This window comes from Streptomyces sp. NBC_00388 (assembly GCF_036061255.1).
Classification (GTDB): Bacteria; Actinomycetota; Actinomycetes; order Streptomycetales; family Streptomycetaceae; genus Streptomyces.
Genome location: NZ_CP107948.1, coordinates 1160001 through 1217671, shown reverse-complemented (window position 1 = coordinate 1217671; position 57671 = coordinate 1160001). Strand labels below are relative to the sequence as shown.

The following is a 57671-nucleotide window of genomic DNA, read 5'->3' as shown; positions in this document are numbered from 1 at the left end:
CGCAGCTGCTGTACCACGTTCAGGTGATGATGGTCGCCCGCGGGATCTCGCTCGACGACGTCTACGCCCATCTCTGAGCCCGGCCCCGCGCACCACACCTCCACACCCGCCCGTACCGCACATCCCGTACATCCAGCACCCCCGCCACTCCGCACGAAGGAAGCCGACCTCATGCTGCGCATCGCCGTTCCCAACAAGGGTTCACTCTCCGGACCTGCGATGGCGATGCTCCATGAGGCCGGCTACCAGCAGCGCAAGGAGTCCAAGGAGCTCGTCCTCGTCGACCCGGAGAACCAGGTCGAGTTCTTCTACCTCCGCCCGCGCGACATCGCGATCTACGTCAGCTCCGGCAAGCTCGACATCGGCATCACCGGCCGTGACCTGCTGCTGGACTCCGGGGCCGAGGCCGAGGAGATCCTCCAGCTCGGCTTCGCCCGCTCGACCTTCCGGTACGCGACCAAGCCCGGCACCGCGAAGGGCCCCGAGGACTTCGGCGGCATGACGATCGCCACCTCGTACGAGGGGATCGTCGCCAAGGCACTGGCCGACCAGGGCGTCGACGCGTCCGTCGTCCACCTCGACGGGGCTGTCGAGACGGCCATCGAGCTGGGCGTCGCCCAGGTCATCGCGGACGTCGTGGAGACCGGCACCTCCCTGCGGAACGCCGGACTCGAAGTGATCGGCGAGCCGATCATGAAGTCCGAGGCCGTCGTCATCCGCCGGGTCGGCGCCGAGGCCGAAGAGCCCAAGGTGCAGCAGTTCCTGCGGCGTCTCCAGGGCGTCCTGGTGGCGCGCAGCTACGTGATGATGGACTACGACTGCCGGGTCGAGCACCTGGAGCAGGCCGTGGCGCTCACCCCCGGCCTGGAGTCGCCGACCATCTCACCCCTGCACCACGAGGGGTGGGTCGCCGTCCGCTCCATGGTCGCGGCGAAGGAGGCCCAGCGGATCATGGACGATCTCTACGCGCTCGGCGCCCGCGCCATCCTCACCACGGCCATCCACGCCTGCCGCCTCTGACCAGCCCGAAGGACGCACGGACATGACCGCCCCCGAACTTCCTGCCCTCCCGGTCACCTTCAGGCCCACCCGGACCCGGGTGGTGCTGCTGAGCGTGGGGACGGTCATGTTCGTCGTCCTCACCATCGTCTCCCTGATGCTGGAGACCCTGACCCCGGGCGAGCGCGTCTCGTTCATCCTCACGGCGGCGATCTTCTTCGGGGTGCTCGCACTGCTCAGCCGCCCCAAGGTCGTCGCGGACGAGGACGGCGTCACCGTCATCAATCTCACATCACGGCGCCGGCTGGCCTGGCCGGAGATCCTGCACGTCAATCTCCGCCCCGGTGACGCCTGGGTCTTCCTCGACCTCAGCGACGGCACCAGCCTCCCCGCCCTCGGGATCCAGCCCGGTATCGGCAAGGCTCACGCGATCCGCGACGCCCGCGCGCTGCGCGCCCTGGCGGACTCGCACGGCCCGGCGGCCACCGGTCCGGACGCGCCCCGGGCGTAGGACCCGCCACCTGCCGGCCAGGTGCGGGGTGGCTGAGCCACTGACGCATCGGGCCGCTGTTTGATTACTCTGGGGCGGGGCGCCAGGTGCGCCCCGCCCCGCATCGGTGACCCCCGTGGTCCGCGGGGCACCCCTGCGACATGAGGAGTGATTCCCTCCAGCAATGGACGGATCATCCGGTAGTACGTGCGCCGCCCCCCTCCTGGAGGCGGCGGCATGACCAGTCCCCTTCTGCTCCTCGGAGCAGCTTTCCTTCTGATTCTCGCCAACGGATTCTTCGTCGCGGCCGAATTCGGCCTCGTCACCGTGGAGCGGCCGGACGCCGAACGCGCCGCCGCCGACGGGGACCGGCGGGCCCGCACGGTCGTGCGCGCCCTGCGGGAACTCTCCTTCCAGCTCTCCGGCACCCAGCTCGGCATCACCATCACCTCGCTGGTGGTCGGCATGCTCGCCGAGCCCGCGCTGGCGCAGCTGCTCGACGCACCGCTCGGTGCCACCGGCCTCCCCGAAGGGGCCGTGTCCGGGATCAGCGTGGTGCTCGGCATGATGCTCGCCGCCGCCGTGCAGATGGTGATCGGCGAGCTGGTCCCGAAGAACTGGGCGGTCTCCAGGCCGCTCCAGGTGGCCCGGTTCGTCGCCGGCCCCCAGCACCGCTTCTCGACCGTGTTCCGGCCGGTGATCACCCTTCTGAACACGGTCGCCAACCGGCTGGTCCGGGCGCTCGGCGTCGAGCCCGCCGACGAGCTGGCCTCGGCCCGCACCCCCGGCGAACTGGTGTCGCTGGCCCGCCACTCGGCGCAGGCCGGCACGCTGGAGCAGGACACCGCGGACCTCTTCGTACGGACGCTCTCCCTGGCCGGGCTCGCCGCCCAGCACGTCATGACCCCGCGGGTGAAGGTCAGCGCACTCCAGTCGTCGGCGACGGCAGCGGACGTACTGAACCTCACCCGCGCCACCGGCCTCTCCCGCTTCCCCGTGTACCGGGAGCGCATCGACGAGGTCGTCGGAATGGTCCACCTGAAGGACGCCCTGGCCGTGGCGGTCCAGGACAGGCACCGGACGTCGGTGGGACGGATCGCCGTCGCACCGCTGCTGGTGCCCGAGACGCTGCCCGTGCAGCAGCTCCTGGAGCGGCTGCGCACCGAGCAGCCCATCGCCGTGGTGGTGGACGAGTACGGCGGCACCGCCGGAGTCGTCACCCTGGAGGACATCGTCGAGGAGCTGGTCGGGGAGGTCAGGGACGAACACGACGGCGCCGACGCCGACCGCCCCGAGCTGTCCCCGGCCCCCGCCGAGGACGGCAACCCCGCCTGGGAGGCCGACGGCAGCTGCCGGGTCCTCACACTGCGGCGGATAGGGCTGGAGGTCCCGGAGGGGCCGTACGAGACCGTCGCAGGTCTCGTGGCGGACCTGCTGGGGCGCATCCCCGCCCCCGGCGACCGGGCCGAACTCCCCGGCTGGCGGCTCTCGGTCCGCAGGGTCGAGCGCTACCGCGCCGAGCGGGTGCGGCTGGTCCGCACCGCCGACGTGCCCGTCCCGGTCATGGAGGGCGTGCGATGAGCTTCCTGCAGCTCCTCTTCGCCGCCGCCCTGGTCCTCGCCAACGGCTTCTTCGTCGGCGCCGAGTTCGCGCTCGTCTCCGTACGCCGCAGCCAGGTCGAACCGCTGGCAGCCGAGGGCTCAGCCCGGGCCCGCAAGGTGCTGTACGGCCTGGAGAACCTCCCGCGGATGATGGCGGCCGCGCAGTTCGGCATCACCGTCTGCTCCCTGACACTGGGCGCCGTCGCGGAGCCGACCGTCGCCCACCTCCTCGAGCCGGTCTTCGAGGCGGTCCGGCTGCCCGGCGGGCTGGTCCATCCGCTGGGGTACGCGATCGCCCTCGCCGTCGTGGTCTCCCTGCACCTGGTCATCGGTGAGATGGTCCCGAAGAACCTCGCCATGGCCGCCCCCGAGAAGACCGCGCTCTGGCTCAGCCCCGGTCTCGTCGGCTTCGCCCGGCTCTGCCGCCCGGTGACCGTCGCGCTGGGCGCCTGCGCCCGGCTGGTGCTGAAGCTGTTCGGCGTCGAGCCCAAGGACGAGGTCGAGGCGGTCTTCACCAGCGAGCAGCTCAACAGGCTCGTCGAGGACTCGGGTCAGGCCGGTCTGCTGGACTCGGAGGCGCAGGAACGCCTGGAGGACGCCCTGGAGCTGGGCAGCACGCCGATCGCGGACGTGCTGATCGCCCGCGCCGACCTGATCACGGTTGCTCCGTCGGTCACCCCGCTGCAGATCGAGGAGCTGACCGTGCGCACCGGCTACTCGCGTTTCCCGGTCTGCGCGGACGGCGGCGCCTTCATGGGGTATCTGCACGTCAAGGACGTGCTCGACCTGGAGGACCGGGAGCGGGCGGTCCCTCAGCAGGTCTGGCGCCCGATGGCGACGCTCCGTGCGGAGCTGCCGCTGGACGACGCGCTGACCGTGATGCGGCGCGCGGCCACCCATCTGGCACAGGTCGCCGACGGGTCGGGGAAGGTGCTCGGTCTGGTGGCCCTGGAGGACGTACTGGAGAAGCTGGTCGGCGAGGTACGCGACCCGGCCCACCGGCAGCTCCCCGCGCGGCCGGTGACACGGCTGGCGGAGCCGCGTACGGACCGCAGCAACCAGGCGCTGGCGGGCTGAGGCCCCAGCGCCTGGGGACGTGCCGGGGCCCGGGGCCCCGGCACGGTCCGGGCGGGAGACCTCAGCCGTTCCGCCTCAGGGGCGGGGCCCGGTCAGAGCGGCGGCTCCTGCTGCCCGCGGCCGACCGGTCCCCGCCCCGAGAGCACCTCCCCGTACGCCTGCATCAGATCCGGCAGCCGCAGGGTCGACAGATCGTCCCTGCCCGGTGTGGTCGCGTACCCGCTCAGCCGAAGATCCCGGTACGCGCAGCTCTTCTCGTACAGCGTGCGCAGGAAGCGCCCGTTGCCCAGCTCGTCGATCCAGCCCTGGTCCACCACATGACCGGCGATCGAGCGCAGCTCGTCCAGCGACTCCTCGTCCCACCTGTCGCCGTTCTCGGTCGCCAGCACCTCGCCGATGGCGGTCAGTTCGAGCGGCCGGTAGCTCGGGAAGTCGACCCGCGAGGTGAAGCGCGAGGAGAGCCCCGGATTGGTGGCGAGGAGACGGTCCATGCCCTCGGGGTAGCCGGCCAGGATGACCACCAGATGGTCGCGGTTGTCCTCGGCCCGCTTCAGCAGGACCTGGAGCGCCTCGTCACCGTACGCGTCGCCCTTGCTGTAACCGGAGTTGGAGAGGCTGTACGCCTCGTCCACGAAGAGCACCCCGCCCAGCGCCGAGTCGATCAGCTCGTTCGCCTTGACCGCGGTCTGCCCCAGGTACTCGCCCACCAGATCGGCGCGCTGGGCCTCGATCAGATGGTCGCCGCCGAGCAGTCCGAGTGCGTAGAACACCCGGCCCAGGATGCGGGCCACGGTGGTCTTGCCGGTGCCCGAGGGGCCCGAGAAGACGAAGTGGCGCTTCGGCGGCTGTACGGGGAGCCCCTGGCCGGCCCGCAGCCGGGCCATGTTGAGCTGCGCCGACAAGGCCTTGACCTGTCGTTTCACCGGTTCGAGGCCGACCATGCCCTCCAGCTCGTCCAGCGCACGCGCCAGCAGTTCGGGGTCGGTGGGGCCGGCGGGCAGGTCCGGCGGGAACTGCTCCGCCGGCGCGGTGTCCCTGTTCCTCACGGTGCCGGGCGGCGGGGCGGAACCGGGCGGCGGATCCCCGCCGGGGCTCCCCGGGCCGCCGGGCCGGGGCTCGCGCCCCTCCAGCGGGTCGCCCTCCACGAAGACGCCGTCGGCCTGCCCGTCCGCGGCGTCCTGGCCGAAGCCGGCCAGCGAGACCGCCGCGTAGTCCACCGCGTCGTCGTAGCCGTCGCCCTCGGAGATCGCGGCGAGCCGCGCCGCGGTGTCCATGAACCCGGGATCCACCCGGTGCACCGCCCGGTACAGCGGCAGGGCCGCCGCGCTGCGCCCGGTTCCCTCGTGGGCGCGGGCGAGCCAGTAGCGCAGCTCCTTGCGCTGCGGCTGCTCGCTGCGGCAGCGCATCAGCGCGGCGGAGAGCAGCGGTTCGGCCTGGCCGTACATCTCCAGGCGGACCCGGGCCATCCCGCCGAAGAGCCCCGCCTCGATGCCCAGGACCGGGTCGTCGACCAGCGAAGCGGTGTGACGCACCAGCCGCTCCCAGTCCTTGGCGAGATACGCCCGGCACGCGTGCAGGAACCGCACCTGTGGATCGGTGTCGACCGGCGGCAGCCCCGCGAGCGCCCGGTCAAGCTCCGGCACGTGGCGCCCGTCCAGCCAGTGCGAGGCGTGCGCGAGCAGCAGATCGCGCGGGCTCTCCAGCACCGGCTGCACCCACCAGCCGAGCCAGTACCAGGAGTTGAGGGTCCGGCGCAGCCTGCCTCGCTGTTCACCGAACCGGTCCCGGTGCCGGAACATCCTCAGTAACGCGGTGGTGGTGTCCACCCGCAGCGCGTGCAGGCCGAGCCAGCCGTCCGCCATTCCCGGATCGAGCCGCACCGCGGCCCGGAATTCCTCCTCCGCCTGTGGGTACGCCCCCATCGTGTAGGCGTCCACCCCCCGCAGCCAGGCGAGATCGGCCGGGGCGTGCGAGCCCTGCGTGCCGAAATCCATCACGTCCCCCACAGACCGTGCCCCCGTACCGTGCCGCCGGACTCACCGCCCGGCGGCCTGTGAACCGCTGTACAGCGGACGGGAATTGACCGGTGCCGCCCGAAGGGCATCGTACCTGCGCAGAGGCCCGGTACCGAAGGGTGCCGGAGTACTCGTCGCCGTGCGGAGGGCCTTGCTCACGGTGACCGAGGGTGAGCGATCGGAGCGGAAGGTGGTCCGGTCGACGACGGAATGGGCAGAACGAAGCCCCCGATCACGGGGGAACAACCGGGGGCTTCGCGTCTGCGGCGGCTCCGAAAAGCCGCACATTGAGAACGTAAGACCTGTACGGGCCCTGGGTCAAGCGGAGTTGAGGCATGGGAAGGGCGGTTTTCCGCCGGGTGCCGGTCCTGCGGAGAGGTCATGACTGCGTGTGACCAAAGGGATCGCTCACGCGGTCGCCGAGGGGCCGGGACGCCACGCGTAGCCCGTGGGGCGCTCATGCACCAGCAGGTCCGCGAATGGCCGGGAAGGGTCCCCGGCGAAGTGCCGGGTCTCCGCCGCGGTCCAGCCGTCCCAGAAGTCCGTCAGGCCCGGCCCGTCGCGGTGGCGGCCCCGCGCCCAGGAGGCGGCGGGGTCCCGGTCCATCCAGAGCAGTCCGGCGAGATGAGGGCGCAGCGCCCGGCGGCCCGCGCCGACGCCTTCCACAATGACGACGTCAGTGGCGTCGACGGTCCGCTCGGCGCCGAAGCGGCGCAGCGTCCAGTCGTACGGCGCGTACCGTGCCGCCTCGCCGCGCGTGAATGGCTCGATGACCTGCGCGCGCAGCCGTCCGGTCCAGCCGAACAGTTCCTGGTGGGTGGCGAGATCGTCCAGATGGAGTACAGGCGCACCGTCCAGGGCGCGGGCGAGCCTGGCCGAGAACGTGCTCTTCCCCGAGCCCGCGTGGCCGTCGACCGCGATCAGCCGAACCGGCCCGCAGGAGACGGGCCGTAGGCGGATCGCGGTGGCGAGGGCTTCGAGGTCTTCCATGGGGTCAGCCTAGGAGCAGTGGACGGCGCCGCAGGTCACGCCAGTGGTCGAGACCAATATTGGTGACAGGACGCGAGGCGAATCACTGGCAGAAACGCGTCGGGAGCCGCGATAGTTGCCCCACTGCCGTGCACTTGCCGCCCCATCCGTATCCGACTGGGGGTCCACCACCGTGACCAGTACCACTCCGCGCAGGACCGTCCTGGCGGCCGCGATCGCCGCTGCCGCCGCTGCCGCAGGCGCGGGAGGAGCAGCACCCGCCGTCGCCGCCGCACCCGCACCCGCGCCCGCCTCCCCGCAGGCCCCGGGGGGAGGACCCGTGACCCCGCTCGTGGACAACAGCGCCTGGACCTCGTACGCCGACTGGCGCAGCGGTACGGCCGACGGCGCCAGGGCTGTCCCGGGCCGCGGCTGCGGGCTGGTCATCGAGGCCCCGGCGGGCCGCACCGACTACACCGATCCGCACACCGGAAAGACCGCGGCCTGGGAGTACGCGACCTGGACCTCACCGGTCCACCGTTCCCGGGTGCCGGCCACCGAGGCCGTCGCCTCCTGGAACGCGCACACCCCTGCGGGCACCTGGATCCAGGTCGAGCTGCGCGGCAGCTACACCGACGGCACCGACACCCCCTGGTACGTGATGGGCCGCTGGGCCTCGGGCGACGCCGACATCCGGCGGACCTCCCTCGACGGCCAGAGCGACGGCAAGAGCTCCATCTCGACCGACACCTTCGCCGTCGACGACGCCGCGAACGGGCCGCGGCTCGTCTCTTACCGGCTGCGGCTGACCCTGTACCGCACCCCGGGCACCCGGCTCACACCCACGGTCCGGCGGGTCGGGGCCATGGCGTCGGCCGTCCCCGACCGGTTCACCGTGGCGCCCTCGGTACCGCGGATCTCCCGTGAGCTGACCGTCCCGCGCTTCTCGCAGAACATCCACGCCGGTCAGTACCCGGAGTACGACAACGGCGGTGAGGCCTGGTGCAGCCCCACCTCGTCCTCGATGATCATCAAGTACTGGGGGCGCGGGCCCACCGCGTCCGACCTGGCCTGGATCGACCCGTCGTACGCCGACCCCGAGGTCTGCCAGGCGGCGCGCGGCACCTACGACTACCAGTACGAGGGCTGCGGCAACTGGCCGTTCAACGCCGCCTACGCGGCGGCGTACGAGAACATGAGCGCCGTGGTCACCCGCCTGGGGTCGCTCGGCGACCTGGAGACACTCATCAGGGCGGGCATCCCGGTCATCACCTCGCAGTCCTTCCTCAAGGAGGAGCTGACCGGCGCCGGGTACGGCACGTCGGGCCATCTGATGACGGTGATCGGCTTCACGGCCGACGGCGATGTGATCGCCAACGACCCCGCGTCGCCCGACGACAACGCGGTCCGGCATGTCTACCGGCGGGCGGAGTGGGAGAACATCTGGCTCCGGACCAAGCGGCACAACGCGTCCGGCGCCGTCGTCTCCGGTACGGGCGGGGTCTGTTACCTCTACTGGCCCTCCGACGCCACGCCTGCCCAGCGGCGGGCGCTGGCCGCCGTCGGTATCCGCTGACCCGGTCCGCCCCAGGTCAACGGCTGCCCGGTCGGCCGTACCCGGCCCTCAGGGGGTCTGCCATACTTCGGGCTTCCGAGGCTGTGGCAGCCTCCTGAGGCAGTGGCGGAACAGGGCCGGACGTGAACCAGAGCGGACCGTACATACACCAGCGCACCCCGACCGAGCGCTCCCAGCTCCGTCGCGCCGACTTGATCGCCACGGGGCGGAGACTCTTCGCCGACACGTCCTACGACGCGCTGTCGATGGACGACATCGCCCGGCACGCCGGGGTCGCGAAGGGGCTGATCTACTACTACTTCAAGAGCAAGCGCGGTTACTACCTCGCCGTCGTCGAGGAGTCGGTGGCCGATCTGGTGGCCCGCGCGGCGAGCGACACCGGACTGCCCAGGGCCGACCGCGTGCACCGCACCATCGAGGGCTATCTGCTCTACGCCCAGCACAACAGGGCGGCCTTCCGCACCATCGTGACCGGCGGGGTGGGTTTCGACACCCAGGTCCAGGCGCTGCGCGGCGCGGTCCGTGAGGAACTCATCGCCACCATCGCGGAGGGCGCCTACGGCCGCCGGGACATCCCGCTGCTGGCCAGGCTGGCGCTCCTGGGCTGGCTGAGTGCGGTGGAGGGCATCACGCTCGACTGGCTCGGCCACCAGGAACTCGACCGCGCGCAGATCCGTGAGCTGCTCGTCCGGATGTTGCGCAACACCCTCGACACCATCGGTGAGTTCGTCTCCGAGTGCCCGTCACCGCCGCCGCCCGGGTGACCCGGGACGGGGTGGTGTGACACGGGAGGGGCGGAGTGGGTGGGGGACCCGCCGGTCCTCCACCCACCCCGCCCCGATCAGGACCGCGGACCCTAGCTGACGGCGTGAATCAGCTCGCCGTTGGAGGTGTCACCGCTGAGCTCCCAGAGGAAGGTGCCGCCGAGACCCTGCTGGTTCTTGTAGGCCATCTTCCCTGCGATGGTGGCGGGGGTGTCGTAACTCCACCAGTTCGAGCCGCACTTGGCGTAGGCCGTACCGGCGACGGTGCCGGTGGCCGGGCAGCTGGTCTTGAGGACCTTGTAGTCCTCGATCCCCTGCTCGTACGTGCCGGGGGCCGGGCCGGTCGCCGTGCCGCCGGGGGCGGCCTGCGTCACGCCGGTCCAGCCGCGGCCGTAGAAGCCGATGCCGAGCAGCAGCTTGCTCGCGGGCACGCCGAGCCCCTTGAGCTTGGTGATGGTGGCGTCCGTGTTGAAGCCCGCCTTCGGGATGCCGGTGTAGGACGTGAGCGGGGAGTGCGGAGCGGTCGGCCCCTGTGCGTCCCAGGCGCCGAAGTAGTCGTACGTCATCGGGTTGTACCAGTCGACGTACTGCGCGGCTCCCGCGTAGTCGGCGGAGTCCATCTTGCCGCCGGCCGATGCGTCGGCCGTGATCGCGGCGGTGACCAGCGACGACGAGCCGAACTTGGCGCGCAGCGCGGCCAGCACGTTCTTGAGGGCCGCGGGCCCGCTGGTGTCGCAGGAGAGACCGCAGCTGTTGGGGTACTCCCAGTCGATGTCGATGCCGTCGAAGACATCGGCCCACCGCGAGTCCTTGACCAGGTTGTAGCAGGACTGCGCGAAGGCGGCCGGGTCCTTCGCCGCCTCGCCGAAGCCGCCGGACCAGGTCCAGCCGCCGAAGGACCAGATGATCTTGAGGTTGGGGTGCAGCTTCTTCAGCTCACGCAGCTGGTTGAAGTTGCCCGCCACCGGCTGGTCCCAGGTGTCGGCGGTGCCGCTCACGCTGGAGGCGGCGTCGTAGGTCTTCTGGTAGTCGGCGTAGGCGTCGCCGATGGCGCACTTGCCGCCGGTGACGTTGCCGAAGGCGTAGTTGATGTGGGTGAGCTTGTCCGCCGAGCCCGAGGTCTGGATGTTCTTGACCTGGTAGTTGCGCTGGTAGACGTCCCAGTCCGCGTAGTACCCGACGACCTTGCTGCCCGCGGCCGTCGTGGCGCCCGCCGCGGTGCTCGCGGCCGTCGTGGCGTGATGCTCGCCGGCGGTCGCCGTGCCGGCGCCGGCGAGCAGGGTGACACCGAGGGCCGCCGTACAGGCGGTGGCGAGAAGGGCCCGGACCCGGGCCCTTGGGTGGAATCGTCCGAACATGCTGTCTCCTCGTGGGGAGGGGAACGGGAGGTGGGGGAAACTGACTGGTGCAGGTGTTTTGGCATGAACGCGAAAAGCCGGTAGAGGGAAGGTAGAAGGACTAGACCAGTGTGGTCAATGGTTCGGACCAATTTTCGCCTCGTGACGGAAGTCCGCCGATCGGGCATACTCAACCCGCCACAGCCTCTGGTCTGCCGCTTCCGCGATCCGGGAGGGCAGCATCGGCTGAAGGCGAGACCCGGCGGCGTTGCCACACCCTGGCGACGCGTACGCCGCAGCGCCCGACAGGGAGGAGAGTGTCGCCATGCCCGACCGCGCCCCGCAGTTGGTGGACCGCCAGTTGCCCACCGAGGAGTCCCGGGATCTGCTCGCGCTGGTGCGCGACATCGTCCAGCGGGAGATCGTGCCCGGTGCGGCCGCAGGTGAGGAGGACGGCCGGTTTCCCCGCGAAGTCTTCACCCTGCTCTCGGAGGCCGGACTGCTCGGCCTCCCCTACGAGTCCGGGTACGGCGGCGGTGACCAGCCGTACGAGGTCTATCTCCAGATCCTGGAAGAGCTGGCGGCGGCTCGGCTGACCGTCGGCCTCGGCGTCAGCGTCCACTCCCTCGCCTGTCACGCGCTCGCCAACTACGGCAGCAAGGAACAGCGGGCCGCCCACCTGCCCTCGATGCTCGGCGGCGGGCTGCTCGGCGCGTACTGCCTCTCCGAGCCTGCGTCGGGCTCCGACGCCGCCTCGCTCCGCACGAAGGCCGTACGGGAGGGTGAGGACTGGGTCATCACCGGGACCAAGGCGTGGATCACCCACGGCGGCGTCGCCGATTTCTGTACGGTCCTGGCGCGCACCGGCGGCGAGGGGGCGCGCGGGATCTCGGCGTTCCTGGTGCCGGGCGACGCGGGCGGGCTGACCGCGGCCGTCCCCGAGAAGAAGATGGGGATGAAGGGATCGCCCACCGCCCAGCTGCACTTCGACGGTGTACGGGTGCCGGGCGAGCGCCTGATCGGGGAGGAGGGCCAGGGCTTCGCCATCGCGCTCTCCGCACTCGACTCGGGGCGGCTGGGGATCGCCGCCTGTGCCATCGGTGTCGCCCAGGCCGCCCTCGGTGAGGCGGTGCTGTACGCGACGGAGCGGCAGCAGTTCGGCCACCCCATCGCGGACTTCCAGGGACTGCGCTTCATGCTCGCCGACATGGCCACCCAGATCGAGGCCGGCCGCTCCCTCTACCTCGCGGCCGCGCGGCTGCGGGACGCCGGGCTCCCCTTCTCGCGGCAGGCGGCCATGGCCAAACTCTTCTGCACGGACGCGGCGATGCGGGTCACCACCGACGCGGTCCAGGTGCTCGGCGGTTACGGCTACACGGCGGACTTCCCGGTCGAGCGGTTCATGCGGGAGGCCAAGGTGCTGCAGATCGTCGAGGGCACCAATCAGATCCAGCGGATGGTCATCGCCCGCCACCTCGCGGGTCCGGAGTCGCGCTGAACCGGCCCGGCCCGACGGTCGTCGCGACGAGGCGGGCCCACTCCGGGTCGCGGCGGCCGGGCAGGGTCCGGCCGGCCCGCCCCCACTGCCGGACCAGGTCCTGGTAGACGGGTGTGTCCGAGCTCTGCCGAAGCGATTCTTCAGGGGCGGGGGAGGGCAGCCGGTGCAGCCCCGTCCCGGCCCCGTGGTGCGGAAGGGTCATGCACGGTCAACGGCGGGCCGAGCCGCCCGGTCACCGGCTCGCGCCGTCGGGCGTCTGTTCGCGCGGCGGCGCGAGGTGTGCGCGGACAGCGGGCCCGGGGGCGGATCCCGCGCGGACCGGGTCTGGCCGTCCCCACCGTTTCTGACGTACCGTCATCTTCCCTGTCAGCAGGAGGATGCCGTGGCCGACGACCGACCCATCGCGCTCGACGAGTACCCCGTCCACCAAGTACCGCTGTCGATGAAGCACGTCGCGACAGGCGACCGCAACGCCTATGACCGCTGCATCTTCCACGTCTTCGACCACCGCGGCAGGGCGCTGCTCGTCGCGGGGCTCGGCGTCTACCCCAACGCCGGGGTGATCGACGCGTACGCGACGCTGCGCACCGGTGACCGGCTGCACGCGGTCCGCGCGTCGGACGCCCTCACCGACGACCGCATGAACCTCGCCGTCGGGCCTCTGCGCATCACCGTGGACGCCCCGCTCCGGCGGCTGGCACTGCACTGCGCGGCCGACCCCGCCGACCCGGACTCGCTCGCGTACGACATCGAGTGGACCGCGGACTTCCCGGCAGTCTGGGAGCCGCACCATGTGCAGCGGCGCGGTGAGCGGCTGATGCTCGAAGGCCGCCGCTTCGTGCAGGCGGGCAGCTGTTCCGGCGTCATCCGCGCGGGCGGCGAGGAGATACGGGTCGGGGCGGGGGAGTGGACGGGCACCCGCGACCGCAGCTGGGGGGTACGGCCCATCCCCGGCGAGGAGGGCGGGCGGGCCGACGCCGAGTACCGGCCCGAGGGATTCCACTGGCTCTGGGTCCCGGTCCGCTTCGACGACCGCTTCGTCTTGGTGATCGCGCAGGAGGACGCCGACGGCTACCGGACCCTGAACGAAGCCCTCCTGGTACGCGACGGCCGGCCCGACGTCCAGCTCGGCTGGCCGCGAACGGAGATCGGCTACCGGTCGGGCACCCGCCACCCCGAACGCGCTGTCATCCACCTCGGCGGCCCGGACGGCCGCCCCCTGGAGCTGACGGCCGAAACGCTCTGCTCCTCGCCGCTGGCGCTCGGCGCGGGCTACCCGCCGGCCACCGACTGGCAGCACGGCACCTGGCAGGGGCGGGGCTGGAGCGACCGGCGCTGTTACGACATGAGTGACCCGGCGGCCCACCCGGAGGCCGCCTACGGCGTCACCGACCACGCCGCACGCTTCACCCTCGACGGCCGGGTCGGCCACGGCATCTTCGAGCACGGCAGCTTCGGCCGCCACGACCCGAGCGGATTCACCGGGTACGCGTCGGTCGCTCCCTGAGCCCGCCCCGCCCATGAGCCGTACGCACGTCCGCGACCCCCGTCCCGAGCGAGGAGCACCGCCATGACCACGGCACCACGCCCCCGCACGACCACCCGAGACCCGCAGGACCTGGCCCGCAGGCTCTCCGCCTGGCTCTCCGCCCGGCTGCCGGGCGCCCGTACCGGCCCTCTCGCCGCCCCGGCGTCGAACGGCATGTCGAGCGAGACGCTGCTCTTCGACATCGACGCCCCCGGCGCCCCGGCCGTCTCCTGCGCCCTGCGCCTGGCCGCCGACCCCGACGCGTACACGGTCTTCCCCGCCTACGACATGGAGCGGCAGTACCGGGTGATGAGCCGGGTCGCCGCGCACACGGACGTCCCGGTACCGCGCGTCCTGTGGCTCGAAACGGATCCGGGTCCGCTCGGCGCGCCGTTCTTCGTGATGGAACAGGCCCACGGCAGGGTCCCGCCCGACGTCATGCCCTATACGTACGAGGGGAATTGGCTCCACGCCGCGACCGACGCCGAACGCGCCGCCCTGGAGGATTCGACCCTCCGCGTCCTGGCCGGGCTGCACGGTCAGTTCCCGCCGGACCAGGGGGAGTTCCTGCTCCCGGCCGGTGAGGGCACCCCGCTGCGCCGCCATGTGGACGGGCAACGGGCCTACTACGCCTGGGTGGTGGAAGGGCTGCCCCGCTCACCCCTGATCGAGAGCGCCTTCGGGCGGCTGGAGACGCTGTGGCCCCAGGACGAGGGGCCCGCCGTGCTCTGCTGGGGAGACGCCCGGATCGGCAACATCGTGTACGACGGCTTCGAGGCCGCCGCGGTGCTCGACTGGGAGATGGCGGCCATCGGACCGTGCGAACTGGACCTCGGCTGGACCGTCTATCTGCACCGCTTCTTCCAGGACCTCACCGAGGGATCCGGGCTGCCCGGGCTGCCGGGTCTGCTGCGCCGCCGGCACGTCGAGCGGCGGTACGCCGAACTCACCGGCCACGCACCGCGCGACATGGACTTCTACCTGCTCTACGCGGCTCTGCGGCACGCGATCGTCATGCTGCGCATCGCCTACCGGCAACTGCACTTCGGTGAGGTCCGGGCCCCTGCGGACCCGGATGCCATGATCCTGCACAGGGCTTCGCTGGAGGCCCTGGTACGGGGGACGTACGACTGGTCAGGCGGCCTCGCGCGCCGCCCGGAACGCCCTGACGGGGCGTGAGCCCGGGCCGCCGACGTGCGAGAAGGGCTGCTTGCGCCAGTCGAGGCCCTGGGGCAGCGTGAGCAGCAGCGCGGTGTCCAGCTCCTCGGCCTCAAGGGACGCACCGGCCGCCTCCGCGTCCGAAGCCGCGCGGCCGGTGCCCGCGCACGCGGTCAGGCCGAACGGATTCCAGGGGCTCGCACAGAGCGCGTGCTCGGGCAGTATCGCCTCGCCCGCCAGGAGGGCGATCGGCTGCGCGCAGTCCGGGCAGATCACCCGGTACATCTCGCAGGTGTCGTACACGGCGAGACCCGGATCGTTCTCGATGGCCGCGAGCTCTGCGGGCTCGATGGCATCGGCGCTCTTCAGCTTGTGCATGGAGATTCTCCCCCTCGGATGGGCCGACCAGAAACTGTGGTCTCGACCACAGCAAGCACTTCCCGTCCGGTGTCCGCGGTAACCGCGCGTCCCCCGCGGACACGGTCCGGAGGCTGTGGTCTTCGTCACATGTCAGCGCCAGGTGCCCTCGGCGGCCCTCTCCGGCTGTGCCGGAGAGGGCCGGGGCCATAGGTTGATCCGTATGGAGGAGCTGGATCGCCGCATCGTGGAGTTGCTCGTCAAGGACGGGCGGATGAGCTACACCGACCTGGGCAAGGCCACCGGCCTTTCGACATCGGCGGTGCATCAGCGCGTACGCCGTCTCGAACAGCGCGGAGTCATCCGCGGCTACGCCGCCGTGGTCGACCCGGAGGCCGTCGGGCTGCCGCTCACCGCGTTCATCTCGGTGAAACCCTTCGACCCGAGCGCCCCGGACGACATCGCCGAGCGGCTCGCCGGGGTCCCCGAGATCGAGGCCTGCCACAGCGTGGCGGGGGACGAGAACTACATCCTCAAGGTGCGCGTCCCGACGCCGCTGGCCCTGGAGAACCTGCTGACCAGGATCCGCTCGCTGGCCGGGGTCTCCACCCGCACCACCGTCGTGCTCTCCACCCCTTACGAGGCGCGGCCCCCGGAGATCTGACCAGCCCCGGCCCCGCGTACGGGCCCCCTGCGCGGATCGTTCCGCGCAGGCGGGAGACTGTTCTCCATGACCGAGAGCACCGCCCCCCAGACCGACCACCGGACCGTACTGCTGCGCGGTGGAGACATCCACAGCCCCGCAGACCCCTTCGCCACCGCGATGGTCGTGGAACGCGGGCACGTCGCCTGGGTGGGCTCCGAAGGGGCGGCGGACGCCTTCGCCAAGGGTGTCGACGAGACCTTCGACCTCGAAGGGGCCCTGGTGACCCCGGCGTTCACCGACGCGCATGTCCACACCACCTCGACGGGGCTCGCCCTCACCGGCCTCGACCTGTCGGCGGCCAGGACCGCGCAGGAGGCACTGCGCCTCGTACGGGAGCATGCGGAAGCCCGCCCCGGCGACCGGGTGCTGCTCGGCCACGGCTGGGACGCGTCAGGATGGCCGGACGGGCAGCCGCTGTCCCGCACCGCGCTCGACGAGGCGGCCGGCGGCCGGCCGGTCTATCTGCCGCGGGTCGACGTCCACTCGGCCGTGGTCTCCACCGCCCTGCTCGACCTGGTCCCGCGGGTCACCTCCCTCCCGGGGTACCGCCAGGACGCCCCCCTCACCGGCGCGGCGCACCACGCCGTGCGCGCAGCCGCCCACGCGCAGATCACCCCGGAGCAGCGCACCGGGGCGCAGCGCGCCGCCCGCGAGCGGGCCGCCTCGCTCGGTATCGGCGCGCTCCACGAGTGCGGCGGGCCCGACATCTCCGACGAGGACGACTTCACGGCGCTGCTCCGCCTCGCCGGGCAGGAGCGGGGGCCGCGCGTCTTCGGCTACTGGGCCGAGCGCGTCGCCGGCGCCGGGGACGCACAGCGCATCAGGGAGCTCGGCGCGATCGGCGCGGCCGGCGACCTCTTCGTCGACGGCTCCCTCGGCTCGCACACCGCCTGCCTGCACGAGCCGTACGCGGACGAGGCCCACACCGGCACCGCACACCTGGACGCCACCGATATCGCCGCCCATGTCACCGCATGCACCGAGGCGGGACTCCAGGCGGGCTTCCACGCCATCGGGGACGCCGCACTCACCGCGGTCGTCGACGGAGTACGGGCCGCCGCCGGGAAGCTCGGCCTCGCCCGGGTCCGCGCTGCCCGCCACCGCGTCGAGCACGCCGAGATGCTCACCCCGGAGACCGTCGCCGCCTTCGCCGAGCTGGGGCTGACCGCCTCGGTCCAGCCCGCCTTCGACGCGGCGTGGGGCGGCGACGACGGCATGTACGCCCAGCGGCTCGGCACCGGCCGGGCACGGACCCTCAACCCGTACGCCGCCCTGCTGCGGGCCGGAGTGCCGCTCGCCTTCGGCTCCGACAGCCCGGTCACCCCGCTCGACCCCTGGGGGAACGTACGGGCGGCCGCCTTCCACCGGACCCCGGGCCACCGGATCTCCGTACGCGCCGCTTTCGCCGCGCACACCCGCGGCGGCTGGCGGTCCATCGGCCGGGACGACACCGGGATCCTCGTACCCGGCGCCCCGGCCGACTACGCGGTCTGGCGCACCGCCGACCTGGTGGTGCAGGCCCCCGACGACCGGGTGGCCCGCTGGTCGACCGACCCGCGCTCCGGTACTCCGGGGCTGCCCGACCTCACCCCCGGCGCCGAACTCCCGGTCTGTCTGCGGACGGTGGTCTCCGGACAGACGGTCTTCGTGAGGCCGAACGAGTGACATCGCGGTATTTCGTGCGGCCGATCGATGCCGGAAATCCTCTCGCACCACCTGGGTCTCCTCCGTACTGACCTGCCCATTCATCAGAACACCGCAGGTCGGGCGAGTGTTGACAGAAAGCGGCCACCGGCGGGTAGGTTCGGCCGAGTCCACCACAGGACGTCCGACCGGCAAACCTCCACGCAGTCGTCGAACGCCGCTGGGTCATGGGGCGGTACGCCGGAAGGCGCGCCACCACCGGGAGCCAGGTTCAGCGCCCGCGCCTCGGGGGCGAGGGAGGTTTCAGCCGGAAGGGGGTCCGCCCTGCTCCTCCGGAGTTCGCGGGCAGGTGCGACCCGGGTGGGGCCCGGACGTTCAGTAGACAACGGCTCTCGGTCGACCCGCAGCCAGCGGGCCCCAGGTCGGCCCGAAGGACGCCGGGCCCCGATCCGAAGTTCCCTCCTCCTGCCGGGAGTCGGCCCCCCGCAGACGCGGCTGCGTTCCGCCCCTCCGTCCCTGGATAAGGTGATGGCTCGGCGTAGGGACACAGTGAGGGGCAGTAGTGAACGACGGCGGTGAGCGGCGGTTCGGTCCGCTCGGCAAGGCCTTGGTCATCATTCCGACCTTCAACGAGGCCGAGAACATCAAGCCGATCGTTGCCCGGGTTCGCGCCGCGGTGCCGGAGGCGGACATTCTGGTCGCCGACGACAACAGCCCGGACGGCACCGGGAAGATCGTGGACGAGCTGGCCGGGGACGACCCGCAGATCCAGGTGCTGCACCGGAAGGGCAAGGAAGGTCTCGGTGCCGCGTACCTCGCCGGCTTCCGCTGGGGCATCGAGCACGGCTACGGCGTCCTCGTGGAGATGGACGCCGACGGCTCGCACCAGCCCGAAGAACTTCCCCGGCTGCTCATCGCGTTGAAGGGTGCCGACCTGGTGCTCGGCTCGCGGTGGATGCCGGGCGGACGGGTCGTCAACTGGCCCAAGTCCCGGGAACTGCTCTCGCGGGGCGGCAGCACGTACTCGCGGCTCCTTCTCGGCGTACCGATCCGCGATGTCACCGGCGGTTTCCGGGCCTTCCGCAAGGAGACCCTGGAAGAGCTCGGCCTCGACGAGGTGACGTCCCAGGGGTACTGCTTCCAGGTGGACCTCGCCCGGCGGGCCGTCGAGGCGGGCTGCCATGTCGTGGAGGTCCCGATCACCTTCGTCGAGCGCGAGATCGGCGACTCCAAGATGAGCAAGGACATCGTCGTGGAGGCGTTGTGGCGGGTGACGGCCTGGGGGGTCGGTGCGCGGGCCGGGCGGCTGATGGGGCGGGAGTCCTCCTGAGCTCCCCGGCACGCCATCCGTGCGCGCCTGCAGGCACACTGGGAGCATGACGACCGGCACACAGCCCCCGACCGCTCCCAGACGCTCCCGGGCGCGCACCTTCGTACCACTGGGCGTCGCCGTCTGGGTGATCCTGGAGATCTGGCTGCTGATCCTGGTGGGCGACGCGGCGGGCGGGCTCACGGTGCTCTTCCTGCTCGTGGGCGGCCTCGTGCTCGGCGCCGCGGTCGTCAAGCGGGCCGGGCGCCGGGCCTTCCGCAATCTGACCGAGACGGTCCAGCGGCAGCAGCAGGGAGCGGCGGGGGCAAGACCGGCGCACGAGCGGGAGAGCGGCGGGAACGGCTTCCTGATGCTCTCGGGGCTGCTCATCATGGTGCCCGGTCTCCTCACCGATGTGGCCGGGCTGTTCCTCCTGATCCCGCCGCTGCGGTCGGCGCTGAGCCGGTACACCGAACGCACCCTGGAACGCCGGCTCGGCAGGGCCGCGCCCGGCACCGTGGGCGGCGCCTTCCAGCAGGCGCGGATGCACCGCCCGGACGGCAAGGTCGTCCAGGGCGAGGTCATCAAGGACGACGAACGGCCGGGCCCCCGCGGGGACGACGAGGGTCCGCGCCCGCCGCTGACGCCCTGAAGCGACGCTCCGGGCGGTGGCGGAGGGGCGCGCGCGACAGCGCACTCCGCCCGGTGCACGCCCCTCCGCCGGGCGCACCCGGGCACGGGCGTGCACGCTCCTCGGCCGGGGTGCACGCCCCTCCGCCGGGAGCAGCAGAGAGCTGCCGGGCACACCAAAGAGCTGAGGGCCCCGGCACACCCTGAAGTGTGCCGGAGCCCTCAGCTCCTGATGCAGTCGTGCTGTACGCGAACGCCTGGGCGTTACGCGGACTTGCGGCTGTCCCGCGGATGCACGGCAATGTTCATGGCGCCGGAACGAAGGACGGCCAGCCTCTCGGCCAGCACCTCCTCCAGCTCCTCGCGGGTGCGCCGCTCCATGAGCATGTCCCAGTGCGTGCGCGCGGGCTTGCCCTTCTTCTCCTCAGGGCCGTCCCCGTCTACCAGGAGTGCCTGGGCGCCGCACGCCTTGCACTCCCACTCCGGCGGAATGTCCGCCTCCACGGAGAACGGCATCTCGAAGCGATGTCCGTTCTCGCATGCGTACTCCACCGCCTGGCGCGGGGCCAGGTCGATGCCGCGGTCGGTCTCGTAGCTGGTCACCACGAGGCGCGTGCCGCGAAGAGCTCGCTCACTCATGAATCGTGCCTCCCGGGCTTGTCGCCCACAGGACAGGTGTCGCTGTCGTCGTCATCCGGTCAACGTCCGGTCGGCGGTAAAGATTCCCGTTGCGGGTCATACGTCGCCCGTCGTGCCGCCCCTTGTTGTACCCATCAGTGACCTCTTTGTCACATCTGCTCAGAGATGTCACCCTGCGATTTCACTGATGATCACGCAGTAACGGTCCGCCTGATGAGCCAAGGGCGTACACTACCGGCCTTTCACTTCAATGCCTAAACCCGCTCGGTACCGCGTTTCCCGCCGCTGCCGCGGCCTCCCTCACAGGTACCCGTGCCAGCAGGAAGAAACCCAGTACGAAGAAGACCACCAGCGAGATGATCGCGGCACGATAACTGCCGGTCAGCTGGTAGGCGAGCCCGAAGACCAGGGGGCCGAGCCAGCTCAGCCCGCGGTCGCTCATCTCGTAGGCCGAGAAGTACTCGGCCTCCTTGCCCTCCGGCACCATGTGCGAGAAGAGCGAACGGGAGAGTGCCTGGCTGCCGCCGAGTACCGCGCCGATCGCCGCCGCCAGCGCGAAGAACCAGACGGGCGCCCGTGCGGGCAGGAAATATCCGGCGCCGAGGATCAGTGTCCACACGGCGAGCGAGCCGAGGACGGTCCGCTTCGCACCGTGGGTGCGCGCCAGCCGGCCCATGCCGAGCGCCCCCGCCACCGCCAGCACCTGCACCAGCAGGATCGCGGTGATCAGCGTGGTCTGGCCGAGGCCGAGCTCCTCCGAGCCGTACACGGACGCCTGCGAGATCACGGTCTGGATGCCGTCGTTGTAGACCAGGTACGCGAGCAGGAACGCGAGCGTCAGCGGATAGCGGCGCATGTCCCGCAGCGTCCCGATGAGCTGCCGCCAGCCTGCGCCGACCGCACGGCTCCCTGCCGCGGGACCCGTCCGGCGGTCGCGCAGCCTGCGCAGCGGTATCAGCGTGAACGCGCCCCACCACACACCGGCCGACGCCAGGCAGATCCGTACGGCGGTCGCCTCCGACACCCCGAAACGGGCGTGGCCGGAGTAGAGGACCAGATCCAGTACGAGGACGAGGGCGCCCGACGTGTACCCGAAGGCCCAGCCGCGCGAGGAGACCGTGTCGCGCTCCTCCGGCGCCGCGATCTGCGGGAGATACGCGTTGTAGAGGACCATCGAGACGGCGAGCGACGAGTTGGCGACGATCAGCAGCGCCGAGCCCAGCAGGTAGCGGTCGCCGTCCAGGAAGAACATCCCGGCGGTGGCCGCGGCGCCCAGATACGCGGCCCCCGCGAGCAGCGGCTTCTTCCGGCCCGTCCGGTCGGCGACCGCGCCGGCCAGCGGCATCGCCAGCACCGCGACGATGACGGAGACCGAGACCGTGTAGGCGAAGACCGACCCCGCGCGCAGCGGGATGCCGAGCGGATGGACGTAGCCGCCGGCGTCCGCGGCGGCCCTGGCGACAGAGGTCAGGTACGGGCCGAGGAACACCGTGAGCACACTGGTCGAGTAGACCGAGGAAGCGAAGTCGTAGAAGTACCAGCCGTGCTGCTCGCGCCGGCGGCCGGCCGCAGTGGTCGCTTCGGCGGTGCCGACCGCGCCGTTCGCGGTTCCAGCGCTCACGCCGCGCCCCCTGATCGTCAGTTCCACGCCCCCCGTGCGGTGAGGACCGCACGCAGTGACTCAAGATGATCGGTCATGATGCCATCCACGCCGAGGTCGAGGAGCGCGGCCATCCGCCCGGGGTCGTTGACCGTCCAGACGTGCACCTGCAGTCCGCGGGCGTGCGCGGCGCGTACGAAGCGCCGGTCGACCACCCGGATCCGGCCGTGGAATTCCGGGACCTGCGCGCAGACGCCACCGGCGCGCAGGACGGCCGGGACCCCGTAGGAACGCAGCCGCAGCGCGGCGACGCCGCTCATGCCGTACGAGGTGGCGAGGCGGCGGCCCGCCAGGCGGGCCGCCGCCGCCACCCGGCTCTCCGAGAACGAGCCGACGCACACCCGGTCCCAGGCACCGGTCCTGCGGAGCAGACCGATCAGGGGGGCGAGTGCGGGCCCGGCCTTGACGTCGATGTTCCAGCGGGCGTCGGGGAACTCCTCCAGAAGCTCCTCGAAGAGCGGCAGCGGCTCGGTGCCCGCCACCCGGGCCCGCCGCACCTCGCTCCACGGCAGGGAGGCGATCGCGCCCCGCGCGTCCGTCATCCGGTCCAGGGTCGCGTCGTGGAAGGCGACGAGCCGGCCGTCGGCGGTGGCGTGCACATCGGTCTCGAAGTAGCGGTAACCGGCGCCGCCGGCCCGCCGGAAGGCGGCCGCGGTGTTCTCCAGGCCGTCCGCCGAGCCGCCCCGGTGGGCGAACGGGATGGGGCCCGGGTGGTCCAGGTAGGGGTGTCGCGTCCTCGTCACTCGGGCAGTATCGCCTGCGCGGTGGCGCGGGCCCGCGGCGCGGACTCCCCGGCCGGGGCGGGCAGCGCGAACACCCGCAGGAAGATCTGGGCCAGCGGCCCGATGGCGAGTGCGTAGACGACGGTGCCCGCCCCGACGGTCCCGCCCAGGGCGAAGCCGGTGGCGACGACGGCGATCTCGATGGCGGTGCGCGACGTCCGGATGGAGAGACCGGTCAGCCGGTTCAGCCCGGTCATCAGGCCGTCCCGCGGTCCGGGGCCGAAGCGGGCGGAGATGTACAGACCGGTCGCCGCGCCGTTCAGCAGGATGCCCGCGGCCATCAGCGGGATCCGGCCGGGCAGTCCGTGAACGGCGGGGACCAGGTCGAGGGTCGCGTCCATGGCGATGCCGATGACGAAGACATTGGAGACGGTACCGAGCCCCGGCCGCTGCCTGAGGGGGATCCACAGCAGCAGTACGGCGGCGCCGACGATGATCGAGACGGTGCCGATCGTCAGACCGGTCAGCCGGGCGAGGCCCTGGTGCAGTACGCCCCAGGGCTCAAGGCCGAGGCCCGCGTCGACGAGCAGCGCGGAGCTGACCCCGTAGAGCGCCAGGCCGACGTAGAGCTGCACAAGCCTGCGCATGACATTCCTGGACAATATGGTCCCTCTCGGTGGTGGCTGGTCGTAGTGGACTGGTACGTGACACTCTGTGGCTTGGGATCCGAGGCCAGCCATGGCCAATTCCGGGAAGGTGGACTGAATTCCATGACGCAGTGGACTTCGGCGGTCGGTGCGGCGCAGCTGGCCCGCCAGCTCAGCACCCAGCAGACACGGCCGGCCGGCCCCGGCACGCGCAAGCCGCCCGCCTACCGGGCGCTGGCCGACGGCATCAGAGTGCTCGTCCTCGAAGGCCGGGTCCCGGTGGCGGCCCGGCTGCCCGCCGAGCGGGAACTGGCGGTCGCCCTCGCGGTGAGCCGCACCACCGTGGCCGCCGCCTACGAGGCGCTGCGTACGGAGGGCTTCCTGGAGTCCCGGCGGGGTGCGGGCAGCTGGACCGCGGTACCGGCCGGCAACCCGCTGCCCGCCCGCGGCCTTGAGCCGCTGCCGCCCGAGACGCTCGGTTCGGTGATCGACCTCGGCACCGCGGCGCTGCCCGCCCCGGAACCCTGGCTCACCCGCTCGGTCCAGGGGGCGCTGGAGGAGCTGGCGCCGTACGCGCACACCCACGGGGACTACCCGGCGGGACTTCCGGCGCTGCGCCAGAAGCTCGCCGACCGCTACACCGCGCAGGGCATCCCGACCATGCCCGAGCAGATCATGGTGACCACCGGGGCGATGGGCGCCATGGACGCCATCTGCCATCTCTTCGCCGGGCGCGGCGAGCGCATCGCCGTCGAGTCGCCCTCGTACGCCAACATCCTCCAGCTGATGCGCGAGGCCGGGGCCCGCCTGGTGCCGGTCGCGATGGCCGAAGGACTCAGTGGCTGGGACCTGCCCCGGTGGCGGCAGGTGCTGCGTGACGCGGCACCCCGTATCGCCTACGTCGTGGCGGACTTCCACAACCCGACCGGCGCGCTCGCCGACGAGGACCAGCGGCGCGGACTGGTGGACGCGGCACGCTCGGCCGGCACCGTCCTGGTCGTGGACGAGACCATGGCCGAACTGCGGCTCGACGAGGACACCGAAATGCCGCGCCCGGTCTGCGCGTTCGATCCGGCGGGCAGCACGGTGCTGACGGTGGGCTCGGCGAGCAAGGCGTTCTGGGCCGGTATGCGGATCGGCTGGGTGCGCGCCGCGCCCGACGTGATCCGCAGCCTGGTATCCGCGCGGGCCTATGCCGACCTGGGGACCCCGGTCCTGGAGCAGCTGGCCGTCAACTGGCTGATGAGTACCGGGGGATGGGAGGAGGCGGTCGGAATCCGCTGCGCCCAGGCCAGGGGGAACCGTGACGCACTGGTCGGCGCCGTCCGCAGGGAACTGCCCGGCTGGGAGTTCGACGTGCCGCACGGCGGTCTGACGCTCTGGGTGCGGACGGGCGGGCTCTCCGGATCCCGGCTCGCCGAGGCCGGCGAGCGGGTCGGCGTCCGGGTCCCCTCCGGGCCCCGGTTCGGGGTCGACGGGGCCTTCGAGGGGTATGTGCGGCTGCCGTTCACGGTCGGGGGCCGGCTGGCCGACGAGGCCGCGCAGCGGCTGGCTGCCGCGGCGCGGCTGGTCGAGAGCGGCGCGGGCACCGGTACCGACGCCCCGCGGACGTTCGTCGCCTGACCTGGGTCAGCCCTCGGCCGCCACCGGCGCCACCGTCATGGGGCGCGGATCGGCGGGCGCCGGTTCGAGCGGGACGGATTCGAGCGGGACGGATTCGAGCGCGACGGATTCGGGCGCGACGGATTCCGTGCACGGCTGTTCCGGCCCGGGCACCGGGTCCGCCGCGCCCGGCCGGGCGGGGAGCAGGTCCAGTACGGCCCGGCGGTGCGCCTCGCTGGTCGCGTCGTCGTACGGGTCGGGGGTGGCCGGGACCTGGAGACGCAGTACCGGACCCGACCCGAGCCGCGCGTAGCCGCGACCCGGCGGGGTACCGGGCGTCGGCGTGGTGTGCGGCGGGGCGCCGAGCAGAGCCCCGATCTGGCCTTCGGCCGCCGAACCGAGCACGACGCGGGCGCGGGTGTGGTGCCGGACGGCGTCGCTCAGCGTGTCCACCGCGTCGGTGTGTTCGGCCACCACCACCGTGACGCTCGCCGTCCTGCCGTGCCGCAGGGGGACCTGCAGCAGTTCCTGGGGGTCGGTGCGCCCGTCGGCCGCTGCCAGGTGCCCGAAGACGCTCGGCCGGTCGACCAGGATCCACAGCGGGCGCCTGGTGTCCTCGGGCGTGGGATGCCCGGACTGCCTGGCCCGGTTGGCCGTGATCAGCCGCCGCTCCGTCTCGTGCGCGGCCCATTCCAGGGTGGACAGGGCCCCCGTGAGCCCGCACTCGACGGCGAGCACCCCGGTGCGCCCGGTGAGGCAGGCGTACTCGCCCGTGCCGCTTCCCTCGATGATGACCACGTCGCCGTGGCGCAGGGCCTGGAGCGCGAGGGAGCGCAGCAGTGTGGTGGTCCCGCTGCCGGGCTCGCCGGCGACGAGCAGGTGCGGCTCGGTGGAGCGCGCTCCCGTCCGCCAGACGACGGGCGGTGCGTCGCTCCGGCTCTCGCCGTCCTGGACCGGCACGGTGCGGCGTACCGCGTCCGGGTCGGTGAAGCCGAGTACCGTCTCGCCCGGTCCGGTGACGAAGGGCTGCGCCGCGATGGTGGTGGAGAGGGCGGGCAGCACGTTCATGGCGAGCCGGTTGCCCTCCTCGTCCCAGTCGAAGCGGTACTCGCGTCCGCGCCCCGACTTGGCGTGCAGAAGCTGTTCGATCCGGGTGCGGGAGGCGGCTTCGCCGTCGGTGAAGTGCGCCGGGTACGCGACGTTCAGCGCGGTGAGCCGCCCGTCGCCGTCGAACACGAAGTCGCTGAAGGCCTCGTCCCACGCGCCGCCGTGGCTGAAGAGGGGAGCCGGGTCCTCGGGGACGGAGAAGTACGGCACCAGGGCCTCGTACAGCGCCTGGAGCCGGGCGGTCTCCGCCTCGTCGGGCCCGGTCTTCTCCACGGTCCGCTCGTGCCCCTTCCAGGCGGCCGCGGCCATCACCGTGATCAGGGCGAGCAGCGGCCCGTACGGGATGAGCGCGACCACCAGGACGCAGGCCGCGACGAGGAACAGCGCGGGACCGCGCCGGTCCTTGGGCGTCGCGGCCCACCGCTGCCGCCCGGCCGAGGCCAGCCTGCGCAGGCCCCGTCCGATGGTGATCAGCGGATGGAGGACATCGGTGGCGCTGTCGGCGGCCGTCCGCGCGATCTCGCGGCTGCGGGTGATCGATGCGCTGCTGCTGCTCAGAATGCGGGGAAGTGGTCGCCGGGCCACAGCTGTCTCCTGGGGTGAGAGGGAAAGCGATTACCGAGGGTCAGAACTTGATTCCGCCCAGCATGCTGGCCAGGCTCGCGCCGCCTGCCGTGATGCTCGGTGCGATGGCGGTGCCTGCGACATAGAAGCCGAAGAGGGCGCAGATGAGCCCGTGCGAGGCCTTGAGTCCGTCCTTCTTGAAGAAGAGGAAGGAGATGATTCCCAGCAGTACGACGCCGGAGATGGAAAGGATCATGAGTGTTCTCCTGGTTGGGGGGACAGTCACCATGAGTTCTTCCAGGTTCACAGAAAGTATCTATACGATTAAAGGTGCAAATGGGTTAAATGTCGTCTAATTCACCCGACTGGCCGACGTGACCCCCTGGGCCGTGCCCGGCGCGAGGGGCGGGCAGTAATCTGTCGGTTCACTCGTACGGCTGTCATGCCGTGCCCCGAGGTCACGGTATGGAAGGCGGTACGCGCGATGAGCGAGGCTCCCGATCCCGAGGTGGTCGAGCTGGCGACCAAGGTCTTCGACCTCGCCCGGCAGGGGGAGACCGCCGCGCTCGCCGCGTACGTCGACGCGGGCGTCCCCGCGAATCTCACCAACGACCGCGGGGACACCCTCGTGATGCTCGCCGCCTATCACGGCCACGCGGCGGCCGTGGAGGCGCTCATCGCCCGGGGCGCCGAGGCGGACCGGGCCAACGACCGGGGGCAGACTCCGCTGGCCGGAGCGGTCTTCAAGGGTGAGGACGGGGTGATCCGCGCACTGCTCGCCGGGGGCGCCGATCCGGAGGCCGGGACTCCGTCCGCGGTGGATACCGCCCGCATGTTCGGGAAGACGGAGCTGGTGGAGCTCTTCGGCGCACAGTGACCGGCCTGTCGTAAATGTGGTCGCGGTGGCGATATGGCTGGGTCATCATGACGTCGCGGGTCCACATCGGACCACCGACGAGAGGCAGAGGAAGATGAACTGCACCAAGCAGATGACAACGGGCGGCCGATCATGTTGTTGCGCGGCCAGGTAATCCACGTATCCCGGTTGCGTCTACGGCTTGATGTGAGGCTTCTTCCATGATCGATCCAGTCATAGCGCCGAGCGGCACCTTGCTCGGCCTGCTCCAGCGGGGCCGCGGCGACGGCACGCTGCACGCGCTCGCCGCACCGCGCAAGGAAGCGCTGGCCGCCCTGAACCACTGCGTCCTGAGTGACCCCCGCCACGACTGGCAGGTCGAGAACCGCTCGCTCTACTACGCGCGGCTCTATCTCGATCTCGACGGCGGGCTCGGCGAGATCGAGCGGCACCTCTTCCTCCCCGACGACCACTTCGTCACCGAGGACAGCAGGACCGGGCTCGCGCTCGCCGTGCTGGGGCATCTCGCCTCCTACGACAGGCCGGACGCGCTCGCCCTGCTGCGGCGGTACGCGGCGACCGGGTCCAACTGGGCCTGGGCGCTCGACGAACTCGCGCTGCGTGACGACGACGCCGGGCTGCGCTCCCTGGCCGTGCCGGTACTCGGCCGCTTCCCCGGCACCGCGCAGGGCGAGGCCGAACTGGCCGCCGCCGTGCGCGACGCCTACGAACCCAGGCCCTGGCGGCTCTGGGCCGACGACCCCCGCGCATCCGTCGGCGCCCGTGTCCGGGCCGCCGGGGAACAGGGGTCCTTCGACCGCTGGCAGCGGCAGATGCGCCCGACGGGACCCCGGCCCGGCTGGAGTGTGCAGGCCGTCTTCGACTGGGCGCAGCAAGGCCTCGACCGCGGCAGCGAACTGCACCTGCCCGCCGCCCGCTGTCTCACCGCGGTGGCCGGACCCGGGGACCGGGAGGCGATCGTCGACGCCGCCCGTGACGGCGCGGACGGAGCCCGCTGCGCGGCGCTGCACTATCTCGCCGAGGCACGGGACCCCGCTGTGCTGGACCTGATCGAAGCGGCGGTGGACAGCCCCTCCCGCACGGTCGCCGAAACCGCCGTGGCCGCTTTCGAGCGGATGTGCGGCGACGAAGCGGTCAGCCGGGCACGCTGCTGGGTGCAGCGGCCCGACGCGCTGGGCGCATCGGCCGCCGGAGTGCTCGCCGCCCGCGGCGGGACGCAGGACGCGCACCTGGTCCTCGGCGCGCTGCGCGAGACCGTACGCGGCGACGGCCCGGACGCGGCCCCGCTCTGGACGCTCGTCGACGGGGCGGGCCGGCTCGGCATCGCCTGCGCGGCGCCCGTCCTGCGCCATGTGTACCGCGAGACGGCCTCCTCGCATCTGCGCGGCAGCGCGGCCCGCGCACTGGCCGCCACCGACCCGTCGTTCGGCGCGGGATTCGCCGTCGAATGCCTGTGGGACTGCGAGGAGACCACCCGGGAGGTCGCCGCCCTGCACGCCGCGACCGGCGACATCCGGGTGGTCGACCGCCTCAGGCGGCTGGCCGCCGACCCCGCCGAGGAGGCCGAGGTACAGACCGCGGTCCGCAGCCGGATCGGCACCGAGGGGACCGCGGTCTGACACGGCCGCGCCGCCGGTCCGGCGCCGGACCGGCGGCCGGTTGCCGGAGTGGGTCCCGCGGGTCCGTACGGTCAGCGCGGGTGCGGGCCCGCGGGGCCGTCCGCCGGATCCGTACGGCCGTGCACGGGAAGGAACACCACCGGCGTCCCCGGCACGGCCTGCGCCGCAGCCCCCAGCCGGTCCACGGGGACGACACCCAGCACCGGGTAACCCCCGGTCACCGGGTGATCGGCGAGAAAGAGCACGGGCAGCCCGTCGGGCGGCACCTGCACCGCGCCCAGCACCATCCCCTCACTGGGGAGTTCGGCGCTGTCCGCACGGCCGAGAGGCGGCCCCTCGGTGCGCAGACCGATGCGGTTGCTCGCCGCCGAGACCCGGTAGCCGGCTTCCGGCAGACCCCGCAGCGCCGCATCAGTGAAGCGGTCCGCACGGGGGCCCAGGAGCAGCGGAAGCACCAGCTCGGCCGGGGGAGCGGGCAGCGGCACCGCGTCCACCGCACCCGGCGGCCGGCCCGGGACGCCGAGCGGCAGCTGCTGTCCGGCCTCCAGCGGCGCGGGACCCAGCCCGGAGAGCAGGTCGGTGGCCCGGCTGCCCAGCACCGGCCGCACGGCGATCCCGCCGCCGAACGCCACATAGCTGCGCAGCCCGCCGACGGCCCCGCCCACGTCGAGCACCGCACCCGCGGGCACCCGCACCGGCGCGCCCCAGGCAGCGGGGCGCCCGTCGATCCGTACCGGACACGGCGCTCCGGTCACCGCCGCCGTGACGTCCGTACGGACCCGTACCGCCGTGCCGTCGAGAGTGGTCTCCAGGGTGGCGCGGTCCGGTCCGTTCCCGGCGAGGAGGTTGGCCAGCCGGTGCGCGTCCGCGTCCAGGGCGCCCGACCTCGGCACGCCGAGATGCGCGTACCCCGGGCGCCCGAGGTCCTGCACGGTGGTGAGCGTCCCGGGACGCACCACATCGAGCGCCCCCGACGCCGCTCCCGCCGGTCCCCGGCGGCCGGTTGTGCTCATACCGGCTCCGCGGTGGTGAACCGCACCCGTGCGCCGGGGACCAGCAGCGCCGCGGGCTCGCGGTCCTGGTCCCACAGCACCGCGCCGGTGGTGCCGATCAGCTGCCAGCCGCCGGGGGAGGCGCGGGGGTAGATGCCCGCGTAGGTGTCGGCGAGCGCCACCGAACCGGCGGGCACGGCCGTCCGGGGCGAGGCGCGGCGTGGCAGCCGGAGCCGCTCGGGCAGCCCGGACAGATAGCCGAAGCCGGGGACGAAGCCGCAGAAGGCGACCCGGAAACGCAGTCCGCCGACGATGCCGGGCACCTCTTCCGGTGCCACCTGCCAACGCCGTGCCACCTCCGCCAGATCGGGACCGTCGTAGCGCACCGCGATCTCGATCTCCGGACCGCCTGCCCCCGCGGCCGGCGGCACGGTCCACGCGGGGAGCAGGGCGGCCAGCTCCCCCGGGCGGGCCAGGCCGTCCAGCAGCACGGTCCGGGCGGCCGGCACGATGTCCGTCACCGGGGGGAGCTCCCCCGCGTCGCGCCTGCGCAGCAGCTCCGCGTGGAAGGCCTCCGTCCCCGCAGCCGACTCCAGCTCGACGAGCAGGGCGTGTTCGCCCACCGGAATTACTCTCATCCGCGCCGCCCTCCGTGCGTCCGGTGACTTCTCCCGCGTCCCGGCGCCGTCACGCGAACGGCTCCAGGGTCACACCCGCCGCGAGCAGTTCACGGCGGACCCGGAGCGCGATGTCCGCGGCCCCCGGTGTGTCGCCGTGCAGACAGAGCGACCGTGCGTCGACGGTGACGTGCTCCCCGGTGGCCGCGGTCACCGAGTGGCCGCGCACCATGGCCACCGCGCGGGCGACGACCGCGTCCGGGTCGTGCACCACCGCGCCGGGCGCGGTGCGCGGAACGAGGGTGGCCTGCGCGGTGTACGCCCGGTCGGCGAAGGCCTCGGTCACGGTGGGCAGTCCGGCATCCGACGCGGCCGCAAGCAGCCGGGAGCCGGGCAGCCCGAGCACCGGCAGCGCGTCCCCGGCCAGCCGTACGCCCGCCACGACCGCGCCCGCCTGCTCCTCGTCACCGACGGTGCGGTTGTAGAGGGCCCCGTGCGGTTTGACGTACGACACACGGCTGCCGGCGGCTCGCGCGAAGATGTCCAGGGCGCCGATCTGGTAGGCGACTTCGTCGGCCAGCTCGCCGGCCGGGACATCCATCGCCCGCCGCCCGAAGCCCGCCAGGTCGCGGTAGGAGACCTGGGCGCCGATGCGTACCCCGCGCGCCGCGGCGAGCTCGCAGACCCGGCGCATGGTCGACGGGTCGCCCGCGTGGAAGCCGCAGGCGACATTGGCACTGGTGACGACGGAGAGCAGCGCCTCGTCGTCGGTGAGGGTCCAGCGGCCGAATCCCTCGCCGAGGTCGGCGTTGAGATCGACGACGGCCGGGGCGGCAGGGGGCGGGGCGGTCGTGCTCATACGGCTCCCTCCGGGAGCGGGACGGCGGACTTCCCGGCACAGGCCCGGGGTGGAACCGGGGCGGATACGGGGAGAGTCCGGGGGTGCGGGGGAGGTCGAAGCCTAGCCGCCGGAGACCGGGGAGGCCCGGCGGACAGGCGCCCCATCCGCGCCGTTTCGACCGTTGTCAGTGCGAGGACCTAATCTGTGCAGCGTGACTTCGCCTGCCCCGACGGAATTCATTCCGCCCCAGCTCAGCGCGGGGCCGCGGCCCGCACCGGGCCCGGCCGCCGACGAAGGGCTGGCGCGGCGGCTGCGCGCGCTCGCCTGCACGGCCCCGCTGCACGACCTCGACGTCCGCAAGGCCAATCTGGCCGGCGAGTACACGGTCTACGCGATGGCCGAGGTGGCCCTCGCCGCGATCGATCTGGTCACGCTCAACATGGACTTCGACACCGGGGCCGACCACGACCAGATAGTGGCCAGACTCCTGCCGCGGGTCGCGGCGCAGGCCCCGCGGCGCCCGGCGGACGAGCACGAGCGGGTGGCCCGCTGGGTGCTGGAGAATCTGATCAACGTGGGCAGCGTCGACCGCGGGTTCCGCGCGGTCTACGGCACGTTCGGCCCCGACGGCGAGTATGTCCGCCGCGACTACGACTTCAAGCTGGTCGAGGAAGTGCCGGGCCACGGCGGCACGGTGTATCTGCGCACCACCGACGAAGCGGTCAACGTCCTGGTGGGCGCCCTCGATACCGATGTCACCAGCGCGCAGATCGCCGCCGAGGTGAAGCTGGAGGCACTGATCAGCCGCGGCAGGCTGGCCGACGCCCAGCTCGCGGCGGAGCACGCCAGATACCGGACCGTGCAGTACGCCGAGACGCTGCGCAGGACCCTGGAGGCGACCCGGCGCAATGTCCGCGCGGTCGACTGGCTCAGGACCGTGCCGGACATGATCGACGAAGCCCTCGGCCACGTGGCCGACCGCTACCGCCACGAGAACGCGATCCTCACCAACATCCGCAAGGCCAGGGACGAGACGGAGGAGCCCGAGCACAAGCGGCGCGCCGCCGAGCTCGTCGACATCGTCAAGGACTGCATCCGCCGCCACACCCAGCTCCAGTCCCGGCTGCTGGAGGCAGGTCCGCTCTTCCGCGCCGAGCAGGACCGGCAGGCCTTCGCCCCGCCGGCGGTGAGTTCCGGACTCGATCTCTACGGGCAGCTGGTGGCCCCCGTGCTCCCGCTGCCGCTGGAGCAGGCCATCCGCGTCACCGATGCCTTCTTCGCACGGGGCGCCGGGCTGCGGACCCCGGTGTCGGTCCGGGTCGGGGACCTGGTCGACATCCTGCTGACACCGCCGGCCGAGCGGGAGCACCTGGGCGCTGAGATGCCGGAGCCCGACCTGATCGCGACACCGGACGACAGCCGGTTCAGCGAGGCGCAACTGGCGGCCGCGAAGGAGCTGCTCGACCTGGAGCACGACGCTCCCCGCAGGCTCTCCGGCCTGCTGGCCGAAGCCCGCCTGCGCGATCCCGAACTGCCCTATCTGGTCGCTCTGCTCGCCATCCACGCGGCCAGCCCCCCGGTCGGCACGGCGTACCGGCAGGGCGAGGAACGCCTGCTCTTCGCCGTGGACGACGGCACCGATCTGGACGACCGCGAATTCGGCGGCGCGGACCTGATCGTGGGGACGGCCCTGCTCGACACCGCCGGCATGGCCGCAGGCCGGACGGAGTCCGTATGACCCTCCGGCAGGACGTCCGCCCCGCCCGGGGGTCCCGGGCCGGAGTTCCCGGATCGCGCCGTCCGCGGCCCGGTAAGCAGCACCGCACGACACCGACCGAGGAGCAGCAGCTGTGAGCGAGACCCACGCCGAGCACACCGCGTGGAGCGAGCCCGGCCGGCCCGGCGCCGGCCTGCCGCCGGGCGGCTCCGCGGTGACACCGGCCGACGCGGCGGACGCGGCCCGTCTCGTCGCCTTCGGACTCCAGCCGAAGCTCCTGCCCGCCAGGGACGCCGAGTACGCGGAGCTGTTGCGCCGCTACCGCGACGCGCCCGCCTTCGCCCGGCTCGCCGACGCGGTCGCCACCGGGCTCGGCCTGGTCGTCCTGGAGGTCTCGACCCGGGCGGGCATGGCGGTCGCCGCGGGGGAGGACTCGGTCTTCGCGGTACGCATGGGCGATTACGCACGCCGCGCCGCCGCCGACTCGGCCGACCGCTTCCTGCACGGGCTGGCGCATCTGGCCGTCGCCGCGATGGCCTTCCCGCGCCCGGAAGACCTCGCCGACGACGGGTACATCGGCCGGATCACGGTCAACGGCGTCGACGCGTTCGTCCGCCAGGCCTGCCGCCGTCTGGAGGAGCGGGCCGGCGAGCAGGGGGAGAACAGCGACCCGGCCACCGACGCCCCCGGCCTCGAAGCCGCCTGGCGGGTGTACGCCAGGCGCAGTTCCACCGGAGCCACCAAGGACGCCAGACGACTGGCCGGCTCCACCACCGGGATCGTCGCCAAGGCCGTCGTCTTCCTGACGGACTCGGGGTTCCTGCAGCGGACGGGCGACGACGCCGGGGGCGCGTACCGCACCACCGCCCGCTATCAGCTCCAGGTCCGCGACATGGCGGGCAGCGCCGCCATGGCCGAGCTGCTCGACCTCGGCGTCGTGCCGGTGACCGACGGCACCGCCACCCTGGTGCCGCCGTCCGGCGCCGACGACCTGGAACTGACCGCCGACGCGGGCCTGCCCTTCCACTCCTGACCAGCCCCGAGCCCCATCCCGCATCACAACGACGAGAGTCCGCCGCCATGTACGAGCTGTCCCGGGTCCGCCTCTACTCCATCGGGCCTGCCGGTGCGCGCTACGCCGACACCGTGCTCGACCTGCGCGGAGTGGGCGCCCCCGTGCCCCATCCGGCCCCGGCGCAGGCGGAGTTCTTCGAGGCCGAGCCGGTCGGGCCGCCGCGCCGCCCCGCACCCGCGGGTGTCCTCTTCCTGGAGAACGGCGGCGGCAAGTCGGTCCTGCTGAAGCTGATCTTCTCGGTGATGCTGCCGGGGCACCGCAACACGCTGGGTGGCGCAAGCTCCGGCGTCCTGCGCAAGTTCCTGCTGGCCGACGACTGCGGCCATGTCGCCCTGGAGTGGCAGCACACCCTCACCGGTGAGCTCGTGGTGGTCGGCAAGGCGAGCGAGTGGCGCGGCCGGCAGGTCTCCAGCGACCCGCGGAAGTTCGCCGAGGCCTGGTACTCCTTCCGGCCGGGCCCTGGGCTCAGCCTCGACTCCCTCCCGGTCGCCGAGGCCACCACCGTACGACCGCCGGCCGAAGGCGTCTCCGGCGCGCGGGGCAGGCGCCGCACCATGAAGGGCTTCCGGGACGCGATCACGGAGGCCGGCAAGTTCTATCCCCATCTGGACGTGTACTGGGAGGAGATCCACGACCGCTGGAACGAACACCTCGGCGATCTGGGCCTCGACCCCGAACTCTTCCGCTACCAGCGCGAGATGAACGCCGACGAGGGCGAGGCCGCCGGGCTCTTCGCGGTCAAGAAGGACTCCGACTTCACCGATCTGCTGCTGCGTGCCGTCACCGATACCCGTGACACGGACGGCCTGGCCGACCTCGTCGGCAGTTTCGGCAGCAAGCTCGGCCGCCGCGCCGAACTGACCGCCGAGCGGGACTTCACCGCGGGCTCGGCCGACCTGCTCGGCCGTATCGTCGAGGCGACGGCGGCGCGTTCGCGCTCCCGGGACGTCCACGCGGGCGCCGAACGCCGTACGCGCACCCTCGCCCGCAGACTCTCCGCCCGTGCGGCCGAGGAGCGCGGCCGCGCGTCCGACCTCGCCCAGCAGGTCACGTCCGCCGCCCACACCGTGACGCAGGCCGAGGAAGCCCGCGGTCGCAGCGCCCTGATCGCCGCTGAACTGGCCTACCGGCATGCCTCGTTGGCACTGACCGTGGCGGAGAAGTCCGCGGCGGCGCAGCGCCGGGAGCTGGCCGACGCACGCACCTTCCACTCGGCGTGGCAGGCGGCCGAGGCGGTACTGCGGCACCGGGCGGCGGCCGACCGGTCCGCCCGGGTCGCCGTGGCCATCCGCGAGGCGGAGCGGGACGCGGCCCCGGCCCTGGCCGCGCGGGCCACCGCGGCCACCGACCTGGTACGCGCGCTCCACTCGGCGGCCGAGAGCGGTGAACAGCTCGCCAACGAGGGGGAGGAGCGGGCGGCCACGCTCCAGACGGTGGGCGAGGCCGCGCACCGTGACGCCACCGCGGCGGCGACCGATGCGCAGCGCGCCCGCAGTGAGGCCGGGCACCTGCGCCAGCGCCTCACCGAGGTCGGACAGGAGACCTCCGAGGCCGTCCGCGCGGGCTGGCTGGACGACACCGAGCCCGACGCCGACCCGGCGCGCGCCGCCCTGGCGGCCAGCGACGCGGAGAAGACAGCGGTCGCCGCCTGGGGCACGGCCCGCGAGCAGGCCGGTGCCACGGCGGACGAGGCCAGGGAGGCCGCCTCCCTGGAGAGCCGGGCCGACCTCGCCGCCGCCCGGGCCGCGGACGCGGCACGCGCCGCCGAGCACGCGTACGAGACGGAGCTGCGCACCGCCGAATCCATCGCCGCCGAGAACCGGCTGGCCGAACTGCTCAGCCTGCCGTCGGCGCAGGCCGTCGCCGGGCTGCCACAGCCCCGCAACGGCGCCACACCCGCGGAGGCGGCCCGTCCCCGGGGCGTGGACACCGCGGTCACGGCGGGCGACACGGCGGGCGGCGCCACCGGCAGGACCGACCGGGGCGCCGCACCGCAGGACGCGCCCGGTGCCGCAGGCGCCACCACCCACGGGGCGGAGAGCCGGCCGCGTACCCTCCCGCGGGGCCCGCTGACCGCCGCCGAGCTCGACCGCAACGCGGAAGAGCTGCGGGACCTGCTCGACGCGGGCGTCGCATCGGCCGAGCGGCAGCTGTTCGAACTGCGCACCGCCGCCGCGGACGACTCCCGCATCCTCGGAGCCCTGGGGGACGGCGGGCTGCTGCCGCCGGGACCCGATGTACTGGCCACGGTCGAGTTCCTGGGCGAGCACGGCATTCCCGCCCTGCCCGGCTGGCGCTATCTCGCCCAGGCGGTGGACCCCGCCGACCACGCTGCGGTGCTGGCCGCCCGCCCCGAGCTGGTCGACGGAGTCGTGATCACCGACCCGGCCGCACACAGCCGGGCCAGGTCCGTCCTCGTCGGCGCCGCCCTGCTGCCCCGCTCCGCGGTCGCCGTCGGTACCGCGTCCGCTCTGCTGGCACCGGTGCCGGGGCCCCGCCCGCCGGGGGACGCGGACGGCGATGTGTTCCTCGTACCGCCGAACCCGGCCATGCACGACGAGCACGCCGCCGACGAGGAACGGCATGCGCTGCGGTCCCGGGCGGCCGCGCGCGACGAGGAGATCCGCGGACTCGCCGCCCGGCTCGGCGGTGACCGGACGCTCGCCGCCCGGCTCGGCTCCTGGCGTGCCGCCTGCCCGCCCGGCACACTCGCCGAACTCGCCACGGCCGCCGCAGGCGCCGAGGAGGCGGCCGCTGCCGCCACCGCCGCCCTTGAGGAAGCACGTACGGCCCGGGCCGAGGCGGACGAGGCGGCTGCCGACGCGGCCCGGGTGCGCGACGAGCGCCAGGACGCCGCCCAGCGGACCCGGCGGGTGGCCGACGCACTCTCCGGACTCGCGTTCCGGCTCCGCGAGCGGGCGGGCTGGCAGGTCACCCTGCGCGAACTGGGGGACGAGGCAGCCGAATCGGAATCCAGGGCCGCCACCTGCCTGGAGCGAGCCAGGGCCGCCGACGAGGACCGCAGAGCGGCGCAGCGGGCCGCCGACGACGCGCGCCGCACCGCCCGCGCGCTGCGCGCCGAGCGGTCCGAGATCGCCGGCGTCCCCGAAGACCTGCCGGAACCGGAAGAGGGCGCCGCGCGCGCCGCCCTGCCGGCCCTGCGCGAGGCCTACCGCGCCGCATCCCAGCTGTACGAGAAGGTCGGCGTGGGAGCCGACCTCCGCGCCGAGCAGGCCAGGGCCGAGAGTGACGAGAGCGCGGCCCGCGCCGAGCTCGACCGGCTCTCCAACAAGGTCCGTACCCGCGCCGCCCAGCTCCTCGAATCCACCGACGGCGCCGACGGCCCGTCCCGGCAGGCGGCCGCCGCCCGCGCGGAGTCGCTCGTCCAGATGCTGGAGACCCGGGCGTCGGCCGCGAGCGAGCAGCTCGGCCGGCTCCGCGGCGAGGCGGAACGGCTCGCGCCCGCGGACGGCGCCGGCGCCCATACCGAGCTGCCCGGCGGACAGGCGCCGGCCGACGCGGACGCCGCCCAGGCCCTGCTGCGTACCGCAACGGCCGAACTGGGCTCCCGCACCGATGCGCTGGAGACCTCTCGCGCGGCCCACACCGAACTGCTGCGCGCCCACCGGGCGTCGGAGGACGCGGCGGGCGGCTTCGACGAATCGGCGGCGCTGCTGCGGGACCTGCTCCGCGACCCGCACCAGGACGACGAGAGTGCCGACACCGCGCCGCCCGAGCCGTACCCCGGCAGCCAGGAGGAGGCCCGCGAGTCGGCGGCCGAGGCCCGCCGGGCGCTGCGTGGCTTCGCCACCGAGCTGTCGACGGCCGAGTCGGCCGTTCGGGAGGCGAGCGATGTCCTCGTACGGCATGCCAACGCCACCCGCTACGAGCAGGTGCGCACCCCGGCACGCCAGCAGATCCGTGAACTGCCCGCCGCCGCGCTCCCCGAGCACGCGGAGAAGTGGGCGGCGGCCTTCGCCCCCCGGCTGCGGGTGCTGGGCGATGAGCTGGAGCAGCTGGAGCGCAACCGCGACTCGATCGTCGACCGGCTGCGCGGCCTGGTGGAGTCCGCGCTCACCACCCTCCGCTCGGCCCAGCGGCTCTCCCGGCTGCCGGAAGGCCTCGGGGAGTGGTCGGGCCAGGAGTTCCTCCGGATCCGTTTCGAGGAGCCCGACCAGGCCACCCTCGCCGAGCGGCTCGGCGAGGTCATCGACGAGGCGACCAGCGCGGCCCTGAAGAAGAACTCCGATCTGCGCAGGGACGGTCTTTCGCTGCTGCTGCGGGCCGTCCACGCGGCGCTCGAACCCAGGGGGGTGGCCGTCGAGATCCTCAAGCCGGACGCCGTGCTCCGTGCCGAGCGGGTTCCCGTCGGTCAGATGGGAGATGTCTTCTCCGGCGGACAACTGCTCACCGCGGCCATCGCCCTCTACTGCACGATGGCCGCCCTGCGGAGCAACGACCGCGGCCGCGACAGGCACCGGCACGCGGGGACGCTCTTCCTCGACAACCCGATCGGCCGGGCGAACGCCACGTATCTGCTGGAGCTCCAGCGCGCGGTCTCCGACGCACTCGGCGTCCAGCTGCTCTATACGACAGGGCTGTTCGACACCACCGCACTCGCGGAATTCCCGCTGGTCATCAGGTTGCGCAATGACGCTGACCTCCGGGCCGGGCTGAAGTACATCAGCGTGGAGGAGCATCTGCGGCCGGGGCTCCCCCAGCAGGACCCCGGCGGGGAGCAGGTGCACGGCGAGATCACCGCCACCCGGATGTTCAAGCGCAACCAGGCAGCCCAGGCGGTGGCGACGGGCAAGCCCGGCCCGGCCGACCGGACGGCGGACAGCCGGGCGGAGGCCGGCGGACAGCCCTGAGGCCGGGCGCCGCGGCAACCCCGACCGCCCGCCCGGGCCCCGGTCCGCCGGGCTGCCGCCCGCCCGGGCCCGGCGGTCTGAAGTCCCCTGACGGCCCTTCGAGGGGACAGCCCCCCCGGTGGGCCCCGGTGGGCCCGGTGGGGCCCCGGAAGGCTCAGGACTGGGGCGACAGCCGGCCGCCGCGGCCCCCTCGTATCGGCTCGGCGTCCCTCTCCTCCCGGGGTGCCGAACGCCGCGCCGCCCGCCGCTCCCTGCGGAGGCGGCGGGCGGTACTGCTCGGAACGGACGTCACGCCATGGCGCTGGATCCACACCTGCCGGGTGATCCACACGTCCAGCACGGCCCAGGTCGCGACGACCGTGCTCACCACACTGCTCAGCACCATCGGGAAGGCCAGCCAGGAGCCCGCCACGGTGGAGAGGAAGGCCGTCACCGCCTGTATGAGCGTGACGGACACGATGATCACGGCACGCACCGCGCTCCCACGCACCGGATCAGGCAGCCGGGTACGCCCCACGGGCTCCTCGACCCACAGCGTCCGCGGCCGGGGCCCGTCCTCTTCGATGGCCATGCTCTTTTCACCCTCGACCTTCACGCCTCGGCGCTGTCCGACTCCAGAACGGATGCCCGGCTTGCGTTGGTTCAAGCGTCCCCGCCCCCGGTGCGCCCCTCGTACGCAAGGACGAACAACTCGCCCCAAAGATTCCCGCCGTTCATAGAATTCCAGCCATCTGCGCAGGGGTGGAAAATGCCGTCCTGCCAGGGTTCTCTCACCCGATCAGGGAAGACGATCTGCTGGGATACCAGGACAAGGCATGATCAACGACTTTTCGCACGGCTGAAAATAGTCCGGACGTCCCTTCGAGTTGCCCGTGTGTCAGTAGTAGGCTCACGCCGTTTGTTGACGGAACACCACCCCCGCCGGGCGGGGTTGAGCTGGGGGAGGCCATGCGCTTTCGCGGGAAGTCCATCCGCCGGAAGATCGTGGCGCTGTTGCTGGTCCCACTTGTCGCATTGACGGTGATCTGGACCTTCGCCGTCTACCTGACCGGTCGCGACGCCCTGCAACTGATGCGCGCGGGAACCGTCTACAGCAAGGTGGCCCGCCCACTCGTCGACTCCCTGCAGGAGGTCGAGGCGGAACGCTCCCTGACCCTGCGCCAGTTGGTCGACCCGGGTGCCTCGGACCTCCAGTCCGCGCTGCGCACCCAGCGGGCCGGCACGGACGCGGCCCTGGACCGGCTGCGCCGCAGTGCGCAGGGGAGCGACGCCCGTTCCGCGCTGGGCGACGAGTCCGGACAGCAACTGCGCGGCGTCATGGACGGATTCGCCGGGCTCGCCTCGCTGCGGCACAACGCCGGCGAGCACGAGGTGACACGCCGCGAGGCCTACGACCAGTACAACCGCCTCTGCGACCAGGCGCTCGACTTCCTCGTCGACCTGCCCACCCTGGAGAACTCCGCGCTCGACAAGGAGGCGCGTGGCCTCGTCGGGATCAGCAGGGCCCGGGAGGCCCTCTCGCGTGAGGACGCACTGCTCGGCTCCGCCCTCACATCGGGGCGGCTCGACCCCCGGGACCTGCGCGACATCTCCGACCTGGTCACCGCCCGCACGATGTACTACACGGTCAGCCTGCCCTCGCTGCCCGGCCAGGAGGGCGACGCCTTCAGCTCCTACTGGAGCGGCCCCGCGACCATTCCGGTGCGCACCACCGAGTCCACGGCGATCGGCAAGAACCCCGGAAGCTCCACCATCACCGGCTCCGCGGCCCGCTGGACCACCGACGCAGGCAGGACACTCGGCCACCTCGACACCCTGGGGAGCGCCGCGCGCGCCGACTTCCAGGACCGCGTGAAGCCGGCCACCGTCCGTGTCGTCGCCAAGGCCGGGATTGCCGCCCTGCTCGGAATCGGCGGGCTCCTGGTCTCGCTCGTCGTCTCCGTGCGTATCGGGCGCGAACTGGTCCGCGACCTCAGCCGGCTGCGCAAGGAGGCCCACGAGGTCTCGGGGGTGCGGCTGCCCGGGGTGATGCGCCGCCTCGCCGCCGGGGAGCAGGTCGACATCGAGACCGAGGCACCGCGGCTGGAGTACGCGAAGGACGAGGTCGGCCAGGTGGGCCTGGCGCTCAACACCGTCCAGCGCGCCGCCGTCGAGGCAGCGGTACGCCAGGCGGACCTGCGCCGCGGGGTCTCCGACGTCTTCGTGAACCTCGCCCGGCGCAACCAGGTCCTGCTGCACCGCCAGCTGACGCTGCTCGACAGCATGGAACGCCGTACGGAGGACACCGAGGAACTGGCCGACCTGTTCCGCCTCGACCACCTCACCACCCGTATGCGGCGGCACGCCGAGGGCCTGGTGATCCTTTCCGGGGCCTCCCCGTCCCGGCAGTGGCGCAAGCCGGTGCAGCTGATGGACGTCGTGCGCGCGGCGGTCGCCGAGGTCGAGGACTACGAGCGGATCGAGGTACGGCGGCTGCCGAGGATCGGGGTCGGCGGCCCGGCCGTCGCGGACCTGACCCACCTCATCGCCGAACTCCTCGAAAACGCCACGGTGTTCTCCCCGCCGCACACGGCGGTGCAGGTACTGGGCGAGCGGGTCGCCAACGGTTTCACCCTGGAGATCCACGACCGCGGCCTCGGTATCGCGCCCGAGGCGCTGCTCGACGCCAATCTCCGGCTCGCCGAGACACCGGAGTTCGAGCTGTCGGACACCGACCGGCTCGGACTCTTCGTGGTGAGCAGGCTCGCCCAGCGGCAGAACGTCCGGGTCTCGCTCCAGCCCTCGCCGTACGGCGGCACCACGGCCGTCGTCTTCATCCCGGTGGCGCTGCTCACCGATGCGCCGGACACCGAATCCCCGGACCCCTCGGGCGTCGCGGGGTCGGGAACCGACGGCAGTGGCTTCCGCTCCGACCGGCGGTTCGCGCACCGGACCGGGACACGCTCCGGGCTCGCTCCGGTGCCGGCCGCGGGGCGCACACCGGTCTCCGTCATCGACGGCCCGGTCGAACTGGAGCCCCCCGTCGACCCGGTGACGTCCGACGACTCGGGGGACCTGGGTGACGAGGACAGCGCGCCGGGCGGGATCTTCCGCAACCGGGCGGTGGCCCCCGCGCCCGACCAGCACCAGCAGACCCCGGACGAAGGGGCGGCGCCGCAGGGTGCCACCCGCCCCACCGGCCCGGTCGGACTGCCCCGGCGCCGCAAGCCCGGACAGCCGACCCTCGTCTCCGACCACGGGCGCCGGGTCGACCGCCCGGGACCGCCGCGGACCGGCCCCCCGGCGGCGGCAGGACCCGACGGGCTGCCCCGCCGGGTGCGCCAGGCGAACCTCGCCCCGCAGCTGAGGGGCGCGCCCGCGCCCGCCGCGGGACCGCCGGCGGCGGACGAGGACGAGCGCGACGCCGACGAGGTACGCAGCCGCATGGCGTCGCTCCAGCGGGGCTGGCAGCGGGGGCGCCGCGACAACTCCGCGCAGGAGTCGGCAGAATCAGCCGCAGTCGGCACCGGACCGGCCGACACAGCACCAGGAACCACATCGGAGGGGACCGGTCGATGACCGTACCGAACGCAGCAGCACACATGGCCGCAGGGGGCCCGGGCGAGCTCAACTGGCTCCTCGACGAGCTCGTCGACAAGGTCGGCAGCATCCGCAAGGCGCTGGTCCTCTCCGGGGACGGTCTTGCGACCGGCACGTCGAAGGACCTGACCCGCGAGGACGGCGAGCACCTGGCGGCCGTCGCCTCCGGCTTCCACAGCCTGGCCAAGGGCGTGGGGCGCCACTTCGAGGCGGGCAAGGTCCGCCAGACCGTGGTCGAGCTGGACGAGGCCTTCCTCTTCATCACGGCGGCGGGCGACGGCAGCTGTCTGGCCGTGCTCTCCGACGCGGACTCGGACGTCGGCCTGGTGGCGTACGAGATGACACTGATGGTGAAGCGGGTCGGTGCCCACCTCGCGACGGCCCCGCGGAGCGGGCTCACCGCGGGAGGGTGAGGGGGCGACATGAGCGAAGCGGGCCGGCCACCGGCGCACCACTGGTTCGACGACGACGCGGGTCCCGTGGTCCGGCCGTACGCGATGACGCGCGGCCGGACCGGCGCCGGCGCCGGTCACCGTCTCGATCTGATCGCACTGGTCGTCCCGGAGCCGGCCGCCGACGATCCGGGCCGGGACCGGACGCTCTCGCCCGAGCACGTGGACATCGTCGAGCGGTGCAGCACGGCGCCGCAGTCCATCGCCGAACTGGCGGCGGACTTCGATCTGCCCGTCGGAGTGGTGCGGGTCCTGGTCGGCGATCTCGTCGACGACGCACTCGTCCGTGTCACCCAGCCCGTCCCGCCGGCGGAACTGCCGGACGTCAGCATTCTTCGTGAGGTAATCAATGGCCTTCGGGCGCTCTAGCCGCAACCAGAAGTTCGTCGAACCGGTGACCCTCAAGATCCTGGTGGCGGGCGGCTTCGGCGTGGGCAAGACCACCCTGGTGGGCGCGGTCAGCGAGATCAGGCCGCTGCGTACCGAGGAGACCCTGAGCGAGGCGGGCCGCCCGGTGGACTCCACCGACGGGGTGGAGCAGAAGACCACCACCACGGTGGCCATGGACTTCGGGCGGATCACGCTCAAGGAGGACCTGGTCCTCTATCTCTTCGGCACGCCGGGGCAGGACCGCTTCTGGTTCCTCTGGGACGAGCTGGCCCAGGGCGCGCTGGGTGCCGTCGTCCTCGCGGACACCCGCCGTCTGGAGGACTGCTTCGCGGCCGTCGACTACTTCGAGCGGCGCTCCGTCCCGTTCACCGTGGCTGTCAACTGCTTCGACGGGGCCGACCGTTATCCGGGGGAGACGGTCCGCTCGGCGCTGGACCTCGACCCGGGCGTCCCCGTCCTGATGTGCGACGCCCGGGACCGGGAGACGGTGAAGGACGTCCTGGTGACCGTCGTGGAGCACGCCATGGCCCTCGCGTCCCGGGCCCGCGTGCACGCCGTCACCTGAGCCCTGCCGGCACCCCCGCCGGGCGCCCGCGTCCTGTCGGCCGGTACGCCCCGCGCCCGCGCGTCAGGCGACGGCGATCACCGACGACCCGTGCCCGAACAGCCCCTGGTTGGCGGTGACCGCGGCCCGCGCGCCCGGCACCTGACGTGCCCCCGCCTGGCCGCGCAGCTGCCAGGTCACCTCACAGACCTGCGCGATGGCCTGAGCGGGCACCGCCTCACCGAAGGACGCCAGGCCGCCGCTGGTGTTGACCGGGACGCGACCACCGAGCGCGGTCGCACCCCCGCGTACGAGCCCCGCGCCCTCGCCCGCCGCGCAGAGCCCGATGTCCTCGTACCACTCCAGCTCCAGTGCGGTCGACAGGTCGTAGACCTCCGCCAGCGAGATGTCCTCGGGGCCGATCCCCGCCTCCTCGTACGCGGCACGGGTGAGGGCCGCGCGGAAGGGCTCCGCGGGGGCCGGCGCGGCGGTGGACGAGTCGGTGGCGATGTCCGGCAGGTCGAGGACGGTCCTGGGGTACACCGGGCTGACGGTGGAGACCGCACGGATACGGACGGGGTCGGGCGCCCCGTGCCGGCGGGCGAAATCCATGCTGGTCAGCACGAGAGCGGCCGCACCGTCGGAGGTCGCGCAGATGTCGAGCAGCCGCAGCGGGTCGGCGACCACCGGGGACCCGGCGACGTCGTCGAGCGTGACCGGCCTGCGGTAGCGGGCGCCGGGGTTGAGCGCGCCGGCCGCCGCGTTCTTGACCTTCACCCGAGCGAAGTCCTCCAGGGTGTCGCCGTACAGGGCCATCCGGCGGCGCGCGTACAGCGCGAAGTACGCCGGGTTGGTGGCCCCCAGCACCCGGAACCGCAGCCAGTCCGGGTCGTCGGGCCGCTCGCCGCCCGCGGGGGCGAAGAACCCCTTCGGTGCGGAGTCCGCACCGACCACCAGCGCCACATCCGCCATACCCGCGAGGATCTGCGCCCTGGCCGTGCTGATGGCCTGCGCCCCGGAGGCGCAGGCCGCGTACACGCTGGTGACCCGCGCTCCCTGCCAGCCGAGCGCCCGCGCGAAGGTCGCGCCCGCCACGTACCCGGGATAGCCGCAGCGCACGGTGCCGGCGCCGACCACCGACTGCACGTCCCGCCAGTCGATGCCGGCGTCGGCGAGCGCGGTACGGGCCGCCGCTGCCCCGTACTCGACGAAGCTCCGCCCCCACTTGCCCCACGGGTGCATCCCGGCGCCGAGCACCGCGACGTCGCCGGTCACGAGAGCGCCTCCGGCGCCCGCACCGGCCGCCAGTGCCAGGTCGTCCAGGTGGTGTCGGTGTCCTCATTGAGCACGCCGGGCACGGCCTCCACGAGGGCCCCGACCGCCAGATCCGCGAGTGTCACGCCCGGCGCGGCCTGCCCCAGTACGACCATGCCCTCCGCCGCGAGCTCGACGGCGACGAGGACGTACGGCTCCCACCGGGCGCCCGGATCGGAGACGTACGGTGCGGGCGGCCGGTACCGGCCGTCGGTGTACGACCAGACCCGGCCATGCTTGGACAGCGGCACCTCGGCCAGCTCTCCGCCCGGACAGCCCGGGTTGCGGCAGAAGGCGTCCTCACGCGGGAAGAAGACGGCGGAGCAGGCCGAGCAGCGGGTACCCAGCAGCCGGAAGCCGTCATCCCCCGCGTCGGGTGTGAACCATCCGGCCACTACGGGTGTGCGCGTGCGCGTCAAAACCCCTCCCGGCATCAGCAAGCTGACGGAACGTCAGAAGTGTGCCACGGGCGGGCTGTTCTCCGCGAGACGCGGTCAGCCGTTCTCCGCGAGCCAGGTGGCCGCGGTGGCGGCCAGTTCGTGGTCCCGGCCCGCCAGCATCATCCGGATCATCTGCGCATCGCCCCGGAGCGACCAGAGCGGGTGCCCGAAGGTCGCGGGGTTGTTCCCTTCGATGAGGAAGTGCGCGGGCCAGGCGGTTCCGTAGCCGATGAGCGGCAGCGCTGCCGCGTACCGCTTCCGTCCGCGTGCCAGCCCGCAGGCGGTCACCGCCAGCCCGGTGAGTGTGCCGCCCAGATGCACCCACCGGGTTGCCGCACGCGAGTGCATCGCGACGTAATAGGGCCAGAACTCCTCGTACGAATCCCATGTCTGCTGTGTCATGGGGAGACGGTAGGCGCCAGGGAGGCACCGGGAGAAGTGGCGTCCTGCGCTCCGCCTGGACGCGGCGATGAGTTTTCCCGGCCCGGCAGGTCTCACCACCGATGTCGACAGCCCGGCCCAGCCCGGCCCAGTACAGCCCAGCACAGGAGGAACCCATGGCTCAGCTGCTGAGAGTCCAGAACTTCAATGTCTCCAGTGACGGAATCGGGGCGGGCGAGGACCAGACACTCGAAAGACCGTTCGGCCATGTCGATCCCGGGACGCTGTTCGCCTGGGCCGGCGCCACGGCGAGCTGGCCCATGCGCACCGAGCCCGGCGGGAGCCGCGGCCTGGACGACTACCTGACGCGTGACTACGCGCGCAACATCGGAGCCGAGATCATGGGCCGGAACAAGTTCGGCCCCCAGCGCGGCCCCTGGCAGGACCACGAGTGGCAGGGCTGGTGGGGCGACGAGCCTCCGTTCCGTACTCCTGTCTTCGTCCTGACCCACCACAGGCGTCCGGCACTCACCCTGGGCGACACCACGTTCCACTTCGTCGACGGCGACCCCGCCACGGTCCTTGCGCAGGCGCGGGAGGCCGCGCAGGGCAAGGACGTCCGGCTCGGCGGCGGGGTCACCACCGTCAGGGAGTTCCTCGACGCAGGCCTCGTCGACACCCTGCACGTGGCGATCTCGCCGGTGAAGCTCGGGTCCGGTCTGCGGCTCTGGGACTCCCCGGACGAGCTGCTCGACCGGTTCCACTCGGATGTGGTTCCCAGCCCGAGCGGGGTGACCCACCACCTGTTCTGGCGGCGCTGACCTCAACCGGCCGGCCGGGCGCCTGCCGGGGAGGGCGGGAGGACGGCCCCGGTGGCGCCGCGGTGCCCGGCCACCGAGCGCCGGGCGACGGGGAAGTCGAAGTAGCTGTCCGGGTGCGTCTCCGGCTGGTAGGTGAAGTGCCACCACTCCTCGGGGAGGTTGACGAAGCCCACCGCGCCGAGTGCGGTGCGCAGCATGTCGCGGCCGGCGCGCTGCGCCCCCGTGATCCGCGGGTCGTCCGTGTGCGCGAGGGTGTCGAAACAGTCGAACCCGGTCCCCATGTCGATCGAGTTGTCCGGGAACCGCTGTGCCTTCGGTGCGTAGCAGGGGGCCAGCGGCTGTCCGCGGCGGTAGGGGCGCGTCGGCAGGGCCGGCAGCCTCACCAGGGTGAGATCCATGGTGCTGCCGCGGCTGTGCCCGGACTTCTCCGCGATGTAACCGTCGGCGAAGAGCCGCGACTTGTCGACCCTCGGATAGAACTCCGCCTTCATCGCGAGGGCGCCGGGATCGCCGGCCCAGCGCACGAACGCGTCGACGGCGCGCTGCGGCCGGTAGCAGTCGTAGACCTTGAGCGAGTACCCCTGCCGCAGCAGCTTCGTCTGGGCGCGGTGCAGGGCCCGGGCGGCCGGGCGGGTGAGGATGCACAGGGGCTGGTCGTAACCGTCGACCGGTTCGCCCGTGAAGTTGTGCTCGTAGGGGTAGCGCATCTCCTGGATGACCGTCGGGTCCACGGAGCGCAGCGAGACGAAGTCCCGGGGCGCCCGGGGCTCCTGCTGCGCCCCGGCGGCCGGGGTGACAGTGGAGAGGGCGAACAGGGCGGCGGCGGCCAGGGCCAGGGAGCGCGGGGCGGAGGTCAGTCGTGTCATGGGCATTCCATCTATCAGCTGAACGGCCCGGAGGGGAAGCACGATCGGCTACAGTCCGCGCTCATGGACGAGCCTTACGCCGAGCCTGTCAGGGATTCCCACTGTTCGAGCTGTGGCGCTCCGTTCGCCACCGCCGGCTGGCCCCGCACCTGCCCCTCCTGCGGGACGACCGCCTACCGCAACCCGCTGCCTGTCGCCGTCGCCCTGCTGCCCGTGCGGGACGCGCGGGGAACCGGACTCACCGTCATCACCCGGACCAACGAGCCGCAGCCCGGTGGGATCGCGCTGCCCGGCGGCTTCGTGGACTCCCCCGAGACCTGGCAGCACGCCGTCGTGCGGGAACTGCGGGAGGAGACGGGCATCCTCGCCCGCGCGCAGGACGTGCGGCTGGCCGACGCGCTCAGCTCGCCGGACGGGCATCTGCTCCTCTTCGGGCTGCTCCCGGAGCAGGACGCGGCCATGCTCCCGGCGTCCAGGCCCACCGATGAGACCGCCGGGTGGCACATCCTGCGGGCCGCGACGGATCTCTGCTTCCCGCTGCACACCGCGGCCGTCCGGAGCTGGTTCGCCGGGCGCTACAGCTGACCCGCGCTACGCGTCCAGGCCCCGCACCCGCACCGGACACCCGGGCTCCACCGAACCCTCCGCCACCACCCGCCCGACCACGACCCGCCCGTCCTCCAGCGCGGTGGTGTAGCGCTCGACCTCCGGTTCCGCCCACCCATCACCGGCGTCCCGTACGACCAGCCCGCCCCCGGTCCGCCCAACGGCGGGTGCCCAGACCTCCAGCTCCAGTCCGCCGTCCGCACCGCGCACCGGGATCACCGAACCGGCCCGCGCCAGGACCGGCACCCGCGACAGGGGCGCCTCAAGCACCACCTGCCCCGGCCCCTCATGGGCCGCACCGGTCGCCGTGTCGTACCACCGCCCCCTCGGCAGCCGCACCGCCCTGCGGTCGCCGCCGCGTTCCAGGACCGGGGCCACCAGCAGACTCTCGCCGAGCAGGAAGGCGTCCTCGCAGTCCCGCAGGGCGCGGTCCTCCGGCGAACCCCACCAGACGGGCCGCACATACGGGGCTCCGGACAGCCGGGACAGCTGCGCCAGCGTCACGAAGTACGGGTGCAGCCGCTCCCGTTCGAGCAGCGCCGCTCTCGCGTGCTCCAGCGTCCGCGCGCCGAACTCCCACGGCTCCCTGCGCCCGGCCCGGATCGCCGAGTGGGTGCGCAGCAGCGGCAGGAAGGACGCCAGCTGGAGCCAGCGCAGATACAGCTCGGGGGACGGGCTGCCGTCGAAGCCGCCCACGTCAGGGCCCGAGTACGGCACCCCGCACAGCCCCAGGCCCAGCACCAGCGAGAGCGACGCGCGCAGCCCCGGCCACCCCGTCGTCACATCGCCCGACCAGGTGCCCCCGTACCGCTGCATCCCCGCCCATCCGGAGCGCGAGAACAGGAAGGGCCGCTCGTCCGGGCGCAGCGCCCGCAGCCCCTCGTAGCCGGCGCGCGCCATCGCCAGTCCGTAGACGTTGTGCGCCTCCCGGTGGTCGCCGCCGCGGCCCTCCAGGGCGTGCCGTGCCGACAGCGGCAGCGTCGGATCGCCGAACGGGAGGATGGACGCGGGCTCGTTCATGTCGTGCCAGAAACCGGCGAAGCCCTGCGCCAGCCGCTCCTCGTACAGTCCGCCCCACCAGGTGCGCACATGCGGCGCCGTGAAATCGGGGTACACACACGCGCCCGGCCACACGACGCCCCGGGCAGCCCCGCCCCGCACGTCCCCGACGAAGGCGCCCGCGGCCAGCCCGTCCTCGTACACGCGGTTGCCCGGCTCGGCCTTCACCGCCGGATCGACGATCGAGACCAGCCGCACACCGTCCCGCCTGAGCTCTGCGGCGAGACCGGGAAGATCGGGGAACCGCTCGCCGTCGACGGTGAAGACCCGGTGGCGGTCGTAGTGGTCGATGTCCAGGTGCAGCGCCGTCAGCGGCAGCCCGTGCTCCCGGTATCCGGCGACCACCCTGCGGACCTCCCGCGCGCTGCCGAAACCCCATCGCGCGTGCTGCGGGCCCAGCGCCCAGGACGGCGGGAGCGCGGGCCGCCCGGTCAGCGCCGTCCAGCCGTGCAGGACCCGTGCGGGCGTGCCCGCCACCACCCAGCAGCGCAGCGGACCGCCGCCCATCCGCACCTCGCTCGAACCGGGCCTGTCGTGCCCGGAGCCGGCCCCCTCCTGGCCCTCGGCCAGCACCACCCGGCCCTCCCGCGTGGTGTCGTGGAAGACCAGATGGGTCCCCGCGTCGGCCACCACCAGCTGCACCGGCATGGTGATGTACAGCGGGTCGTCACCCGGCCCGAAGCCACCGCCAGGATCGGTGTTCCACAGGTGGTACGTGCCGTCGCGCAGCCGGGGCCCCGACGCGCGCCCGCCGAGCCCGAAGAAGCGCGCGTCGGCGGGGACCTCTGCCCGCTGCACCCAGCGCGCCGCGCCGCCGGACACCGGCTCCCACCAGCGGGGCGGCAGCTCACGCCGGATCCGCACACCGCCCGGGGTCAGGATCTCCACCGCCCCCTGCCGGGACACGGTGACGGTCACCCGCTCCGAGACCACCCGCCAGCCGCCGCCCTTGTCCGGTTCGAGGACGGCACGCGGGTCCGCTTCCGGGCATTCGCCTGCCAGCGCGTACGAGGGCGTCGGCCCGGCGCCGTCCCACCCCCAGAAGACCGCGCCGCCCACCGCGACCCGCACCAGCAGCTCGGAGCGGGTGAACCGGACGACACCGCCGCCCGGCCGGTGCTCCACACCGGTCACCTCACCGGGCACCCGCGCCCGCTCGGGGCCGCGCGGCGCGAGCGCCGCCGAGTCCGATAGCCGTCTGCGCAGGGCGGTGCGCAGGGCCAGCCGCCCCCGAGCCGAACCGAACGCCTTCACCGAGCGGACCAGGCCGCGACCGTCCATGCTGATCACACTGCCATCCCGGCCCCGGGGCGCGGGGGCCGTTCGAACGCCGTTCACCTTGCCTTTGACCAGATGTTCACCCTGCGGATGCGGTCCGGTCCGCCCTGGTGCGCAGGACGATCACATGGCATCGTCGCTGCCAGCCGCGTCACGCGCACACCCCTCGCACGTGCGCGCCCCACACGCACCACCACGCGTACAGCCCGGGAGCCGCCCCATGAACCCATCGAACGCCGCACCGCTCTGGCAGCCCAGCCAGGAACGGATCGACGGTGCCAGGATCACCCGCTTCCAGGCCTGGGCCGCCGAGCGGTACGGGGCCCCCGCCGGGGGAGGGTATGCCGAGCTGCACCGCTGGTCGGTGGAGGAGCTCGCGACCTTCTGGCAGGCGGTCGCCGACTGGTTCGACATCCGCTTCACCACCCCGTACGAGAGCGTGATCACCGATCGCTCGATGCCGGGTGCCCGCTGGTTCCCGGGCGCCACCGTCAACTACGCGGAGCACGCCCTGCGTACGGCCGCCGACCCGGCCAGGGCGGCCGAGCCCGCCCTGCTGCACGTCGACGAGAGCCAGGAGCCCCAGCCCGTCAGCTGGTCCGAACTGCGCCGTCAGGTGGGCGCGCTCGCGGCCGAACTGCGCGCACTGGGCGTACGCCCCGGCGACCGGGTCGGCGGCTATCTCCCCAACATCCCGCAGGCCGTCGCCGCGCTGCTCGCCACCGCGGCGGTCGGCGCGGTCTGGACCTCCTGCGCCCCCGACTTCGGCGCCCGCAGCGTCCTCGACCGCTTCCAGCAGGTCGAGCCGGTCGTCCTGTTCGCCGTCGACGGCTACCGGTACGGCGGCAAGTCCCACGACCGCCGTGAGACCGTCGCCGAACTCCGCGCCGAACTGCCCACCCTGCGAGCGGTCGTCCACGTCCCGCTGCTCGGCAGCCCCGCCCCGGAGGGTGCGCTCGACTGGTCGGCCGTGACCGCCGGGGACGCGGAGCCGGTGTTCGAGCAGGTTCCCTTCGAGCACCCGCTCTGGGTGCTGTTCTCCTCGGGGACGACCGGGCTCCCCAAGGCGATCGTGCAGTCCCAGGGCGGCATCCTGATCGAGCACTTCAAACAGCTCGGCCTGCACTGCGACCTCGGGCCGGGGGACCGCTTCTTCTGGTACACCTCGACCGGCTGGATGATGTGGAACTTCCTCGTCTCCGGCCTGCTCACGGGCACGACGATCGTCCTGTACGACGGCAGTCCGGGCTACCCGGGCACCGACGCGCAGTGGCGCATCGCCGAACGCACAGGCACCACGCTCTTCGGCACGTCCGCCGCCTATGTCATGGCCTGCCGCAAGGCGGACGTCCACCCGGCACGCGACCACGACCTCTCGGCCGTCAGGTGCGTCGCCACGACGGGCTCCCCGCTCCCGCCCGACGGTTTCCGCTGGCTCCATGACGAGGCGGGCGAAGACGTCTGGATCGCCTCCGTCAGCGGCGGTACGGACGTCTGCAGCTGCTTCGCCGGGGCCGTGCCCACCCTCCCCGTCCATATCGGCGAACTCCAGGCGGCGGGCCTCGGCACCGACCTCCAGGCCTGGGACCCGCAGGGCCGGCCGCTCATCGGCGAGGTCGGCGAGCTCGTCGTCACCAAGCCGATGCCCTCCATGCCGGTCCGGTTCTGGAACGACCCCGGCGGCAGCCGCTACGCCGGCAGCTACTTCGAGACGTACCCGGGGGTCTGGCGGCACGGCGACTGGATCACGATCACCGACCACGGCTCGGTGATCATCCACGGACGCTCGGACTCCACCCTCAACAGGCAAGGCGTCCGGATGGGGTCCGCCGACATCTACGAGGCGGTCGAACGGCTCCCGGAGATCCGCGAGTCACTGGTCATCGGGGTGGAGGAATCCGACGGCGGTTACTGGATGCCGCTCTTCGTCCACCTCACCGCGGGCACCTCCCTCGACGACGGACTGCGCCGGCGCATCGCGCAGACCATCCGCGAACAGCTCTCGCCGCGCCATGTGCCCGACGAGATCATCGAAGTCCCGGGGATCCCGCACACTCTCACCGGCAAGCGCATCGAGGTCCCGGTCAAACGGCTGCTCCAGGGCGCGGCACTCGACAGGGCGGTCAGCCCCGGCTCGGTCGACGATCCCGGACTGCTGCACTTCTACGAACGGCTGGCCCGCGACCGCAGGCACGGCTGAGGCCGCGGGCCCACGCGGACCGGCCGGACAGGACCTAACCCCCGTACGTGGCCTCGGACTCGCCCAGCACATCCGCGAAGTCCGAGGCCAGCCGGGCCGTGGCGGCGCCGGCCAGGGTGGCCGTCGTGATCCGTACGGCCGGGGGAGTGGCGATACGGAAGCGGGCGCCCGCGGCGATCCACCAGCCCCGCGACCTCATGCCGTTGACCACCGCAGACTCGTCCCGCACCGGCACCCAGACATTGAGCCCGCTCGCCCCGTGCGCGGCTACCCCCAGCTCCCCGAGCCGCGCGATCAGGGCTTCCCTGCGCTCGGTGTACGTCCGCCCGGCCTGTGCCACCAGAGTGCGCGCCGCCCGCCCGGACAGGGCGGGGGCGACCGTCTCCTGGAGCACATGGCTGACCCAGCCGGACGTCAGCAGCATCCGGCCGTCGTGGCGCGCCAGCGTCGTCGGGTCGCAGGCCACGGCCGCCCAGCGCAGATCGATTCCCAGGTGCTTGGACACGGTCCGTACGTGTGCCCAGCGGGCCAGGCCGCCGGAAGCCAGCAGGAACGGCGCCGCGCCTGAGACATCGGCGTTGTGGTCGTCCTCGACGACCAGCACGCCGGGATACCCGGCCAGCACCTCCAGCAGCGCCGCCCGCCGCCCGGCCGAGAAGCAGCCGCCGAGCGGGCTCTGCCCCCGCGGACTGCACACCAGGGCGCGCGCACCGGCCCGCAGCGCGGCCCGCAGCGCCTCCGGCCGGATTCCCTCGTCGTCCACAGTGACGGGGGCCGTCCGCAGCCCCAGCGCAGGGACGAGATCCAGGAGGTGATGGAAACCCGGATCCTCCACAGCGACCGTGTCGCCGGGCTTCAGCTCCACCGAGAGCAGCCGGGCCATACAGTCGAGCGCCCCGTGCGCGAAGGTCACATGGTCGTGCGGGACCCCGTCCCGCGCGAACCACTCCCGCGACAGCTCCTCCAGGGCGGGCAGCCGGGGTGAGCCGCGGTGCGAACCCTGCACGGGATCCACCCTCCGCGGGGGCGTCAGTACCGGGAGCAGCGCCGGATCGGGGAAACCGCCCGCCAGGTCACGCACCCCTGGCGGCACCTTCGGCGGGCGCCGCGAACCCACGGCCGGGGTCTGCGCCACCACGGTGCCGCCCCGCCCGCGGGTGATCACGATGCCGCGCTGCCGCAGCTCCCGGTAGGCGGTCGCGACCGTACCGGGACTCACACCGAGCCCGTCGGCGAGCCTGCGCACCGGAGGCAGGGCTGCTCCCGGGCCCAGGTGGCCCCCGGCCACGCCCTGTTCGACGGAAGCCGAAATCTCCCTGGCCGTCGTACCACTGATCCCATATTGTGTTGCCACGTAATCAACTATGTACCAGTACATATTCCGGGTCAAGGGGGAACCGTGAGTCCGAGCCTGAGCCGAGCCGCGCTGTACGCACGCATCCCGGGCGGCGACGACGGCCGCCGGATGCTCTGGATCACCCTCATCAACAAAGCGGGCACCGGACTCTGGATGGGCGCCGCCGCCCTCTACTTCACTCTCGTCGCCGGCCTCCCGGTCGCCGAGGTGGGCATCCTGATGGGGATATCGGGAACGGCGGGAATCGCCGGCGCACCGCTCGCCGGACACCTCGCCGACCGGTTCCCCCTCACCCGCGTCCTGGTGGCCGCGCAGGTGCAACAGGCACTGGCGCTCCTCGCCCTGCTCACCACACACGACTTCACACTGATGCTCCTCTGCTCAGCGGCCGGCAGCCTCGGCGACCGCGGCTCCAACGTCCTCACCAGGCTCTACTCGGCCCGGGTCGGCGGCGCCGACCGCATTCGCTACCAGGCTGTCCAGCGCACCGTCTCCAACGCCGGCTGGGGCATCGGCGGACTCGCCGCGGCGGCCACCCTCGGCCTCGGCACCACCCACGCCTACCAGGCCCTGCTCATCGGCAACGCCGTGTCCTACGCCGTGGTCGCCGCCCTCACCCTCCGCTGCGGCGAACCGAAGGCGCCCTCCCGGGTCGTCACCGGCTCGGGCACCCGCGCTTCCGCCGTTCCGCCGCCGAACCCCTGGCGCGACCGTACGTATCTCCTCTTCACCGCCACCGAGACGATGCTCTTCCTGGACGACGCGGTGCTGCAGGTCGGCATGCCGCTGTGGATCGTCCACGCCACCACGGCCCCGCACGGGCTGGCGCCCCTGCTGATGGTCCTCAACTGCGCGCTGGTCGTCTTCTGCCAGCTGCCGCTCTCCCGGTTCGCCGGTACCGCGCAGTCCGCCCGCCGGCTCCTGCTGCCCCTCGGCGGGTTCTTCACGGCCGGCTGCCTCGCGATGACCGCGTCCTCGCGAGGCAGCACCTGGACGGCCGTCAGCGCACTGGTCGTCGCCGCGATCGCACTGACCGTCGCGGAGATGCTGCACGCGACCGCCTCCTGGGAACTCTCCGTAGCCCTTGCCGCCGACGGCGCACAGGGCGCCTACCTCGGCGTGCACGGCCTCGCCTCCTCCGCCCAGCGCAGCGGCGGCCCCCTGCTCGTCACCGCGGTCATCGCCGCAGGCCCGGCCGCCTGGCCCGTGCTCGGCGCGGGCGTCGTCCTGACCTGCGCGGTACAGAGCCGCCTGGTGCGGTCCCGGCTGCCGGATCCAGCACTGTCAGTGCCCACGGTTACTGTGAGTGAGCATTGATCGATCGCGCTCAGGGGGAGTCATGGCGCAGACACACCGGACCGGATCCATGCGGCGGGCACTGCGCCGCGAAGCACCGAGCACCGTCGGCCTGCTGGCCGACGAGCAGGACTTCGCGGCGATGCGGCGCTACCGCACCTTCACCTTCGACGACCACCCGGCCTATCTCCAGCAGGTCGAGGGCCTGCTGCGTGCACTCGCCGCCGAGGAGGTCCACACGACGGTCGCCCTCTTCGACCCGGAGGAGTACGAGCAGTTCTGCACGACGGCCGGAATCGACCCCGACTCGGCCGCCAGCCGGACCCGCTTCACCGCCGGCATCGCTGCCAACGGGGCGACCGTCCCCTATACCGGGCAGCCCATCGACCGGCTGGTCCCGCTCCTCATCAACGCCGCGGTGTGCCGGGCCACCCTGGAGTACGCGACCCTCGTCCTCGCCGAGGCGGGGGAGTGCGCGGACTGCGGACAGGACATCGGTACGGCCTCCTTCGACCAGGCGTCCCACGCACTGAAGCGCCTGCTGGACGGCGCAGGTCCCGGGAGCCACCACCTCGTCTGCAGCATTCCCACCGAGGACGAACCACTTCTCGCGGTCCTGCACACGGAGACCGCCGAAGGCTCCCGGCCCCGGCTCGACCACACGGAGGGCGCCGCCTTCGTGACCGTGCTCGCCGCAGGCCTGGCGCTGGAGAGCGCGGGCGGGGTCGTCATCCGTACGACAGTGGCGGGCCAGGACGACCGGGTCCGTGGCTGGCGGCTCCAGCGCGGCAGGCTGACACCGCTCACCGCCGGGGAGGTGTTCAGCGCCTACTGCACCGATGCCCACACCGGCGATCCGGTGTCGCCGGAGCCGGGCGTCGACTACTGCGCGGGATACGCGATCATCCAGGACGGCCCCCCTCACTGACCGCCGACGCCGGAGGGGCTCCCCGCCGGACACGGCGGGAAGCCCCTCCACCCGGCGGCCGGGGACCGTGCGGCTACTCGCCGGACAGCACTCCCTGAGCGGCCCGGCGCGCCTCGTCCGCGGAATCCGCGGCGCGCGCCGCGGAAGCCGCGCGCTCGCACTGGGCGAGCGTGTGCTGCGCCAGCGTCGTGCGGACATACGGAAGAGCGGCGGCGCCCATGGAAAGACTGGTCACACCCAGACCGGTGAGCACACACGCCAGCAGCGGATCGGACGCGGCCTCACCGCAGACACCACAGCTCTTGTCCTCCGCCCGCGCGGCTTCGGCGGCCAGCGCCACCAGGTCGAGGAGTGCGGGCTGCCAGGGATCCTGCAGCCGCGACACCGCACCGACCTGCCGGTCCGCCGCAAAGGTGTACTGCGCCAGGTCGTTGGTGCCCAGCGAGAGGAATTCGACCTCCCGGAGGATGGAGCGCGCTCGAAGCGCTGCGGACGGGATCTCCACCATCGCGCCGAACTTGGCATGCAGCCCTGCCTCCCGGCAGGCGTCGGCGAACGCCTTGGCATCCGCCCGGTCGGCCACCATGGGCGCCATGACCTCCAGATACACCGGCAGCCCCTCGGCGGCCCTGGCCAGCGCGGTCAGCTGGGCGCGGAGCACATCGGGGTGGTCGAGGAGCGAACGCAGCCCCCGCACACCGAGAGCCGGGTTCGGCTCGTCGGCGGGCGTGAGGAAGTCCAGCGGCTTGTCGGCCCCGGCGTCCAGCACCCGCACGACCACCCGGCTCTCCGGAAACGCCTCAAGCACCGTGCGGTACGCCTCGACCTGCTTCGCCTCGGAGGGCGCCTTCGCCGAGTCGTCGAGGAACAGGAACTCGGTCCGGAAGAGCCCGATCCCCTCGGCGCCCGCCTCCAGCGCCGCGGCCACATCGCCCGGGCCGCCGATATTCGC

General features: G+C 72.9%; 50 protein-coding genes (2 of these 50 cut by a window edge). 29 read left to right on the top strand and 21 right to left on the bottom strand.

The genetic code is table 11. The features are described from left to right. The 5 genes from OG917_RS05525 to OG917_RS05505 form a co-directional block, all read left to right on the top strand. A protein-coding gene (locus tag OG917_RS05525; protein ID WP_164266345.1) for a phosphoribosyl-ATP diphosphatase crosses the window boundary here: on the top strand, positions 1-77 show its 3' end. The gene continues 196 nt to the left of window position 1, outside the view; the window shows 77 of its 273 coding nt (coding positions 197-273); the start codon falls outside the window, past its left edge; the stop codon is at positions 75-77. A 94-nt stretch (positions 78-171) separates the two neighbouring features. Then, positions 172-1020 (top strand): ATP phosphoribosyltransferase, encoded by an 849-nt coding sequence (gene hisG / locus OG917_RS05520; protein ID WP_328316402.1) that lies wholly within the window; start codon positions 172-174, stop codon positions 1018-1020. A 22-nt stretch (positions 1021-1042) separates the two neighbouring features. Beyond that, positions 1043-1510: a PH domain-containing protein gene (locus tag OG917_RS05515; protein ID WP_328316401.1), complete on the top strand. Its 468-nt coding sequence runs from the start codon at positions 1043-1045 to the stop codon at positions 1508-1510. Positions 1511-1726: 216 nt separating this feature from the next. Beyond that, on the top strand, positions 1727-3070 hold the full coding sequence (locus tag OG917_RS05510; RefSeq protein ID WP_328316400.1) for a hemolysin family protein: 1344 nt from the start codon (positions 1727-1729) through the stop codon (positions 3068-3070). Continuing rightward, the gene (locus OG917_RS05505; RefSeq protein ID WP_328316399.1) at positions 3067-4167 is read left to right on the top strand and encodes a hemolysin family protein; all 1101 of its coding nucleotides are present in this window, start codon (positions 3067-3069) and stop codon (positions 4165-4167) included. The genes OG917_RS05510 and OG917_RS05505 overlap by 4 nt, the downstream gene beginning before the upstream one ends. A 92-nt stretch (positions 4168-4259) precedes the next feature. Here the strand turns inward: OG917_RS05505 and OG917_RS05500 are convergent, their stop codons facing one another. Next, entirely contained in the window at positions 4260-6161 is a 1902-nt protein-coding gene (locus OG917_RS05500) for an AAA family ATPase (protein ID WP_328316398.1), read from the bottom strand. A 429-nt stretch (positions 6162-6590) separates the two neighbouring features. Continuing rightward, a complete protein-coding gene (locus OG917_RS05495) occupies positions 6591-7172 on the bottom strand; it encodes a uridine kinase family protein (RefSeq protein ID WP_328316397.1) in 582 nt (193 codons plus the stop codon). 172 nt (positions 7173-7344) lie between these two features. Between OG917_RS05495 and OG917_RS05490 the strand changes: the two genes are divergently transcribed. Continuing rightward, on the top strand, positions 7345-8727 hold the full coding sequence (locus OG917_RS05490) for a peptidase C39 family protein (protein ID WP_328316396.1): 1383 nt from the start codon (positions 7345-7347) through the stop codon (positions 8725-8727). A 122-nt stretch (positions 8728-8849) separates the two neighbouring features. Continuing rightward, complete coding sequence (locus tag OG917_RS05485) at positions 8850-9491, top strand: TetR/AcrR family transcriptional regulator (RefSeq protein WP_328316395.1); 642 nt, start codon at positions 8850-8852, stop codon at positions 9489-9491. A gap of 92 nt (positions 9492-9583) precedes the next feature. On the opposite strand, the gene OG917_RS05480 is transcribed toward OG917_RS05485, so the two are convergent. Then, the gene (locus OG917_RS05480) at positions 9584-10849 is read right to left on the bottom strand and encodes a glycoside hydrolase family 18 protein (RefSeq protein WP_328316394.1); all 1266 of its coding nucleotides are present in this window, start codon (positions 10847-10849) and stop codon (positions 9584-9586) included. Positions 10850-11153: 304 nt separating this feature from the next. Here OG917_RS05480 and OG917_RS05475 point away from each other — a divergent pair, with 304 nt between their 5' ends. The 3 genes from OG917_RS05475 to OG917_RS05465 all read left to right on the top strand — a co-directional run bounded on the left by OG917_RS05475 (position 11154) and on the right by OG917_RS05465 (position 15033). Further along, positions 11154-12326, top strand: a complete 1173-nt coding sequence (locus tag OG917_RS05475; RefSeq protein WP_328316393.1) for an acyl-CoA dehydrogenase family protein — start codon at positions 11154-11156, stop codon at positions 12324-12326. A 382-nt stretch (positions 12327-12708) separates the two neighbouring features. Further along, positions 12709-13833, top strand: a complete 1125-nt coding sequence (locus OG917_RS05470) for a hypothetical protein (protein WP_328316392.1) — start codon at positions 12709-12711, stop codon at positions 13831-13833. Between the two features lie 63 nt (positions 13834-13896). Then, positions 13897-15033, top strand: coding sequence for a phosphotransferase family protein (locus OG917_RS05465; protein WP_328316391.1), 1137 nt, complete (start codon positions 13897-13899; stop codon positions 15031-15033). Here OG917_RS05465 and OG917_RS05460 read toward each other — a convergent pair. Further along, on the bottom strand, positions 14989-15390 hold the full coding sequence (locus OG917_RS05460; protein ID WP_328316390.1) for a hypothetical protein: 402 nt from the start codon (positions 15388-15390) through the stop codon (positions 14989-14991). The genes OG917_RS05465 and OG917_RS05460 overlap by 45 nt on opposite strands. Before the next feature lie 202 nt (positions 15391-15592). On the opposite strand from OG917_RS05460, the gene OG917_RS05455 reads away from it, so the two are divergent. From OG917_RS05455 to fxsA, 4 genes are all read left to right on the top strand, one after another. Next, positions 15593-16033: an Lrp/AsnC family transcriptional regulator gene (locus OG917_RS05455; protein ID WP_164266613.1), complete on the top strand. Its 441-nt coding sequence runs from the start codon at positions 15593-15595 to the stop codon at positions 16031-16033. Between the two features lie 66 nt (positions 16034-16099). Continuing rightward, on the top strand, positions 16100-17740 hold the full coding sequence (locus tag OG917_RS05450; RefSeq protein WP_328316389.1) for an amidohydrolase: 1641 nt from the start codon (positions 16100-16102) through the stop codon (positions 17738-17740). Between the two features lie 541 nt (positions 17741-18281). Next, positions 18282-19049 carry a polyprenol monophosphomannose synthase gene (locus tag OG917_RS05445; protein ID WP_328316388.1) on the top strand — a complete coding sequence of 256 codons (768 nt, stop codon included), beginning with the start codon at positions 18282-18284 and terminating at the stop codon, positions 19047-19049. Between the two features lie 46 nt (positions 19050-19095). After that, complete coding sequence (fxsA, locus tag OG917_RS05440) at positions 19096-19680, top strand: FxsA family membrane protein (protein WP_328316387.1); 585 nt, start codon at positions 19096-19098, stop codon at positions 19678-19680. A gap of 242 nt (positions 19681-19922) precedes the next feature. On the opposite strand, the gene OG917_RS05435 is transcribed toward fxsA, so the two are convergent. From OG917_RS05435 to yczE, 4 genes are all read right to left on the bottom strand, one after another. Next, a complete protein-coding gene (locus OG917_RS05435; RefSeq protein WP_161311542.1) occupies positions 19923-20297 on the bottom strand; it encodes an RNA polymerase-binding protein RbpA in 375 nt (124 codons plus the stop codon). A 247-nt stretch (positions 20298-20544) separates the two neighbouring features. Next, a complete protein-coding gene (locus OG917_RS05430; protein ID WP_328316386.1) occupies positions 20545-21918 on the bottom strand; it encodes an MFS transporter in 1374 nt (457 codons plus the stop codon). Positions 21919-21935: 17 nt separating this feature from the next. Continuing rightward, a complete protein-coding gene (locus tag OG917_RS05425; protein WP_328316385.1) occupies positions 21936-22700 on the bottom strand; it encodes a glycerophosphodiester phosphodiesterase family protein in 765 nt (254 codons plus the stop codon). After that, entirely contained in the window at positions 22697-23326 is a 630-nt protein-coding gene (gene yczE / locus OG917_RS05420) for a membrane protein YczE (RefSeq protein WP_328316384.1), read from the bottom strand. The genes OG917_RS05425 and yczE overlap by 4 nt, the downstream gene beginning before the upstream one ends. 123 nt (positions 23327-23449) lie before the next feature. On the opposite strand from yczE, the gene OG917_RS05415 reads away from it, so the two are divergent. Continuing rightward, positions 23450-24949 carry an SCO1417 family MocR-like transcription factor gene (locus OG917_RS05415; RefSeq protein WP_328316383.1) on the top strand — a complete coding sequence of 500 codons (1500 nt, stop codon included), beginning with the start codon at positions 23450-23452 and terminating at the stop codon, positions 24947-24949. A gap of 6 nt (positions 24950-24955) precedes the next feature. Here the strand turns inward: OG917_RS05415 and OG917_RS05410 are convergent, their stop codons facing one another. Together OG917_RS05410 and OG917_RS05405 are read right to left on the bottom strand one after the other, a co-directional pair. Further along, positions 24956-26620 (bottom strand): ATP-binding protein, encoded by a 1665-nt coding sequence (locus OG917_RS05410; protein WP_328316382.1) that lies wholly within the window; start codon positions 26618-26620, stop codon positions 24956-24958. Positions 26621-26660: 40 nt separating this feature from the next. Beyond that, a complete protein-coding gene (locus tag OG917_RS05405; protein ID WP_328316381.1) occupies positions 26661-26855 on the bottom strand; it encodes a hypothetical protein in 195 nt (64 codons plus the stop codon). Between the two features lie 228 nt (positions 26856-27083). Between OG917_RS05405 and OG917_RS05400 the strand changes: the two genes are divergently transcribed. Both OG917_RS05400 and OG917_RS05395 read left to right on the top strand, forming a co-directional pair. Continuing rightward, positions 27084-27476 (top strand): ankyrin repeat domain-containing protein, encoded by a 393-nt coding sequence (locus OG917_RS05400; RefSeq protein WP_328316380.1) that lies wholly within the window; start codon positions 27084-27086, stop codon positions 27474-27476. Between the two features lie 200 nt (positions 27477-27676). Next, positions 27677-29095: a HEAT repeat domain-containing protein gene (locus tag OG917_RS05395; protein WP_328316379.1), complete on the top strand. Its 1419-nt coding sequence runs from the start codon at positions 27677-27679 to the stop codon at positions 29093-29095. Positions 29096-29166: 71 nt separating this feature from the next. Here OG917_RS05395 and OG917_RS05390 read toward each other — a convergent pair whose 3' ends face one another. The 3 genes from OG917_RS05390 to OG917_RS05380 are packed head-to-tail and all read right to left on the bottom strand — an operon-like array spanning position 29167 to position 31563. Continuing rightward, on the bottom strand, positions 29167-30108 hold the full coding sequence (locus tag OG917_RS05390; RefSeq protein ID WP_328316378.1) for a biotin-dependent carboxyltransferase family protein: 942 nt from the start codon (positions 30106-30108) through the stop codon (positions 29167-29169). Next, a complete protein-coding gene (locus OG917_RS05385) occupies positions 30105-30725 on the bottom strand; it encodes a 5-oxoprolinase subunit B family protein (protein ID WP_328316377.1) in 621 nt (206 codons plus the stop codon). The genes OG917_RS05390 and OG917_RS05385 overlap by 4 nt, the downstream gene beginning before the upstream one ends. Positions 30726-30774: 49 nt before the next feature. Next, positions 30775-31563 (bottom strand): LamB/YcsF family protein, encoded by a 789-nt coding sequence (locus OG917_RS05380; protein WP_328316376.1) that lies wholly within the window; start codon positions 31561-31563, stop codon positions 30775-30777. A gap of 193 nt (positions 31564-31756) precedes the next feature. Here OG917_RS05380 and OG917_RS05375 point away from each other — a divergent pair, with 193 nt between their 5' ends. From OG917_RS05375 to OG917_RS05365, 3 genes are all read left to right on the top strand, one after another. After that, positions 31757-33283, top strand: coding sequence for a hypothetical protein (locus tag OG917_RS05375; protein ID WP_328316375.1), 1527 nt, complete (start codon positions 31757-31759; stop codon positions 33281-33283). A 112-nt stretch (positions 33284-33395) separates the two neighbouring features. Beyond that, entirely contained in the window at positions 33396-34295 is a 900-nt protein-coding gene (locus OG917_RS05370; protein ID WP_328316374.1) for a hypothetical protein, read from the top strand. A 47-nt stretch (positions 34296-34342) separates the two neighbouring features. Then, positions 34343-39208 (top strand): hypothetical protein, encoded by a 4866-nt coding sequence (locus OG917_RS05365; protein WP_328316373.1) that lies wholly within the window; start codon positions 34343-34345, stop codon positions 39206-39208. Between the two features lie 154 nt (positions 39209-39362). Here OG917_RS05365 and OG917_RS05360 read toward each other — a convergent pair whose 3' ends face one another. After that, positions 39363-39779: a hypothetical protein gene (locus OG917_RS05360; RefSeq protein WP_443058911.1), complete on the bottom strand. Its 417-nt coding sequence runs from the start codon at positions 39777-39779 to the stop codon at positions 39363-39365. A gap of 377 nt (positions 39780-40156) precedes the next feature. On the opposite strand from OG917_RS05360, the gene OG917_RS05355 reads away from it, so the two are divergent. From OG917_RS05355 to OG917_RS05340, 4 genes are read left to right on the top strand one after another with little or no spacing between them, the layout of a single operon-like run. Then, positions 40157-42766, top strand: coding sequence for a nitrate- and nitrite sensing domain-containing protein (locus OG917_RS05355; protein WP_328316371.1), 2610 nt, complete (start codon positions 40157-40159; stop codon positions 42764-42766). Further along, a complete protein-coding gene (locus OG917_RS05350) occupies positions 42763-43200 on the top strand; it encodes a roadblock/LC7 domain-containing protein (RefSeq protein WP_328316370.1) in 438 nt (145 codons plus the stop codon). The genes OG917_RS05355 and OG917_RS05350 overlap by 4 nt, the downstream gene beginning before the upstream one ends. 9 nt (positions 43201-43209) lie before the next feature. Next, positions 43210-43608, top strand: coding sequence for a DUF742 domain-containing protein (locus OG917_RS05345; RefSeq protein WP_328316369.1), 399 nt, complete (start codon positions 43210-43212; stop codon positions 43606-43608). After that, entirely contained in the window at positions 43589-44194 is a 606-nt protein-coding gene (locus OG917_RS05340; protein ID WP_328316368.1) for a GTP-binding protein, read from the top strand. Before OG917_RS05345 ends, OG917_RS05340 begins: the two co-directional genes overlap by 20 nt. 63 nt (positions 44195-44257) lie before the next feature. Here the strand turns inward: OG917_RS05340 and OG917_RS05335 are convergent, their stop codons facing one another. The 3 genes from OG917_RS05335 to OG917_RS05325 all read right to left on the bottom strand — a co-directional run bounded on the left by OG917_RS05335 (position 44258) and on the right by OG917_RS05325 (position 46329). Then, on the bottom strand, positions 44258-45448 hold the full coding sequence (locus tag OG917_RS05335) for a lipid-transfer protein (protein WP_328316367.1): 1191 nt from the start codon (positions 45446-45448) through the stop codon (positions 44258-44260). Beyond that, complete coding sequence (locus OG917_RS05330; protein ID WP_328316366.1) at positions 45445-45906, bottom strand: Zn-ribbon domain-containing OB-fold protein; 462 nt, start codon at positions 45904-45906, stop codon at positions 45445-45447. Before OG917_RS05330 ends, OG917_RS05335 begins: the two co-directional genes overlap by 4 nt. Positions 45907-45981: 75 nt before the next feature. Further along, positions 45982-46329 (bottom strand): DUF962 domain-containing protein, encoded by a 348-nt coding sequence (locus OG917_RS05325; protein ID WP_328316365.1) that lies wholly within the window; start codon positions 46327-46329, stop codon positions 45982-45984. 155 nt (positions 46330-46484) lie between these two features. Here OG917_RS05325 and OG917_RS05320 point away from each other — a divergent pair, with 155 nt between their 5' ends. Further along, entirely contained in the window at positions 46485-47129 is a 645-nt protein-coding gene (locus tag OG917_RS05320; protein ID WP_328316364.1) for a dihydrofolate reductase family protein, read from the top strand. A gap of 2 nt (positions 47130-47131) precedes the next feature. Here the strand turns inward: OG917_RS05320 and OG917_RS05315 are convergent, their stop codons facing one another. Beyond that, positions 47132-47995: a M15 family metallopeptidase gene (locus tag OG917_RS05315; protein ID WP_328316363.1), complete on the bottom strand. Its 864-nt coding sequence runs from the start codon at positions 47993-47995 to the stop codon at positions 47132-47134. 63 nt (positions 47996-48058) lie between these two features. On the opposite strand from OG917_RS05315, the gene OG917_RS05310 reads away from it, so the two are divergent. Then, positions 48059-48580, top strand: a complete 522-nt coding sequence (locus tag OG917_RS05310; RefSeq protein WP_328316362.1) for an NUDIX domain-containing protein — start codon at positions 48059-48061, stop codon at positions 48578-48580. 6 nt (positions 48581-48586) lie between these two features. Here OG917_RS05310 and OG917_RS05305 read toward each other — a convergent pair whose 3' ends face one another. Continuing rightward, a complete protein-coding gene (locus tag OG917_RS05305; protein WP_328316361.1) occupies positions 48587-50941 on the bottom strand; it encodes a glycoside hydrolase family 31 protein in 2355 nt (784 codons plus the stop codon). 217 nt (positions 50942-51158) lie between these two features. Between OG917_RS05305 and OG917_RS05300 the strand changes: the two genes are divergently transcribed. After that, positions 51159-53138: an acetoacetate--CoA ligase gene (locus OG917_RS05300; protein ID WP_328316360.1), complete on the top strand. Its 1980-nt coding sequence runs from the start codon at positions 51159-51161 to the stop codon at positions 53136-53138. A 34-nt stretch (positions 53139-53172) separates the two neighbouring features. Here the strand turns inward: OG917_RS05300 and OG917_RS05295 are convergent, their stop codons facing one another. Further along, positions 53173-54492, bottom strand: a complete 1320-nt coding sequence (locus tag OG917_RS05295; protein WP_328316359.1) for a GntR family transcriptional regulator — start codon at positions 54490-54492, stop codon at positions 53173-53175. Positions 54493-54537: 45 nt separating this feature from the next. Here OG917_RS05295 and OG917_RS05290 point away from each other — a divergent pair, with 45 nt between their 5' ends. Further along, the gene (locus OG917_RS05290; RefSeq protein WP_328316358.1) at positions 54538-55812 is read left to right on the top strand and encodes an MFS transporter; all 1275 of its coding nucleotides are present in this window, start codon (positions 54538-54540) and stop codon (positions 55810-55812) included. 22 nt (positions 55813-55834) lie between these two features. Further along, the gene (locus OG917_RS05285; RefSeq protein WP_328316357.1) at positions 55835-56719 is read left to right on the top strand and encodes a hypothetical protein; all 885 of its coding nucleotides are present in this window, start codon (positions 55835-55837) and stop codon (positions 56717-56719) included. A gap of 73 nt (positions 56720-56792) precedes the next feature. On the opposite strand, the gene ptsP is transcribed toward OG917_RS05285, so the two are convergent. Beyond that, positions 56793-57671, bottom strand: partial view of a phosphoenolpyruvate--protein phosphotransferase gene (gene ptsP / locus OG917_RS05280; RefSeq protein WP_328316356.1) — the 3' portion only. Its footprint extends 792 nt past the window's final position; the window shows 879 of its 1671 coding nt (coding positions 793-1671); its start codon lies beyond the right edge, outside the window — the gene reads right to left on this strand; its stop codon occupies positions 56793-56795.

Bases quoted from the DNA above. Each gene is read 5' to 3' on its own strand.
- hisG (WP_328316402.1), top strand. From the start codon at position 172: ATGCTGCGCATCGCCGTTCCCAACAAGGGTTCACTCTCCGGACCTGCG.
- OG917_RS05435 (WP_161311542.1), bottom strand. From the start codon at position 20,297: ATGAGTGAGCGAGCTCTTCGCGGCACGCGCCTCGTGGTGACCAGCTAC.
- OG917_RS05395 (WP_328316379.1), top strand. From the start codon at position 27,677: ATGATCGATCCAGTCATAGCGCCGAGCGGCACCTTGCTCGGCCTGCTC.
- OG917_RS05325 (WP_328316365.1), bottom strand. From the start codon at position 46,329: ATGACACAGCAGACATGGGATTCGTACGAGGAGTTCTGGCCCTATTAC.
- OG917_RS05365 (WP_328316373.1), top strand. From the start codon at position 34,343: ATGTACGAGCTGTCCCGGGTCCGCCTCTACTCCATCGGGCCTGCCGGT.
- OG917_RS05305 (WP_328316361.1), bottom strand. From the start codon at position 50,941: ATGGACGGTCGCGGCCTGGTCCGCTCGGTGAAGGCGTTCGGTTCGGCT.
- OG917_RS05350 (WP_328316370.1), top strand. From the start codon at position 42,763: ATGACCGTACCGAACGCAGCAGCACACATGGCCGCAGGGGGCCCGGGC.
- OG917_RS05315 (WP_328316363.1), bottom strand. From the start codon at position 47,995: ATGACACGACTGACCTCCGCCCCGCGCTCCCTGGCCCTGGCCGCCGCC.
- OG917_RS05450 (WP_328316389.1), top strand. From the start codon at position 16,100: ATGACCGAGAGCACCGCCCCCCAGACCGACCACCGGACCGTACTGCTG.
- OG917_RS05310 (WP_328316362.1), top strand. From the start codon at position 48,059: ATGGACGAGCCTTACGCCGAGCCTGTCAGGGATTCCCACTGTTCGAGC.
- OG917_RS05300 (WP_328316360.1), top strand. From the start codon at position 51,159: ATGAACCCATCGAACGCCGCACCGCTCTGGCAGCCCAGCCAGGAACGG.
- fxsA (WP_328316387.1), top strand. From the start codon at position 19,096: ATGACGACCGGCACACAGCCCCCGACCGCTCCCAGACGCTCCCGGGCG.
- OG917_RS05405 (WP_328316381.1), bottom strand. From the start codon at position 26,855: ATGATCCTTTCCATCTCCGGCGTCGTACTGCTGGGAATCATCTCCTTC.
- OG917_RS05360 (WP_443058911.1), bottom strand. From the start codon at position 39,779: ATGGCCATCGAAGAGGACGGGCCCCGGCCGCGGACGCTGTGGGTCGAG.
- OG917_RS05510 (WP_328316400.1), top strand. From the start codon at position 1,727: ATGACCAGTCCCCTTCTGCTCCTCGGAGCAGCTTTCCTTCTGATTCTC.
- OG917_RS05415 (WP_328316383.1), top strand. From the start codon at position 23,450: ATGACGCAGTGGACTTCGGCGGTCGGTGCGGCGCAGCTGGCCCGCCAG.
- OG917_RS05345 (WP_328316369.1), top strand. From the start codon at position 43,210: ATGAGCGAAGCGGGCCGGCCACCGGCGCACCACTGGTTCGACGACGAC.
- OG917_RS05480 (WP_328316394.1), bottom strand. From the start codon at position 10,849: ATGTTCGGACGATTCCACCCAAGGGCCCGGGTCCGGGCCCTTCTCGCC.
- OG917_RS05455 (WP_164266613.1), top strand. From the start codon at position 15,593: ATGGAGGAGCTGGATCGCCGCATCGTGGAGTTGCTCGTCAAGGACGGG.
- yczE (WP_328316384.1), bottom strand. From the start codon at position 23,326: ATGCGCAGGCTTGTGCAGCTCTACGTCGGCCTGGCGCTCTACGGGGTC.
- OG917_RS05355 (WP_328316371.1), top strand. From the start codon at position 40,157: ATGCGCTTTCGCGGGAAGTCCATCCGCCGGAAGATCGTGGCGCTGTTG.
- OG917_RS05460 (WP_328316390.1), bottom strand. From the start codon at position 15,390: ATGCACAAGCTGAAGAGCGCCGATGCCATCGAGCCCGCAGAGCTCGCG.
- OG917_RS05320 (WP_328316364.1), top strand. From the start codon at position 46,485: ATGGCTCAGCTGCTGAGAGTCCAGAACTTCAATGTCTCCAGTGACGGA.
- OG917_RS05285 (WP_328316357.1), top strand. From the start codon at position 55,835: ATGGCGCAGACACACCGGACCGGATCCATGCGGCGGGCACTGCGCCGC.
- OG917_RS05500 (WP_328316398.1), bottom strand. From the start codon at position 6,161: ATGGATTTCGGCACGCAGGGCTCGCACGCCCCGGCCGATCTCGCCTGG.
- OG917_RS05340 (WP_328316368.1), top strand. From the start codon at position 43,589: ATGGCCTTCGGGCGCTCTAGCCGCAACCAGAAGTTCGTCGAACCGGTG.
- OG917_RS05465 (WP_328316391.1), top strand. From the start codon at position 13,897: ATGACCACGGCACCACGCCCCCGCACGACCACCCGAGACCCGCAGGAC.
- OG917_RS05505 (WP_328316399.1), top strand. From the start codon at position 3,067: ATGAGCTTCCTGCAGCTCCTCTTCGCCGCCGCCCTGGTCCTCGCCAAC.
- OG917_RS05475 (WP_328316393.1), top strand. From the start codon at position 11,154: ATGCCCGACCGCGCCCCGCAGTTGGTGGACCGCCAGTTGCCCACCGAG.
- OG917_RS05515 (WP_328316401.1), top strand. From the start codon at position 1,043: ATGACCGCCCCCGAACTTCCTGCCCTCCCGGTCACCTTCAGGCCCACC.
- OG917_RS05390 (WP_328316378.1), bottom strand. From the start codon at position 30,108: ATGAGCACAACCGGCCGCCGGGGACCGGCGGGAGCGGCGTCGGGGGCG.
- OG917_RS05380 (WP_328316376.1), bottom strand. From the start codon at position 31,563: ATGAGCACGACCGCCCCGCCCCCTGCCGCCCCGGCCGTCGTCGATCTC.
- OG917_RS05385 (WP_328316377.1), bottom strand. From the start codon at position 30,725: ATGAGAGTAATTCCGGTGGGCGAACACGCCCTGCTCGTCGAGCTGGAG.
- OG917_RS05400 (WP_328316380.1), top strand. From the start codon at position 27,084: ATGAGCGAGGCTCCCGATCCCGAGGTGGTCGAGCTGGCGACCAAGGTC.
- OG917_RS05495 (WP_328316397.1), bottom strand. From the start codon at position 7,172: ATGGAAGACCTCGAAGCCCTCGCCACCGCGATCCGCCTACGGCCCGTC.